This window comes from Actinoplanes sp. NPDC051851, from assembly GCF_040681165.1.
Taxonomy (GTDB): domain Bacteria; phylum Actinomycetota; class Actinomycetes; order Mycobacteriales; family Micromonosporaceae; genus Actinoplanes.
This window is the reverse complement of record NZ_JBFAYF010000052.1, coordinates 1-57,284: the sequence shown is the minus strand read 5'-3', so window position 1 is coordinate 57,284 and position 57,284 is coordinate 1. Positions and strand designations below refer to the sequence as shown.

General features: G+C 70.8%; 50 protein-coding genes (1 of these 50 running past the window's edge). 14 read left to right on the top strand and 36 right to left on the bottom strand.

Annotated features, from left to right (window positions below; genetic code table 11):
• The 9 genes from AB0M08_RS36070 to AB0M08_RS36030 form a co-directional block, all read right to left on the bottom strand.
• On the bottom strand, positions 1-673 hold the 5' portion of the coding sequence (locus AB0M08_RS36070; RefSeq protein ID WP_364503546.1) for a toll/interleukin-1 receptor domain-containing protein. It extends 608 nt beyond the left edge of the window; the window shows 673 of its 1,281 coding nt (coding positions 1-673); it begins with the start codon at positions 671-673; its stop codon lies off the left edge, out of view.
• Positions 674-860: 187 nt separating this feature from the next.
• Positions 861-1,364: a DUF6390 family protein gene (locus tag AB0M08_RS36065; RefSeq protein WP_364503570.1), complete on the bottom strand. Its 504-nt coding sequence runs from the start codon at positions 1,362-1,364 to the stop codon at positions 861-863.
• Positions 1,357-1,542 (bottom strand): DUF6390 family protein, encoded by a 186-nt coding sequence (locus AB0M08_RS36060; protein ID WP_364503543.1) that lies wholly within the window; start codon positions 1,540-1,542, stop codon positions 1,357-1,359. Before AB0M08_RS36060 ends, AB0M08_RS36065 begins: the two co-directional genes overlap by 8 nt.
• 1 nt (position 1,543) lies before the next feature.
• Complete coding sequence (hypE, locus tag AB0M08_RS36055) at positions 1,544-2,599, bottom strand: hydrogenase expression/formation protein HypE (protein ID WP_364503540.1); 1,056 nt, start codon at positions 2,597-2,599, stop codon at positions 1,544-1,546.
• Entirely contained in the window at positions 2,596-3,261 is a 666-nt protein-coding gene (gene hypD, locus AB0M08_RS36050) for a hydrogenase formation protein HypD (RefSeq protein WP_364503537.1), read from the bottom strand. Before hypD ends, hypE begins: the two co-directional genes overlap by 4 nt.
• A 72-nt stretch (positions 3,262-3,333) precedes the next feature.
• A complete protein-coding gene (locus AB0M08_RS36045; RefSeq protein WP_364503534.1) occupies positions 3,334-3,612 on the bottom strand; it encodes a HypC/HybG/HupF family hydrogenase formation chaperone in 279 nt (92 codons plus the stop codon).
• 25 nt (positions 3,613-3,637) lie between these two features.
• Positions 3,638-6,169: a carbamoyltransferase HypF gene (gene hypF / locus AB0M08_RS36040; RefSeq protein WP_364503531.1), complete on the bottom strand. Its 2,532-nt coding sequence runs from the start codon at positions 6,167-6,169 to the stop codon at positions 3,638-3,640.
• The gene (locus AB0M08_RS36035) at positions 6,170-6,664 is read right to left on the bottom strand and encodes a hydrogenase maturation protease (RefSeq protein ID WP_364503528.1); all 495 of its coding nucleotides are present in this window, start codon (positions 6,662-6,664) and stop codon (positions 6,170-6,172) included.
• 112 nt (positions 6,665-6,776) lie between these two features.
• Positions 6,777-7,982, bottom strand: a complete 1,206-nt coding sequence (locus tag AB0M08_RS36030) for a hypothetical protein (protein ID WP_364503525.1) — start codon at positions 7,980-7,982, stop codon at positions 6,777-6,779.
• 199 nt (positions 7,983-8,181) lie between these two features.
• Between AB0M08_RS36030 and AB0M08_RS36025 the strand changes: the two genes are divergently transcribed.
• The 3 genes from AB0M08_RS36025 (at position 8,182) to AB0M08_RS36015 (ending at position 9,988) form a co-directional block, all read left to right on the top strand.
• The gene (locus AB0M08_RS36025; RefSeq protein ID WP_364503522.1) at positions 8,182-8,511 is read left to right on the top strand and encodes a hydrogenase maturation nickel metallochaperone HypA; all 330 of its coding nucleotides are present in this window, start codon (positions 8,182-8,184) and stop codon (positions 8,509-8,511) included.
• A 5-nt stretch (positions 8,512-8,516) separates the two neighbouring features.
• Positions 8,517-8,774, top strand: coding sequence for a helix-turn-helix transcriptional regulator (locus AB0M08_RS36020; RefSeq protein WP_364503567.1), 258 nt, complete (start codon positions 8,517-8,519; stop codon positions 8,772-8,774).
• Positions 8,775-9,067: 293 nt separating this feature from the next.
• Complete coding sequence (locus AB0M08_RS36015; RefSeq protein ID WP_364503519.1) at positions 9,068-9,988, top strand: alpha/beta hydrolase; 921 nt, start codon at positions 9,068-9,070, stop codon at positions 9,986-9,988.
• A 4-nt stretch (positions 9,989-9,992) separates the two neighbouring features.
• Here the strand turns inward: AB0M08_RS36015 and fxsT (AB0M08_RS36010) are convergent, their stop codons facing one another.
• The 11 genes from fxsT (AB0M08_RS36010) to AB0M08_RS35960 form a co-directional block, all read right to left on the bottom strand.
• The gene (fxsT, locus tag AB0M08_RS36010) at positions 9,993-13,919 is read right to left on the bottom strand and encodes an FxSxx-COOH system tetratricopeptide repeat protein (protein WP_364503516.1); all 3,927 of its coding nucleotides are present in this window, start codon (positions 13,917-13,919) and stop codon (positions 9,993-9,995) included.
• Entirely contained in the window at positions 13,919-15,097 is a 1,179-nt protein-coding gene (locus AB0M08_RS36005; protein ID WP_364503513.1) for a hypothetical protein, read from the bottom strand. The genes fxsT (AB0M08_RS36010) and AB0M08_RS36005 overlap by 1 nt, the downstream gene beginning before the upstream one ends.
• On the bottom strand, positions 15,094-15,780 hold the full coding sequence (locus AB0M08_RS36000; RefSeq protein ID WP_364503510.1) for a toll/interleukin-1 receptor domain-containing protein: 687 nt from the start codon (positions 15,778-15,780) through the stop codon (positions 15,094-15,096). The genes AB0M08_RS36005 and AB0M08_RS36000 overlap by 4 nt, the downstream gene beginning before the upstream one ends.
• Positions 15,777-16,595, bottom strand: a complete 819-nt coding sequence (locus tag AB0M08_RS35995; protein WP_364503507.1) for an AAC(3) family N-acetyltransferase — start codon at positions 16,593-16,595, stop codon at positions 15,777-15,779. The genes AB0M08_RS36000 and AB0M08_RS35995 overlap by 4 nt, the downstream gene beginning before the upstream one ends.
• Before the next feature lie 124 nt (positions 16,596-16,719).
• Entirely contained in the window at positions 16,720-20,517 is a 3,798-nt protein-coding gene (gene fxsT, locus AB0M08_RS35990; protein WP_364503504.1) for an FxSxx-COOH system tetratricopeptide repeat protein, read from the bottom strand.
• Between the two features lie 19 nt (positions 20,518-20,536).
• Positions 20,537-21,709 carry an FxsC protein gene (gene fsxC, locus AB0M08_RS35985; RefSeq protein ID WP_364503501.1) on the bottom strand — a complete coding sequence of 391 codons (1,173 nt, stop codon included), beginning with the start codon at positions 21,707-21,709 and terminating at the stop codon, positions 20,537-20,539.
• Positions 21,706-22,377: a toll/interleukin-1 receptor domain-containing protein gene (locus AB0M08_RS35980; RefSeq protein WP_364503498.1), complete on the bottom strand. Its 672-nt coding sequence runs from the start codon at positions 22,375-22,377 to the stop codon at positions 21,706-21,708. Before AB0M08_RS35980 ends, fsxC begins: the two co-directional genes overlap by 4 nt.
• Positions 22,378-22,529: 152 nt before the next feature.
• Positions 22,530-24,137, bottom strand: a complete 1,608-nt coding sequence (locus tag AB0M08_RS35975) for an HEXXH motif-containing putative peptide modification protein (protein ID WP_364503495.1) — start codon at positions 24,135-24,137, stop codon at positions 22,530-22,532.
• 2 nt (positions 24,138-24,139) lie between these two features.
• On the bottom strand, positions 24,140-25,285 hold the full coding sequence (locus tag AB0M08_RS35970; protein ID WP_364503492.1) for an FxsB family cyclophane-forming radical SAM/SPASM peptide maturase: 1,146 nt from the start codon (positions 25,283-25,285) through the stop codon (positions 24,140-24,142).
• 3 nt (positions 25,286-25,288) lie between these two features.
• Positions 25,289-25,456: an FxSxx-COOH cyclophane-containing RiPP peptide gene (fxsA, locus tag AB0M08_RS35965; RefSeq protein WP_364503490.1), complete on the bottom strand. Its 168-nt coding sequence runs from the start codon at positions 25,454-25,456 to the stop codon at positions 25,289-25,291.
• Positions 25,457-25,730: 274 nt separating this feature from the next.
• A complete protein-coding gene (locus AB0M08_RS35960; protein ID WP_364503487.1) occupies positions 25,731-26,699 on the bottom strand; it encodes an intradiol ring-cleavage dioxygenase in 969 nt (322 codons plus the stop codon).
• 311 nt (positions 26,700-27,010) lie between these two features.
• Here AB0M08_RS35960 and AB0M08_RS35955 point away from each other — a divergent pair, with 311 nt between their 5' ends.
• Complete coding sequence (locus tag AB0M08_RS35955; RefSeq protein ID WP_364503484.1) at positions 27,011-27,742, top strand: lysophospholipid acyltransferase family protein; 732 nt, start codon at positions 27,011-27,013, stop codon at positions 27,740-27,742.
• A gap of 198 nt (positions 27,743-27,940) precedes the next feature.
• Here the strand turns inward: AB0M08_RS35955 and AB0M08_RS35950 are convergent, their stop codons facing one another.
• The 7 genes from AB0M08_RS35950 to AB0M08_RS35920 all read right to left on the bottom strand — a co-directional run bounded on the left by AB0M08_RS35950 (position 27,941) and on the right by AB0M08_RS35920 (position 35,768).
• On the bottom strand, positions 27,941-28,975 hold the full coding sequence (locus AB0M08_RS35950) for an amidohydrolase family protein (protein ID WP_364503481.1): 1,035 nt from the start codon (positions 28,973-28,975) through the stop codon (positions 27,941-27,943).
• On the bottom strand, positions 28,972-29,601 hold the full coding sequence (locus AB0M08_RS35945; protein WP_364503478.1) for a TetR/AcrR family transcriptional regulator: 630 nt from the start codon (positions 29,599-29,601) through the stop codon (positions 28,972-28,974). Before AB0M08_RS35945 ends, AB0M08_RS35950 begins: the two co-directional genes overlap by 4 nt.
• A 76-nt stretch (positions 29,602-29,677) precedes the next feature.
• A complete protein-coding gene (locus AB0M08_RS35940) occupies positions 29,678-30,505 on the bottom strand; it encodes a fumarylacetoacetate hydrolase family protein (RefSeq protein ID WP_364503475.1) in 828 nt (275 codons plus the stop codon).
• Positions 30,502-32,100: a bifunctional 3-(3-hydroxy-phenyl)propionate/3-hydroxycinnamic acid hydroxylase gene (locus AB0M08_RS35935; protein WP_364503472.1), complete on the bottom strand. Its 1,599-nt coding sequence runs from the start codon at positions 32,098-32,100 to the stop codon at positions 30,502-30,504. The genes AB0M08_RS35940 and AB0M08_RS35935 overlap by 4 nt, the downstream gene beginning before the upstream one ends.
• A complete protein-coding gene (locus AB0M08_RS35930; RefSeq protein ID WP_364503470.1) occupies positions 32,097-33,116 on the bottom strand; it encodes a VOC family protein in 1,020 nt (339 codons plus the stop codon). Before AB0M08_RS35930 ends, AB0M08_RS35935 begins: the two co-directional genes overlap by 4 nt.
• Entirely contained in the window at positions 33,113-34,006 is an 894-nt protein-coding gene (locus AB0M08_RS35925; protein ID WP_364503469.1) for an alpha/beta fold hydrolase, read from the bottom strand. Before AB0M08_RS35925 ends, AB0M08_RS35930 begins: the two co-directional genes overlap by 4 nt.
• A 220-nt stretch (positions 34,007-34,226) precedes the next feature.
• Positions 34,227-35,768 (bottom strand): MFS transporter, encoded by a 1,542-nt coding sequence (locus AB0M08_RS35920; RefSeq protein WP_364503467.1) that lies wholly within the window; start codon positions 35,766-35,768, stop codon positions 34,227-34,229.
• A 95-nt stretch (positions 35,769-35,863) separates the two neighbouring features.
• Between AB0M08_RS35920 and AB0M08_RS35915 the strand changes: the two genes are divergently transcribed.
• The 4 genes from AB0M08_RS35915 to AB0M08_RS35900 all read left to right on the top strand — a co-directional run bounded on the left by AB0M08_RS35915 (position 35,864) and on the right by AB0M08_RS35900 (position 40,271).
• Positions 35,864-36,517, top strand: coding sequence for a TetR/AcrR family transcriptional regulator (locus AB0M08_RS35915; protein ID WP_364503465.1), 654 nt, complete (start codon positions 35,864-35,866; stop codon positions 36,515-36,517).
• A 132-nt stretch (positions 36,518-36,649) separates the two neighbouring features.
• Positions 36,650-37,777, top strand: coding sequence for a VOC family protein (locus tag AB0M08_RS35910; RefSeq protein WP_364503463.1), 1,128 nt, complete (start codon positions 36,650-36,652; stop codon positions 37,775-37,777).
• Complete coding sequence (locus tag AB0M08_RS35905) at positions 37,774-38,721, top strand: fumarylacetoacetate hydrolase family protein (RefSeq protein ID WP_364503460.1); 948 nt, start codon at positions 37,774-37,776, stop codon at positions 38,719-38,721. Before AB0M08_RS35910 ends, AB0M08_RS35905 begins: the two co-directional genes overlap by 4 nt.
• Entirely contained in the window at positions 38,721-40,271 is a 1,551-nt protein-coding gene (locus tag AB0M08_RS35900) for a bifunctional 3-(3-hydroxy-phenyl)propionate/3-hydroxycinnamic acid hydroxylase (protein ID WP_364503457.1), read from the top strand. Before AB0M08_RS35905 ends, AB0M08_RS35900 begins: the two co-directional genes overlap by 1 nt.
• Before the next feature lie 72 nt (positions 40,272-40,343).
• Here the strand turns inward: AB0M08_RS35900 and AB0M08_RS35895 are convergent, their stop codons facing one another.
• From AB0M08_RS35895 to AB0M08_RS35875, 5 genes are all read right to left on the bottom strand, one after another.
• The gene (locus AB0M08_RS35895; RefSeq protein ID WP_364503454.1) at positions 40,344-41,345 is read right to left on the bottom strand and encodes a LacI family DNA-binding transcriptional regulator; all 1,002 of its coding nucleotides are present in this window, start codon (positions 41,343-41,345) and stop codon (positions 40,344-40,346) included.
• A 63-nt stretch (positions 41,346-41,408) separates the two neighbouring features.
• Complete coding sequence (locus tag AB0M08_RS35890; protein ID WP_364503451.1) at positions 41,409-43,985, bottom strand: glycoside hydrolase family 78 protein; 2,577 nt, start codon at positions 43,983-43,985, stop codon at positions 41,409-41,411.
• A gap of 11 nt (positions 43,986-43,996) precedes the next feature.
• Positions 43,997-44,785, bottom strand: a complete 789-nt coding sequence (locus AB0M08_RS35885; RefSeq protein WP_364503448.1) for a carbohydrate ABC transporter permease — start codon at positions 44,783-44,785, stop codon at positions 43,997-43,999.
• 36 nt (positions 44,786-44,821) lie between these two features.
• On the bottom strand, positions 44,822-45,694 hold the full coding sequence (locus AB0M08_RS35880) for a sugar ABC transporter permease (protein ID WP_364503445.1): 873 nt from the start codon (positions 45,692-45,694) through the stop codon (positions 44,822-44,824).
• A gap of 71 nt (positions 45,695-45,765) precedes the next feature.
• The gene (locus AB0M08_RS35875; protein ID WP_364503442.1) at positions 45,766-47,049 is read right to left on the bottom strand and encodes an extracellular solute-binding protein; all 1,284 of its coding nucleotides are present in this window, start codon (positions 47,047-47,049) and stop codon (positions 45,766-45,768) included.
• A gap of 255 nt (positions 47,050-47,304) precedes the next feature.
• Here AB0M08_RS35875 and AB0M08_RS35870 point away from each other — a divergent pair, with 255 nt between their 5' ends.
• From AB0M08_RS35870 to AB0M08_RS35860, 3 genes are all read left to right on the top strand, one after another.
• Positions 47,305-48,312, top strand: a complete 1,008-nt coding sequence (locus AB0M08_RS35870) for a LacI family DNA-binding transcriptional regulator (RefSeq protein ID WP_364503439.1) — start codon at positions 47,305-47,307, stop codon at positions 48,310-48,312.
• A 167-nt stretch (positions 48,313-48,479) separates the two neighbouring features.
• Entirely contained in the window at positions 48,480-49,409 is a 930-nt protein-coding gene (locus tag AB0M08_RS35865) for an NADP-dependent oxidoreductase (RefSeq protein WP_364503436.1), read from the top strand.
• Between the two features lie 16 nt (positions 49,410-49,425).
• Positions 49,426-50,886: an MFS transporter gene (locus AB0M08_RS35860; protein WP_364503434.1), complete on the top strand. Its 1,461-nt coding sequence runs from the start codon at positions 49,426-49,428 to the stop codon at positions 50,884-50,886.
• A 76-nt stretch (positions 50,887-50,962) separates the two neighbouring features.
• Here AB0M08_RS35860 and AB0M08_RS35855 read toward each other — a convergent pair whose 3' ends face one another.
• The gene (locus AB0M08_RS35855) at positions 50,963-51,577 is read right to left on the bottom strand and encodes a TetR/AcrR family transcriptional regulator (RefSeq protein WP_364503431.1); all 615 of its coding nucleotides are present in this window, start codon (positions 51,575-51,577) and stop codon (positions 50,963-50,965) included.
• Between the two features lie 221 nt (positions 51,578-51,798).
• Between AB0M08_RS35855 and AB0M08_RS35850 the strand changes: the two genes are divergently transcribed.
• Both AB0M08_RS35850 and AB0M08_RS35845 read left to right on the top strand, forming a co-directional pair.
• Entirely contained in the window at positions 51,799-52,962 is a 1,164-nt protein-coding gene (locus AB0M08_RS35850) for an MFS transporter (RefSeq protein WP_364503428.1), read from the top strand.
• Between the two features lie 23 nt (positions 52,963-52,985).
• Positions 52,986-54,773: a glycoside hydrolase family 3 N-terminal domain-containing protein gene (locus AB0M08_RS35845; protein WP_364503425.1), complete on the top strand. Its 1,788-nt coding sequence runs from the start codon at positions 52,986-52,988 to the stop codon at positions 54,771-54,773.
• A gap of 123 nt (positions 54,774-54,896) precedes the next feature.
• On the opposite strand, the gene AB0M08_RS35840 is transcribed toward AB0M08_RS35845, so the two are convergent.
• Both AB0M08_RS35840 and AB0M08_RS35835 read right to left on the bottom strand, forming a co-directional pair.
• Positions 54,897-55,439, bottom strand: a complete 543-nt coding sequence (locus AB0M08_RS35840) for a hypothetical protein (RefSeq protein ID WP_364503423.1) — start codon at positions 55,437-55,439, stop codon at positions 54,897-54,899.
• Positions 55,432-55,833 (bottom strand): hypothetical protein, encoded by a 402-nt coding sequence (locus AB0M08_RS35835; RefSeq protein WP_364503420.1) that lies wholly within the window; start codon positions 55,831-55,833, stop codon positions 55,432-55,434. Before AB0M08_RS35835 ends, AB0M08_RS35840 begins: the two co-directional genes overlap by 8 nt.
• A 460-nt stretch (positions 55,834-56,293) precedes the next feature.
• Between AB0M08_RS35835 and AB0M08_RS35830 the strand changes: the two genes are divergently transcribed.
• Positions 56,294-56,761, top strand: coding sequence for an NUDIX domain-containing protein (locus AB0M08_RS35830; RefSeq protein ID WP_364503417.1), 468 nt, complete (start codon positions 56,294-56,296; stop codon positions 56,759-56,761).
• Between the two features lie 34 nt (positions 56,762-56,795).
• Here AB0M08_RS35830 and AB0M08_RS35825 read toward each other — a convergent pair whose 3' ends face one another.
• The gene (locus AB0M08_RS35825; RefSeq protein WP_364503414.1) at positions 56,796-57,128 is read right to left on the bottom strand and encodes a hypothetical protein; all 333 of its coding nucleotides are present in this window, start codon (positions 57,126-57,128) and stop codon (positions 56,796-56,798) included.
• Positions 57,129-57,284: the final 156 nt, after the last annotated feature.

The following is a 57,284-nucleotide window of genomic DNA, read 5'->3' as shown; positions in this document are numbered from 1 at the left end:
GCGTGGTGGGCGGCTTCCGCCGTTGCTCCGCGATGGTCGTTGCTCTTCTCGGCGGGACGGTGGCCTCGGCCGAGGGCCGCGGGCGGGGAGGTTCGGGCGCGTCGTCGAGGACGAGCTCACGCTGTTGGAGGAGTGGGCGGCTCTCCGTCGGTTCGAAGACGTCGACCTCGATGGTCTTCCACGAGTCCGGCCAGGTCTGGGTACGACCGGTCAGAATGACGTGGCCGCCGGAGAGTGGCATCAGGCCGGCCAGGTCGGCGAACGCGTCGACGTTGTCGAAGATCAGGAGCCAGCGCCGGCCGGCTTCGGTGAGCGTCACGGTCGCCTGCCAGGCGACGATCTGCTCGTGGGCCGTGGGCTGCGGGACATCGAGGCGGCGCCCGAGCTCGGCCAGGGATCGCAGCATCACCGACCGCTCCTCGGCGCGGATCCACCAGATGAGGTCGTAGTAGTCGGCGTAGCGGTAGGCGTACTCCGCGGCCAGCTGTGTCTTTCCGACGCCGCCGGAGCCGTGCAGGAGGTGCGGTATGACGGTGGCCCGGTCCGGCGTCGTCAGGGAACGCCGCAGTTCAGCGAGCATGTCCTCGCGGCCGGAGAAGTTCGGATTGCGCGGCGGGAAGGTACCCCCACGGACCGTCCCCAAGGGTTTCCCCGGCTCTTGGATCACCGTCATCAGCGATCGTTCCTCACAGCGTGACGTGCCGAAGCCGGGTCGGGTACATCCAGGCTCGCACGTCAGGGCCTAAAAATGGACAAGTGATGTATTTTGCCTCAATTTGAGTGGCGCCAGCGTAGCCCCTTCCTGTTTGTAGGCGAGCGTAGGGTGTGGAACGCTGCGGGGGAGGGGAATCGCCCGAAAACTATGTCGTGGCGACCCATGGCGAGTGCGATTCGTGTGACAGTGCACTGTCCGTCTCGGTCGCGAGGTCGCAGATCCAGTTCCAGTGGAGGGTGACCGAGGCGCCCGGGGCGACGTGCGGGAGCAGGGACGGTGCCCAGTGGACCGTCTCGTCGGTGGGTGGGCCGAAGGCCAAGGCGCCGTCGGTCCAGGTCAGGGGCGGGTGTCGGACCACGGCTTCGGTGTCGGAGAGGATCCGGCGGACCGTGCCGGTGCGGATACGGCAGCGGTCCAGGACCGTGAGGGCCGATGGCGCCCCGGTACGCCGCAGCAGCGAGAGCCAGGGGTGCACCTCGAAGACCTGGAAACCGTGGTGGGGAGCGGCCCGGGCGCCGGAGTCCGCCCAGGTGCCGCCGCTCTGGCCGAGGAACCGCGGGCGGAGGAAGTCCACCAGGCCGTCACCGGGAACCGGGGGACTGCCGAGCCGGTAGGCGGTGACGACAACGGGGGAGAGTGGATCACTTATGCCAAATAAATTGGGATATGTACTCTAAATAGGACCAAGCGCCCTCGAACGTGCGTGCCTGACGGGCGATCTCCGCCGGATCGGAGCGGTGCAGCGGGGCGCCGGGCGGGCCGCAGTAGCCCAGCGCGTTCGGGGGATGGGCGTAGCGCGCGAACAGTATCGCGCCCTCGTCGGACACCTCAGCAGATCCGGGGGAGCTGTTCGCCGATCGGCATGGGGACCACCCGGGTGCCGCCGAGGGCGGTCCGCGCCACCACCATGCCGGGGTGCTCGGCGACGCAGGTGCCGATCTGCCGGGCCGCGGCGCCGAGCGGGTGGGCGCGCATCGCCGCCAGCACCGGTGGGGCCGACGCGGCGGGGACGAAGGCGACCAGCTTGCCCTCGTTCGCCACCTGCAGCGGGTCGAGGCCCAGCAGGCTGCAGGCGTCGGTGACCGGGGGCGGGATCGGCAGGTCGCGCTCGATCAGCTCGATGCCGACCCCGGACGTGCCGGCGATCTCGTTCAGGGTCGCGGCCACCCCGCCGCGCGTCGGGTCGCGCAGTGTGTGGACCGGGGCGCCGGTCGCGAGCATGGTGGCCACCAGGTCGTGCAGCGGGGCGGTGTCGCTCTCCACCTCGGTGCCGAAACGCAGGCCCTCCCGGCAGCTGAGCACGGCCACCCCGTGCAGGCCGATCTCGCCGCTGATCAGTACGGCGTCGCCGGGGGCCGCCCGAACGGGGGCGATGGTGTGTGACGGGTCGACCACGCCGATGCCCGAGGTGATCACGTAGACGCCGTCGCCGCTGCCCTGGTCGACGACCTTGGTGTCGCCGGTGACCAGTCGTACCCCCGCCGCCGTCGCCGCGGCGCCCATCGCCGTCGCGATCCGCCCGATCAGGGAGAGCTCCGTGCCCTCCTCCAGCACGAAAGCCGCTGACAGGTACAGCGGTGCCGCACCCGACATCGCCAGGTCGTTGACCGTGCCGTTGATCGCCAGGTCGCCGATCGAGCCGCCCGGGAAGAACATCGGACGTACCACGTACGCATCGGTGGAGAAGGCGAGACGGACGCCACCCACCTCGACCACCGCCGAGTCTCCCTGGTCGCCGGAGGCGGCCGGACCGAAACCGGGCAGGAACAGGTGCCGGACCAGCTCGGCGGAGATCGCGCCACCGCCGCCGTGGCCGGTCACCACGGTCGGCGTGTTCCGCAGCGGCACCGGGCACGACCAGTCGGAGAAGTCCACCGTGGTCACGAGAGCCTCCGGTACGCGTAGTACGCCGCGCACGCGCCCTCGGAGGAGACCATCGTCGCGCCGAGCGGGTTCCGGGGCGTGCACTCCCGGCCGAAGGCGGCGCACCCGTGCGGCTTGATCAGGCCCTGCAGCACCTCGCCCGAGCGGCACAGCGACGACTCCGCGGTCGTCACGGCGCCGACGTCGAAGCGCACCTCGGCGTCGAAGTCGCGGTACTTCTCCGCGAGCCGCCAGCCGCTCGACGGGATCATCCCGATGCCGCGCCAGGTCCGGTCGGTCACCTCGAAGACGTCCCGGAGCATCGCGAGCGCCGCCAGGTTGCCCGACGGGAGCACGGCCCGGGGGTACGCGTTGACCAGTTCGTGCCGCCCGGTCTCCAGCTGCACCACGGTCTGCCGGATGCCCTCCAGGATGTCCAGGGGTTCGAAACCGGTCACCACGATCGGTACGCCGTACTTCAGGGCCAGCGGGGGATACTCCGCGGTGCCCATCACGCTGCAGACGTGCCCGGCGGCGAGGAACGCCTGGACCCTACAGCGCGGCGACTCCATGATGGCGGCGATCGCCGGTGGCACCAGCACGTGCGAGACGAGCAGCGAGAAGTTCCGGATCCCGAGCCGTTTCGCCTGGTAGACGGTCATCGCGTTGGCCGGCCGCCGCACACCTCCATGAGCGCCCACGGCCGGGTCACGGTCGCGTGGATCCTCTCCAGGAGGCTGCGGGCCAGATCCGGGTCACTGAACTCGTCGAGGTACTTCACCTGAACCGAACTCCTCTTCCAGGATGCCGAGCCGTTCGAAGTTCGCGAGGGTCTCCCGCGCCGACTGCTCGTCCAGCCGCTGGATGGCGAAACCGGCGTGCACGATCACGTAGTCGCCGGGTGCCGCGCCGGGCACGTACTGCAGGCACACCTCCTTGCGTACGCCGCCGACGTCGACCTGGGCCATCGGCGTCCCGTCGACCTCGGCGACGCGTCCGGGAACGGCCAGGCACATCTCGATCGGCCTCCTCACACAGGATGCGGACTCACCCGCCGATTCAGAGCCCGGCCACGATCTGGCCGAGCGCGATGCTGCCGTCGTTGGGTGGCAGCAGCCGTGGGCGCAGCACGGTGAAGCCGCGTCCGCGCAGGTCACGGAGGGTTGCCGCGATCAGCAGGGTGTTCTGGAAGACGCCGCCGCCGAGCGCCACCACGTCCAGGCCCGTCCGGTCGCGGCACCGGTCGGCGAGCCGTCCGATCAGGTCGGTCACCGTGCTGTGGAAGCGCGCGCCGATCACCGCGGCGGGCAGGCCGGACCGCACGTCGTCCGCGATCTCCCGGATCATCTCGCCCGCGTCGGCGACGATCGGTCCGTCGTTCGTTCCCTCCACAGCTATCGTGTACGACCGGAGCCGTCGCCCCCCGAATCCGCGGGAGACGCCCTCCAGCACCATGGCCGGCTCACCCTCGTAGGCGGCGCTCTGCCGTACCCCGGTGAGCGCGGCCACCGCGTCGAAGAGGCGGCCCATGCTCGACGTCGGCACGCATCCCAGGCCGGTCCCGAGCTGGTGGGCGAGCACCTCCCGCTCGGCCTCCGGGCACGCCGCGACCGCCGGGAGCGCGGGATCCCAGGACACCCCGGCCGCCCGCAGATGTGCCAGCGCCATCCGGTAGGTCCGGCGTACGCTGACGTCCCCGCCGGCCAGCGGCACGTAGCCGAGGTGGGCGGCCCGCTCGAACGACTTGTAGCCGGCGATCAGCACCTCGCCGCCCCAGACCGCGCCGTCGGTGCCGTACCCGGTGCCGTCGAAGGCGACGCCGATCACCTGCTCGTCCGGCCCGAGACCGTGCTCGGCCATCACCGCGGCGATGTGCGCGTGGTGGTGCTGCACCAGCAGGATCGGGCGGCCCCGCGCGTGCGCCCTGGCCCAGCTGCCCGAACGGTAACCGGGGTGCAGGTCGGCGACGATCTGCTCCGGACGTACCCCGGTAAGCCTTTCCAGATGTTTCTCGACGACCGTCAGGGCCTCGATGGTGGAGAGGTCGTCCATGTCGCCGATGTGCTGGCTGAGCCAGGCGTAACGGCCGCTCGCGACGGCGCACGCGTTCTTGAGGTCGGCGCCGACGGCGAGGGTGGGCGGCACGTCGAACGGCAGCGCCACCGGCAGCGGAGCGTGGCCCTGGGAGCGGCGGATCGGCAGTTCGGCGCCGTCCGCGTGCCGGCTCACCGAGTCGTCGCAGGGCACCTCGATCCGCCGGTCGTGCCGCAGCCAGGCGGTGGCCAGCGGGGCCAGCCGCCGCAGCGCCTCCGCGTCGTCGGTGACGATCGGCTCCCCGGCGAGATTCCCCGAGGTCATCACGAGGACGTCCGGACCGGGCCCGTCGCCGGCCAGTCCGAAGAGGAGCATGTGCAGCGGGGTGTAGGGGAGCATCACGCCGAGGTCGGGGCTGTCCGGTGCGACGGCCTCCGCGAGACCGCCGTCCGGGCGGCGCGGCGCCAGCAGGATCGGGCGGCGCGCGCCGGTGAGCAGCGACTCCTCGCCGGGTGTCAGCGAGACCAGGCGGCGGGCGTTCGCCAGGGTCGCGGTCATCACGGCGAACGGCTTGCCGCCGCGCCGCTTGCGACGGCGCAGCTCGGCGACCGCGGTGTCGTTGCGGGCGTCGCAGGCCAGGTGGTACCCGCCGAGCCCCTTGATCGCGACGATCTCCCCGACGGCGAGCAGCGCGCGGGCGTGCCGGAGCGCGTTCGAACCCCGGCGGGACGGGCCGCCCGCGATGACCAGTTCGAGTCGGGGGCCGCAGTCCGGGCAGGCGATCGGCTGGGCGTGGAAGCGGCGGTCGGCCGGGTTCTCGTACTCGTCCCGGCACGAGGCGCACATCGGGAACCCGGCCATCGTGGTGGTGGCCCGGTCGTACGGCAACCGGGTGATGATGGTGAACCGCGGGCCGCAGTTGACGCAGCTGATGAAGGGGTGCCGGTACCGCCGGTTGTCCGGGTCGGCCAGCTCACGGCGGCAGTCGCCGCAGATCGCCACGTCCGGGGAGGCCAGGGTACGCGCCGGTCCCCCGTCCGAGGTGGCCGCGATGCTGAACCCGGTGCCACCGGCCGGCGGGACCTCCTGCTCGATCACCGCGGTGACCACGGCCAGGGGCGGCGGGGACTCCCTCAGGCGGCGGCCGTACTCGTGCACCGCCCCGGCGTCGCCCTCCACCTCGACCACCACGCCCTCCGGGGTGTTCTCCACCGCGCCGGTCAGGCCCAGCTCGGCGGCGGTGGTGTACGCGAACGGGCGGAAACCGACGCCCTGGACCAGGCCGGCGACCGAGTACCGGATCCGGATCCGGTCGTGGCCCTCGGACCGGGGACGGCCCATCAACTCCAGGCCGGCGAGCGCGGCGCCGGCCCGGTCGGCGTCGATGACCTCGACCGCGAAGCCGAGGTGGATCAGGATCCAGTCGCCGGGCGCGGGCGGGGCGTCCAGCATGCCGATGTTGACCTGGCGCTCGGCTCCGGCCACGTCGGCCAGCACGAGCTGTCCCGCGTTGCCGGGCAGGATGCGCAGGACCTGACCGGGAATGCCCAGGCACATTCAGGGCCTCCCGGTGGTGGCGGCCGCCTTTTGAGCGAGGCGGGACGCGAGGGTGCGTACGATATGGGCTGCTTGTGGAACCGCGGCCGTGACGGCCGCACTCAGGCCGATCGACTCACCGGCCGCGTTGATCCGGCAGCCGACCAGGTACGACGGCGGCAGCGTGCCACCCAGACGGGTGACGGCGGCCAGCGTGGCCATCGGGTCCATACCGTGCGCGTCGACCGGGCGGAGCGGGCCGGTGTCGGCGGATATCTCGAGTACGACCAGCTCACCGGGGGATTCCATGGCGGGGAGGGCATCGATCATGATGAGAGCATCCCAGGGGTCGAGCAGGTCGTACGTCAGGTGGACACCGCGGATGCCGTAGTCGGTGGCGTGCGCGCCCGGCGGCAGCGGCGGACCGGCGAGCAGGTGGCGGACCACCTCGGGGCCGAAGCCGTCGTCGCCGAGGAAGAGGTTGCCCACCCCGGCGATCAGGATCCGCGCGGTCACATCGACCTGATTCTCAGGTAGCGCAGGATGTCCGGAATGGATCGAACCACCAGCGAGATCACCCAGGCGGCGACGATGGCGGCGGCGACGATGGCGACGATGCCGACGGTTCTCACGGGTGGTCCTCCTCCTCGGGGCGGTGGACGGGCAGCGGATCCAGTTCGTCGGGGGCGAAGTAGAGGTAGCGGCCGTACCCGTCGTGCAGGTCGGCGGCGGGGTCGTCGACCAGCACCACGGCCACGTGGATGCCGCCGTCGACGTCGTCCAGCACGGCGGTGACCCGGGCGGCCTGCCCGGCGAAGAAGAGGTCCTGCGCGTCGGCCCGCCGGGTGGGCCGCAGCCGGACCAGGCTGCCCGCGGCGATCCGTACGCCGTCGACCAGCACCGACGGTTCCCCGGGGAGCCGCGTGCCGTGCAGGCCCAGCAGCTCCTCCGGGGAGATCGCGTCGCAGCGGTCGACGATCGCCGCGGCGCGCGCGTCGGTGGCGCGGGCCTCGGCCTTCTCCCCGTCGGTCAGCGTCATCACCCGCAGGGTGAGCAGCTCGTCGATCTCGGTGGCGTCGAAGAGGTCGCCGGGGCTCCGCTCGGCCAGGCGCGGGTGGTCGTAGAGGATGATCGGCGCGGCGAGCAGCAGGTTCGTGGTGCCGGGCGGCCCGGCGAGGACCGGCCAGCAGCGGTCCTGGCGGCAGTCGGCGAGCTCCTCCTGCGGCGGCAGGAACGCGGCGTCGTGCGCCTCGACGACCAGGTGGGTGGCGATCAGCGAGTGCTCCAGCGCGTCCTGCTTGGTGTCGGCCGGGCCGGGGTGCTCGTTGGTCACCGCGACGGTGAGCCGGGTCAGCTCGCCGACGGTCTCGACCCGGGTGGCGAGCCGGGCGGTGAGCGCCCGGCGCCCGCGGACCACGGTGCCGCCGGCGATCGCCTCGACGTCCTCGCCGCCCGGGATGGTGATGCCGAACGACGCGTCCCGGGCGAGCGTCACCCCGGGCAGGGTGATCTCCCGTTCGACGGCCTCGTCCCAGCTCCGCATGGTGCCCAGGGAGTCGGCCGGGCGGGCGTCCGCGTCCAGCAGGCGCCGGGTCTGCAACTGGAGGAAGCGCAGGTGGACGGTGAGCGAGCCGCCGGTCAGGCCGGTCACCAGCAGGCACTGCATGGACATCCCGGGCGACTCGGCGAACGCGGCCTCGGCGGCCCGGGGTGGTCCGAGCACCCCGAACTGCCAGCGGGACCGGTTCTTCGGGGCGGACGCGCGGTAGGGGTAGAGCAGATAGCCCTCGTAGAGGACGGCGTCGGCGACGGCACGGACCGATTCCAGGCTCATGGCAGGAGCCGCCGCAGGGCCTCGGTCCGGCCGGTGAACCCGGTGAGCGTGGTGTGACACTGCATCCAGAGGGGTGAATCGTCGATGTCCATGAGTGCCCGCCTCAATGGTGTGACGCCCGTAACAGCCTGTCCCTAGACGTGCGACACTGTCAATCGGCGCGGCGAACCACCACCTGATCGGTAGAGGTGAGTCCCGGATGCACGAACTGGCCCTCGCGGAGAGCATCGTCACCACGGTCTGCGAGCGTGCCGCGGGGCGCCCGGTCCACCGGATCACCGTCCGGATCGGAGCGCTGACCGCGGTCCTGCCCGAGGCCATGCGGTTCTGCTTCGAGCTGGCGTCTTCCGGTACCGAGGCCGAGGGCGCCGTGCTCGACATCGCCGCGGAGCCGGCCACCGTACGCTGCCGCTCCTGCGGTGCCGAGGAGGAGATCACCGACCTGATCCTGCTCTGCGACTGCGGCAGCGCGGACGTCGCCGTCACCGCCGGGCGCGAGCTGCGGATCGTCTCGATGGAGGTGGGTTGACGAGAATGTGCGGCACGTGTGGATGCGGGCACGACCACGAGATCCTCACGCTCGAGGAGCGGGTGCTCGCCAGGAACGACGACCTCGCCGACGAGATCCGCACCCTCTGTGACCGGGTGGCCGACGTCCTGCTGGAGGCCGCGGCCCGGCGCCTGGACGTCTCGACGAAAACGGTCAGCCGCTGGGTCTCCGGCACCACCGAGCCCCGCCTGCGCGACCTCTACCGCATCCGCGACACCTTCGGGGATCCACCACTGCACTGACCCTCGTGGATCAATCGACTTTCCGTCAGATCGGCAATCCCGCCCCGCGGGCGATCTACCGCTACGCTCCCTGAACGCTTCGGCGCACGGGGAACGGCCGGTGTCCCGGGCGGGCGCTAAGCCGGTAGGATATGCGACGGAATAACGGGCATTTGGGGCAAATTGCTCGGGTGTCAGCAAGATCGGTATTCATTTGTCGGGTCGGTGCCGCTAGGGTTCAGGAATTCACGCCCGTCGCTGGCCCGTCGCGAGCTGTTGGCCGGAACTCCGAGCCGGTCACGTCAGGAGGTGCGGTGTCCCGTCTGGGCGATCACGAGGTCAAGATCGGCGACCGCACCCTGAAGGTCTACGTCTCCGGCGCCGAGAACGGCTGGCCCGTCTTCCTCCTGCACGGCACACCGGGGAGCAGAACCGGTCCGATGCCCCGGCCCGGGGTCCTCTACCGGCGGGGCATCTGTCTGATCTCCTACGACCGCCCGGGCTACGGTGGCTCCACGCCCATGCCCGGCCGCCGGGTCGTCGACGCCGCCGCCGACATCGCGGCGATCGCCGACTGGCTGGACGCCGAGCGCTTCTCGGTGGTCGGCCGGTCCGGCGGCGGGCCGCACGCGCTGGCCGCCGCGGTCCGGCTCCCGGAGCGGGTGCACCGGGTGGCGACGCTGGTCGCCATGGCGCCGAACAAGCCCGATCTGGACTTCGCGGCCGGCATGACCCCGGACAACGTCAACGCGTTCGCCGCGTCGGAGGCCGCCGGGGTCCGCGAGCGCCTGCGCTTCCGGGCCAGCCGGACCGAGATCGACCCGCGTACTCTCCTCGATCAGTTGCTCGCCGAGATGACCGAGGTCGATCGTCGGGTGGTGCGGGATCCGGCGATCCAGCGCCTGCTGCTCGCCTCCTACAGCGAGGCGGTCCGGACCGGGCCCCACGGCTGGATCGACGACGTCCTCGCCCTGCGCAAGGACTGGGGTTTCGAGGTCAGCGAGATCAAGCCCTCGGTCCCGGTCTACATCTGGCACGGCGCCGAGGACAACTTCGCCCCGGTCGCCCACGCGCGCTGGCTGGCCCGCCACATCACCGACGCGATCCTCGACCTGCAGCCGGGCCGGGCCCACTTCGGTGCCGTCGCGATGCTCCCCACCGTGCTGACCTGGCTGACCGGCGATCTCCCCGAAGAGTGGTGGCGGTCCCGCTCCGGTCTCTCCCGGACCGCCTGACCGTTCAGAACGGCAGCGGGTCGATCACCCGCTTGACCAGCTGCCGCGCCTCGATCGCCGCGACCGTCGGGTGCGCGGACCCGGCCTTCTGGGCGAGCCGATCACCGATCGCCGCCGACGCGTTGCCGGAGCCGACGGCGCGCTCGGTGATCAGCGCGATGTTCGCGTGACAGGTCAGGGTGTCCGGGTGCGACTCGCCGAGCGTCTCGGCGGCCCGCTGCGCGGTGTCCGTCAGGAGGGCCAGCGCCTCCTGCCCCCGTCCCTGCTCGGCCAGACACACCCCGTAGTTCGTCTCGGCGGCCAGCGTGTACGGATGGTCGATGCCGAGGAACCTCCCGAAGTCCAAGGCGGCCTGCCGGGTCAGGTCGTACGCCTCCTCCTTCTCCTCGCCGGTGAGCAGGGCCATGGCCAGGTCGTTCATCGCGACCAGGGTGTGCGGGTGCTCGGGGCCGTACCGCTGGTGGAACGAGGCGTGTACCACCCGCAGCTCCTCGTGGGCCTGCTGGTTCGCGACCCCGAGCAGCGTCACCGCCCGGCTCAGGCGGCAGGCCAGGGTGTCCGGTGCGGTCGGAAAGGTCTCGCTCAGGTGTCCGTACGCGTGGTCGAAGAGCCGCTGGGCCTCCTCGACCCGGCCGCTGCTGCGCATCGAGATGGCCAGGTTCACGTTGGCGTTGAGGGTGTGCCGGGCGTCCGCCGAGATCTCCTCGGTGAACGCCTGGGCCACCAGGCGCAGCAGGGTGACCGAGCGCTGATACTCGCCGGCCTCCCGCAGGTCACGGCCGAGGTGCCCCATGGAGAGCAGCGTGTTGGGGTGGCGCTTGCCGAGGATCACCTCGCGGCCGCGCAGCACCCGCTCGTCGAGTTCGAGCGCCTTGCGGTAGTCGCCCATCAGGCGGTACGAGGTGGCCAGGTTGTTCAGGCTGGCCAGGGTCCGCGGATGGTCCTCGCCGAACGCCTCCAGCCAGAGATCGTAGGTCCGCTGGTCCTGCTCCAGAGCCTGCTGGTAGTGCCCCAGCCCGCGCAGGTCACCGCCGAGGCCACCGGCCGTGGCCAGGGTGAGCGGGTGATCCTCGCCGAGGCCCGCCCGCTGCTCGGCGAGCACCTCCTGGTCGATGGCGAGCGACTCGGTGAACTCGCCGAGCGAGCGGATCACGTTCGCCAGGTTGACCCGTAGGTGCAGCAGCTGGCGGCGCAGGTCCTGCTCGTCGTCGCCGCCCTCCTGACCGGTCGCGATCAGCTCGGCGAGCCGCGCGCGCCAGACCTTCTCGGTCTGCGCCGCGCGATCCCGGCCACGCTGGAAGTCACCGACCAGCCAGAGGTAGCGCACCCGGTCGATGAGCAACTGGCGGACCGCCTCGTCCGGGCAGGAGACCGCGTCGGCGCGTTCCAGGTGCGGCCAGATCATCCGGAAGACCGGCCAGGTCTCCGGGTTGTCCACCTCGCCGCCGGGCCGGAACCGGGCCAGCGCGAGGTGGACCTGATGCCGGGTCTCGTTGAGCTCGTCGTGGGTCATCCGGGACCGGACCATGTGCTGGATGAGCCGGTGCACCGTGATCCGCCCGCCGGCCCGCCCGCCGCTGCCCTGTCCATCGGTACGGGCCAGCGCGAGTCGGCTGAGGTCCTGGACCAGCCGGCCCCGGAGCATGCGCTCGCGGAGACCGGCGTTGAACGGTAGCAGCGTCTCGGTGAGCTCGTCGCTGTAGACGAAGTCGAGCGCGACCGAGGTGTCCATCAGCGAGCAGAGCTGCAGCAGCCGGTACGCGGCCGGCGACCGGGTCAGCAGCCGGGCGATGGACGCGTCCCAGATCGCCTGGACCGGGCGGATGCGGGGCTCGTCGTCGCCCTGCTCGTCGAAGGGGATCGGCAGGGCGTCCGGGCCGGTCCGCCCGATCGCGTCGAGGAGGTACTCGACCGAGAACTTCGTCTCGGCGAGGAAGGCCGCGGCCGCGTTCACCGCGATCGGCAGGTCGCCGAGCGCCTCGGCGAGGTCGTCCGCCTCGCGCGCACTGATCGACGACAGCCGGCCGAGGAGCAGCTCGATGCTCTCGGTCCGGGCGAACACGTCCACCGTGATGCTGGGCACGGCCATCCGCTCGGTCCAGGCCGTGGTCCGCGCGGTGATCAGGATGTGGCCGGTCTCCCGCGGCAGGAACTGCTGGATCTTCTCGGCCTCCTCCGCGTTGTCGAAGATCAGCAGCCAGCGCCGGTACGGGGTGCCGCGGCCGAGCGCCTCGACCACGGTCTGCGCGTTCTGGATCGCCGCGCCGGTCTCCGGGAACGCGAGGCCCAGCCTCTTCCCGAGGTCGACCAGCTGGGTGTCGATGAAGGCGATCGGGTCGGCGCCGATCCACCACACCACGTCGTACGAGGTCCGGAAGCGGTGGGCGTACTCCAGGGCGATCTGTGACTTGCCGATGCCGCCCATGCCCTGCAACGCCACCGCACCGCCGGTCATCAGATGTTCACGGACGCTGACCAGGTCGGCCTCCCGCCCGGTGAACCGCTGGTTGCGTGGCTCCAGGTTGGCGACGGACGGCTCCTGGGCGGGGAACCGGACGCCGCTGCCGCGCGCGCCGGACGGAAGGCCCTCCGGCCGCCCGACCAGGCGGAGCACGGCGTCCACCGAGCCCGCCTCGTCGAGGCCGGTCAGGAAGGTCGCGCGCCGGTCGGCCAGCAGCGCGGTCTGCGCGCTGTCGGTGAGACAGACCGCCAGGGCGTTCGGCCGGATCAGGCTCGCCGAGGAGAGCCGCAGGTCCGGGTTCGCCTCGGACCGCTCCGAGACGATCAGGAGATCCCGGTGCCCGGAGACGGTCGGGCTCGTGTCGGCGGCTGCGTCCGCCACCCGGATGCCGGCCCGGTTCAGCACGTCGGTGAGCCATTCGGCCCAGATCCGGTCGCCTTGGGCGTACCGGAGGGTGACGCTCTTCTCCGCCACCGTGAGCCGGCGCTCGTACCGGTCGTTGATCCGCATCCGGTCGTCCGGGTCAATCCTGGGCAGCGCGGTGACCTCGCCGCCGGTGAGCTCGGCGGTGAGCGTCTCGTACGCGGCCAGCATGATGTCCCGGGAACCGGCCACGTCACCGAAGGCGGCCAGCCGCTCCTCGTAGTTGTAGAAGGCCTGGTACGGGACGAAGATCCGGTCCCAGTACGCGTCCCGGGCGTCCTGGTCGGCCGCCGCGGGGAAGCCCTCGAACGACTGTTTCGCGAAGGCCCGGGTGGCGTCCGACTTCGCCTTCTCGGCCGGGTCCAGCCGCATCGGGACCGGCAGGATGCGGATGCCGTGCCGGTGCCCGTCCACCTGCCTGGCGACCGCGGCGGCGCCCTCGATGCCCTGCTCGTTCAGGGTGAAGCAGTCGACGAGTACGTCCGGCATCTGCACGGTGCAGATCGCGGCGATGTCGCTCAGGCCGGTCCGGCTGTCGATCAGGGCGTAGTCGTACCGGTTGCGCATGGTGGCACGCAGGGCGTCGAAGAAGGCGCCGCCGTTGGTGCCCTCGTAGAAGTCGTCCCAGTTGAGGCCGGTGCGGGCGGTGGTGTAGTCGGTGTTGAGCGTGCCGGCCGGCAGCAGGTCGAGGCGGCCGCCGTCCTTGAAGTGCTCCCACTCCACCGGGACGATGTGTGATGCCGGGTCGGCGTGGGCCGTGATGTCCGGCACCGGCGAACGTTTGCCCTCGCTGAGGTAGCGCATCCAGGCGTTCTGGAAGGCGTGCACCATGCCGATGACGCCCGTGCTCTCCGTGACGTCGGCCTTGCGGAGGAACGGCGAGTAGTACCGGTGCAGACCGGGCGACTCGAGATCCCAGTCCACCACCAGCACCCGCTTGCCGTTGGCCGCCAGGATCCAGGCGATGTTGGCGAGCGCCATGGTGCGGCCGGTGCCGCCCTTGAAGGAATAGAACGTCACGACCTTGCCGGTCGGCTCTGTTGACATCAGTCCTCGCCCTTCCAGGGCACGCGGCGTGGTTCGGTCATTCCCAGCCGGGGCCGGCCCGGGTAGGCCCGCGGCAACTCGTGCAGGAAGCGGTTCCGGGCCCGGGCGACCAGCGCGGGCAGGATCTCCCGGAAACCGCCGGCGTCCTCGGCCACCGGGGTGACGGGGGCGTGACCGCCGCGGCTGAGCATAGCGAGGGCGCGGGCCCGGAGCTCCACGACGCGCGACGCGTTCGCCCGGTCGGCGCCGTCCACGATGATCAACGGGATCACCCAGTGCGGCATGGCGCGCAGGGCCGACTCCAGGGCTGCCGCCGCGTCCCTGTCCGACAGGGACCAGACGTCGATGAGCAGGATCGTCGGCTTGCCGTGCCAGAGATCCGCGGCGCCGGGCAGGGTGACCACCGCCGCGGAGAGATCGAGCCGTCGCGCCACCAGCAGGGCCTGTCGTGCGATGGCGGTGCCGGGGCTCTCCGCGTACGGCTCCCACTCCTCCGGGTCGCCCCGTCCCGGTGCGTGGACGGCGATCAGGAGATGGGCGTCGGCGGGGTCGGCGACCGCCTCGGGCGGGTCGCCGGTCAGGACGGCCGACCGGATCGGCGTGTTCTCGGCGGTGTTCACGATCCGGTGCGCGAGCTGGTCGACGAACCGGTCGTAGCTGTCGCGGAACTCGGGCACCCGGGCCGGCTGGTCGATCCGCCCGGCGTCGCAGAGTGCGGCCAGACCGAGCTCCATGTAGTACGGGATCTCCTCATCGCGGAACCTCAGGCCGTTCGTCAGGGGCGGGTGGCCGGCACCGCCGGGGAAGGGCAACCAGAGGACCGACTGGATGTGCCGTTCGGGATCGGCGTTCGCGGCGCGGAGCCGCTTCTCGAAGGAGTAGTGTTCCTCGACCGCCCAGGCGCTGGCCAGGTATCGCGGTGAGTAGAGCGGCACCAGCACTTGGGCATGGCCGAGCGCGTGCAGGGCGTCCTTCCACTCGGTGCCGACGGCGACGGTGCTCTGGTAGTGGCCGATCCGGGCATCGCGGGCGCTGGCCAGGTCCGCGACCCGCTGGGACAGGTCCTCGAAGAAGAGGTCGACGAGACGGTCCTCCGGTGCCAGCGTCTCGCCGGGGAACTCCAGGGGCGGCACCTGCGCGTAGCTGAGGTAGAAGTAGTACGTGCCGGGCCGCGTCATCGGGCACCGTCCCCGAAGGTGCGGCGCAGCCCGCGGACCGTCCGCCGGGTCGAGGGCAGTACGTCCACGTCGGCCTCCATGGTCTGGATCTGGCGGGCCAGGTTCCAGACGAACGTCGTGTACGCACCCTGGTCGAGATGCTGCAGGCCCAGCACCCCCTCGGACTCGTACAGCCTCTTGTGCTCCGGCAACGAGACCAGCGGTGGTGTGAACCGCTGGGCCTCCCGTACGGACGCGGGCATCGAGGTCACCACCGGCGCCCAGAGGATCGGAACGATCGCGGTGGCGTTGGGCTGTGCCGTCGAGCCTTTCGCGCCCCGGACCTCACGACGGGCGAAGAAGTCCCACTCCATCGGGCACCACTGGCTTCGCGCGAGATAGTGCGGGGAGAGCATGGCCACGAAGACGCGGCAGCCCCGGAGGTTGCGCAGCAACTCCTCGCTCCACCGCGTCCCGGCCTCGATGTCCTGGTCCATGAAGCCGACCTCCGCGCCCGCCGATCGTGGGACCAGCTGGTTGACCCGGGTGACCAGGTCCAGATAGAACGCGCGCTGCTCCCCGGCCGGGTCGATCCGCCCGCCGCCGGTCCGCAGCGGAAGGGTGGTGGCCCGGGCGTAGCTGAGGAAGAAGACCGGCTCGGCGATCGGCGGCCGCTGCTTCGTGGGTCTCCGGGGCGGTGTCATCGGCCCGCCGTCCCGGTGTCGCGGTGGGCGGACATCCAGGTGACCGCGAAGTCGACCGCCCGGCGGAGCGGGAACGACAGCGCCTCGGCGCCGCCGATCCGGCCGCGGCGTACCGAGGGATCGGCGGCGAACGCCGCGCCCAGCTCCAGGAAATCCGTGTCGTCCAGGTGGATCTCGAAGAAACTCAGTTCGTCCCGGCCGTCCGGGCCCTGGACGAAGCAGCGGTACTCGCGTTTCGGCGGTGGGTCGGCCAGCCGGTACTCGGCCAGGTGGAACGCGGTGCACGCGGTGAAATCGGTACCGATCATGAGAACGTGTGCGCCCGCGTCGTAGAGCGCCCCGATCGGTGACTCCTCGCCCAGGTGGGAGTCGAGCGCGTGCACGGTCGTCCACGCGTGCGCCCCGGGCCCGAGCGCGGTGAACGACGTCTGTGGATGCGCGGACCGCAGCGCATCCGGGTGAGTGCGGACGTGCTCGGCGAAGGCGCCCATCCGGTAGGAGGGCGTGGTGTCAGGGTCGAAGCCGGGCAACCCCGCGAGGTAGTCCCGCAGGCCCTCCGGGGAGAGCCCGGCGGTCGCCGCGAGGTGGCTGCGGCTGGTCGTCGAGTTGTTCGCGGTGTGGGTCGGCACCACCAGCGTGGCCTGCTCACCCGCGGCGTCCCGGATCGCCCGCAGCAGGGTCGCACAGCCGCCGGCCACCGGTCCGACGCTGCGCATGGAGACGTGCACCAGCATGCCGGGGACACCGTCGAGACCGAGCCCGTTCAGATCGGCCGCGAGCCGCTCTCCGTCGTCGTGGAAGGGTACCGACGCCATGGGCCGCCATCCTCCGTGGTCGATACAGGTGGATAGTAGTGACGCGTCACGTTGCGTGTCGACACACTGACGAGTGTCTACTGCTATCTGGCGGACAGCCACCTGGCGGAGCGTTCCGGGCCGTTCAGAACGGCAGCGGATCGATCAGGCGCGGCCGGAGTCTCCCCTCCCGGACCGCGTCCATGACCGGCCGTTCCCCGATCAGTTCGAGGTTCGCCCGATAGAGCCGGACGTCCGGATGGTTCTCGCCGAGTCTTGTGACGGTGCGGCGTACCACGTCGGACAGGATCTCCCGGGCGCGCGCGTGGTCGCCGCACGACGCGGTGGCGAGGCCCAGGTTCGCCTCGGCGGTCAGCGTGTACGGATGGTCGGCACCCACCACCTCCGCGAGCTCGGGGGCGACCTCGCCGGCGAGCCGGTGGGCCTCCCGGGGGTCGTCGTTCAGCAACTCGGCCATCGCGAGGTTGTTCGCGCAGGCCAGCGTCTGCGGGTGCGGCGCTCCCTGTGCGGTCGTGAAGTCGTAGAGCACGGCGATCATCTCCTCCCTGGCCTCGGACGCGGCCTGGCTCAGCATCGACACGGCCCGGCTGAGGCGGCAGGCCAGCGCGTCCGGCGCGGTGCGCAGGCCGAGGCTGAGGCGGTTGTACGCGCGGTCCAGCAACATCCGTGCACGGGTGAGATCGCCGGCGCAGCGCAGCGAGATGGCCAGGTTGACGTCGGCGTTGAGGGCCTCCCGGGAGTCCCGGCCGAGCTTCTCGCCGAACAGTGCGGCCGTCTCCTCCAGGATCGCCACCGACGTGCCGTAGTCCCCCTCCTCGCGGTGATCCCGTCCGAGGTGCCCCATGGACTGCAGAGTGTGCGGATGCCGCTCGCCGAGAGCGGCCCGGCGCCGGCTCAGCACCCGTTCGTCGAGATCCCGTGCTTGCCGGTAGTCGCCCATCAGCCGGTGTGACACGGCCAGGTTGTTCAGGCTGGCGAGAGTCCGCTGGTGCTCCTCACCGACCTCCTCCGCCAGAGCCTCGTACGTCTGCCGGTCGGAATCGAGGGCCTCCTGATAGCGGCCGAGCCCGCGCAGATCGCCGCCGAGGCTGTTGGCGGCCGCGAGGACGAGGAGGTCGTGCGGGTCCTCGGTCAGTTCCCGCGAGCCGGCCAGGACCGCCTGGTCGACGGCGAGAGAACCGGCGAAGTCACCCATGCTGCGGATCAGGTTGGCCTTGTTGAACTGGAGGTCGAGCAGTTGCCGGCGCAGTGCCCGCCGGTCGGACTCCGCGACGGCCGTGTCCCGGAGGCGGTGCTGCCACACCCCTTCGATCCGCTCCGCCAGGGTCCGGCCGTGAAGGAAGTCGCCGACCAGCCAGAGGTGGCGGATCTGATCGATCAGGAGCTGCCGGACCGGCGCCCGTTCGCAGTGCTCGGCGCCGGAGGGGGCGAGATGCGACCAGAGCACGCGGAAGGCCGGCCAGGTGGCCGGGTCCTCCACCTCGCCACCCGGACGGTACTGGACGAGGGCGACGTGCACCTGGTGGCGGGTGGCGTTCAGCTCCTCACCGGTCATGGTGTCCCGGACGAACTGCTGGATCAGCCGGTGGACGGTGACCCGGGCGCCGCCCAGGTCGTCGGTCGACCGATCCGCGCGGATCCGATCGGTCCGGGCCAGGCCGAGCCGGCTGATCGCCTGGACGAGGCGGCTGCGCGCCATCCGGTCCTGTAGTCCAGGGTCGATCGGGGTCAGCGCCTCGGCGATCTCGTTGCTGTCGATGAGCTCGCGCGCGACCGAGGTGTCCATGACCGAGATGAGCTGCAGGAGCCGGTACGCCCCGGGTGAGCGTTCCCGCAACCGGCCGAGCGACGCCGCCCAGATGGTCCGGAGCGGTGTCGTCTCGGCCCCCGCCCGGCGGATCAGGCCGAGGACCTGGGCGATCGTGTACGAGCCGTCGGCGAGCAGGGCTGCCACGGCATCGATCGCGATGGGGAGATCATCCAGCTGCTCGGCGAGCCGGGCGGCGTCCTCCGGCGTGCCGGCCTTCACCCGCCGGTGGAGGTGATCGACGCTCTCGGCCCGGCTGAACCCGCCGACCGGCAGGGTCTCGGCCCGGCTGCTCCACTCCGGCGTGCGCGCGGTGACCAGGACGTGCCCGCAGCCGCCGTGCGGGAGAAACGGCAGGAGCGGCTCGGGATCCTCGGCGTTGTCGTAGATGAGCAACCAGTTTCGATGCGGTGTGGCGCCCCTGGCCAGCATGTCCAGCACGGTGTGGGCATACCCGGTTCCACCGCCGGTCAGCGGAGGCGGCACACCGATCCGGACACCGAGGGCACCCAGCTGGGTCTCGATGGCGGTGACCGGATCCGCGGTGACCCAGCAGACCAGGTCATAGGAGTCACGGTAGCGATGCGCGTACTCCAGTGCGATCTGGGTCTTGCCGATGCCGCCCGGCCCCTGAAGCACGACGACGGCGGTGCCGGGCTGCCCCGCCGCGGTACCGTTCGAGAGCAACTGCCGGCGGAGACCGGTCAGCGCCTCCTCACGGCCGGTGAAACCCACGTTGCGCTGTTCCAGATTGACGATCAGGGTCTCACCGTTCGGATAGCGGCTGCCGGCCGTGCCGGGCGGCAGCGTCCCGTACCAGCCGATGAGTCGTAGTACGGCGTCGGCCGCGGTCTTCTCGTCCTTGCCGGCCAGCGAGATCGCGTGCGGGCGGGCCAGCACGGAGTCGCCGACGCCCACCACCAACGGCTCGGGACGGCTCGGGTCGGCCGGGAACCAGCGCAGGGCTGCCAGCGACTCGGGCGTCTCGGCGACGATCAGGAGGTCGCGGCTGCCCGCCGTGTCCGCGCCGGGATCCGTGGTGAGGTCGATGACGTCGACCCCGGCCCGGATCAGGAGAGCGGTCATCCACTCACCCCACGCCTGGTCGGTCGTGGCGTACCGCAGCGTGACGCTGGTCTCGGCCAGGGTCACCCGCTGCTGGAACTGCCGCTCCACCCGGAGGCGCCGTTCCAGCGGCATCGACGGGAGACGGCCGACCGCCCCGTGGGTGATCGCGGACGTCAGCGTCTCGTACGCGGCGAGCATGGTGTTCTGCGAGCCCGGCGCGTCGCCGAAGGCGGCCAGGACCTCCTCGAACGAGTAGTACGCCTGGTACGGGATCCACACCCGGTTCCAGTACTGATCGCGGCTCTCCTGGTCCGGTGTCTCCGGAAGCCCGCGCAAGCGGTCCTTGACGAAGGCCCTGCGCGCGTCCATCTTGGCCTTCTCCGCGGGGTCGACGCGCATCATGACGGGCAGTATCCGGACGTCGCGGCGCTGTTCCTCGACGCTCCGGGCGACCGCGATGGCGCCGTCGATGCCCTGCTCGTTGAGGGTGAAACAGTCGACCAGTACGTCCGGTAGATGCAGGACACAGACGTCGGCGACCTCGCTGTAACCGGTACGGCTGTCGATCAGGACGTAGTCGTACCGGCTCGTCATCTCGGCGCTCAGAACCTCGAAGAACCTCGCCCCGTCCAGCCGGGTGAAGAAGTCACCCAGGTCGATGCCGTCGAGGATGCTCCGGTAGTCCCTGGTGAGCCTGCCCGCCGGGAGGAGATCGAGCCCGCCGCCCTCCGGGAAGTGGTTCCATGCGAGCGGAAGCACCCGGGCGTCGAGGTCGACGATTCCGGCGTGGTCCGGTTCCCGGCCGCTGCCGCCGAGGCTCATCATCGCGCTCTGGTGATCCTGGAGCAGACCGAGGACACCGCGGTTGCTCTCCAGGGTGCCCGGGCTGAGGAAGGGCGCGAAGTACCGGGGCAGGCCGGGCGACTCCAGATCCCAGTCGGCGGCGAGGACACGCTTGCCGTTGGCCGCGAGGATCCAGGCGACGTTCGCCAGGGCCATGGTGCGCCCGGTGCCGCCCTTGAACGAGTAGAAGGTGATGATCGTCATCGGTCCTCGCCTCTCGCGGTTAGTCTCCCGGTGGTCCCAGCCGGCGCCGATCCGGATAGGTGCGGGGCATGGTGTGGAGGTAGTTGCTCCGGGCCCGGGTGACGAGGGCCGGCATGAGGTCGTGGAACCGCTCGGCGGTGTCGGCCACCGAGGTCTCGGGGTCGGCGCCACGGCCGAGCAGCGCGAGCGCCGATCGGCGGAGGTCCGCGACACGGGTGGCGCCGGCCCGGTCGTCTCGATCGACGATCATCAGCGGTACGACCCAGCTCGGCAGGCCGTCCAGGATGCCGGCGAGTTCGCCGGCGCGTACCTGGTCGGCCAGGAGCCAGACGTCGACGAGGAGGACCGTGGGTTTCCCCCGCCACAGCCGCGCCGCGCCCGCGACGCTGGTGACCGCCGCCGTGAGGTCCAGCCGTGTCGTCACCGCGATCGCCTGCCCGGCGATCGGGTAGGACCGGCTCCGCGCGTACGGCGCCCAGTCGGCGGGCTCGGCGCCGTAGGCGGTACGGTCCGAGCCTGGGACAGGCGCCGAACCGGACGGCGCGTCGATCGCGATGAGGAGATCGGCTGCTCGCGGATCCACCGGGTCCTCGGTGAGCGAGCCGGAGATCGGCGACGGGCCCATGGGCGCCCGTTCGGCGGCGTCCACGATCCGGCCCGCGATCCGCCGGACGATCTCCCGGTAGGCGTCGCGATACTCGGGCAGTGCGTCGGGTCCGCTGAGTCGGCCCGCGTGACAGAGCACGGCGAGGCCCACCTCGTGATATTTCGGGACGTCCCGGTCCTGGAGCCCCCGGGGTACCGGCGTGCCCGCCGGGAACGGCAGCCACAGCACCTGTTCGACGTGTTCCCCGAGGGTGGCGCCGGCCGCCGCCACCCGTCGGGTGAAGGCGTCCAGCTCACGCGTGGCCGAGGTGCTGTGCCGGTAGCGGGGAGAGGCCAGGACGACGAGCACCTCGGCCTGCTCCAGAGCGCGCCGGAGCGTTTCGGGCCCGTCCGTCCCGGGAGGCGCCGAGCCGTCGTACAGTCCGATCCGCGCATCGCCGCCGCTCGCCCGTTCCGCGACCGCCCGGGTCAGATCGCCGAAGAACGTGGTGACCAGGGGGTCACGCCCGGGTGGGGCGGCGCCCGCCATCGGCGGCACCCGTGCGTAGCTCAGGAGGAAGTAGCAGCTGTCGGCGGGGGCCATCATGCACCGGCCGGAAAGGATCGGATCAGGCCCGTGGTCGTCCGCCGCGCCGACGGCTGTACCTCCAGGTTGGCCCAGACGTTCTGGACCTCGCGGGCCAGCGTCCAGACGAGGGCCGTGTACGCGCTCCGGTCGAGCTGCTGCATACCCAGTACCCCCTCGGATTCGTACATGAGCCGGTGCTGCGGATCGACCACCAGGGGCGGGGTGAACCGCTGGATCCGGGCCACCATCGGCGGCATCGGCGCGGCGACCGGCGCCCACAGCACCGGGATGATCGCGGTGGCGTTCGGCCGGGCGAGCGTGTTCGGCTTCGACCTGACCGAGCGGCGGGCGAAGTAGTCCCACTCCATCGGGCACCAGGCGCTGAGTTGTACGTACCGTGCCGAGAGCAGAGCGATGAACACCCGGCACCCGGCGAGATTGAGCAGCAGCTCATCGGTCCACCGGGCGCCCGCCTCCAGGCCGGTGTCCATGAAGCCGACCGGGTGACCGGCAGGGATCGGCAGCAGTTGGTTCACGCAGCTCTTCAGATCGGCGAAGAAGTCCCGGTGGTCGGTCATCGGGTCGGTGAGCCTGCCGCCCTCGCCGGGTGGCCGTCCCGGCGGGCGCGCGTAGCTGACGAAGAAGACGGGCGGCGGTGGCAGGGCCCGCCGCGAGGTCGTGACCATCACACCACCACGCGGCCCATGGCGCGGTCACCGTCCGGACGGCGTCTTCCGTGGCTCATCAACGATTCCCGGCCCATTCGCGGTCGTCGACATCGTGTGATGGATGGTATGCCGACTCATCAGGGTGCCACCATGCCGCGAACGGGCAAGGCTCATTCGCCGCCCGACAACCAGGCGGCCAGCCGGTCCGCCGGGGGAGCCGCCGGGCCCTGCCGTGCGCGCATGACGAGCAGAGTTTCCCTGACCAGATCGGGTCGTTCGGCCAGCAGCCGGGGAGCACCGGCTGCCGTGGCGAGGACGATCCACGCCTCGTCGTCCGTGGGGCGTGTGCCGACGGACTCCAGCGCCTCCGTGAGATCGGGATGATCGGGAACCGTGCCGTGGCCGCGGCCGGCCGCGTGCAGGCGCCCGATGACGCCACCCGGGGCCGGTGGGGGCGGAGCTTGCCCCTCCCGGCGGGGCGCGGCCGGGGTAGGACGTCCGGCGCCCGCCAGGTAGGCGGTGGCCAGGAGTTCGGCCTCCCCGTCCGCCGGGCGCAGGTTCGCCAGGCGCCATCGGGTCGCCTCCGCGGTTCCGGCACGCCGGGCCAGGTCCGCCACGTCCGCCGGCACGTCCACGGTGGACCAGGCCGCGCCGCGCTCGATCAGACCGTCCAGCAGGCGGCGGCCTGCGGCGGTCAGCGCGGCGGCGGGGCGCAGGTCGTGCATCGCCGGGACGGTGACCTCGCGAAGGTAGGCGAACTGCCAGAGCGCCTCCCGGTCGTCCGGGTCGGCGTGCCGCCGGGCCAGCCAGTAGTCGATCACCGCGGCGTGGGCGAAGACGCCCTGGAGCATCGCGGGAGCCGGGCGGGGCGTGTGCTTCCACGGGGCCCGGAACCGTTCGCCGCCCGGCTCGCCGCAGAGCGGGGTCAGGTCCTCGGCGGCGGTCAGCAGGCTGTGCTGGGTCTCGTGGATCAGCAGCAGCGCGGCGATCTCGATCGGGACGCCGAGGTCCAGCGCGACACAGCCGCACGCGACCGGGGAGGAGGAACTGGTCGCCGCGGACCCGTCCCCCGCCAGCGGCGAGAGCGTTCGCAGGAGGTGGCGCACGGTCGGGGCGTACCCCGGGAAGACGGCCTCGACCGCCGACCAGGCCGGACGGAGCAGCTGCTCGGCGGCGCGGACCGCCGACGGTGTGATCGCGCGAGGTTGTCCGAGAGTGATCCGGCGCGGCTCCTGATCCTCCAGGACGACGTTCCAGTCCTCGGCGACGGCGAGCGTGCGGACCGGCGACCACCGTGGCGGCGGCACGCCGGGATGTGGGCACCCGAGAGTCATCGCGCCACCGGTCTGCCGGACGGCGATCGTGGCGCAGTGCAGTCCGTCGGCGAGCCCGGCGCCGGGCAGGAAGAGTTCGCCGTCCGGAGCGGTCAGGCTGACGTCGAGATCTATCCCGGCGCGTAGCGCGACCGCTGCGGCCAGGATATTCAGCTCGCGAAGGGCCTCCTCGGGTGGAGCGGCCAGCACCCGCAGACCCCAGTCGTGGGCGAATGGCCGGGTGACGATCTCCTCCACCGGCTCCCGCGCGGCTCCGGCGGCCCGGCCGATCAGAGCGCGCGCGGCGGCGCCAGGTTCGCCCACGTGCCGGTACGCGGCGACCAGCAGCGTCCGGCGTAGCGCCGCCTGCCCGGTACGCAGCAGCGCCAGCGTCGCCGACCCGGGTTGACCGGAAGCGATCTCGTCGATCTGCTCCCCGGAGAGACACAGCTCCGGCCCCGCCATGATCAGGCGGGGGTGCGGGACAGGTCGGCGGCGAGGCGGTTCCGGACGTGGCCGATCAGGGCGAAGAGGTCGTCGCAGTAGACCGAGGGTCCGCTGAAGTCGCCGCCGGCGGAACCGGCCGCGTAGCGGTGGGCGTGCAGGCCGCCGCCGCAGACGCCGACCACCGGGCAGGCGCGGCACTGTGGACCGAGACCCTCGATGCCCTGCCGGGCCTGCGCGATCGCCGGGTGCGCCAGCATGTCGTCGAGGGTGTTCGTGTGCACGGAGAGCCCGGTTGCGGCGCCGTCGGCGGTGGTCTTCAGCGCGTCGTTGCCCTCCAGCGTTCCGTCGCTCTCCACCACGACGGCCGACGGCGGGCGCAGGCCCAGCATCTCGGTGGTGGCCGGTCCGCCGAGCAGCAGCGACATGATCGAGTCGAGGATGCGGATCTCGGTCTCCAGGACCGGGGCGGCGTACCACCGGTCGAAGATCGCGATCAGCCAGTCGGCGTACGGCGTGCCGGTGCGCGGCGCGAGCCCGGGCGGCGGAAACGCCCAGTTGCCGTGCGGCAGCAGGAAGTCGATGCGTGGCGGCCGATGCTCCAGCAGCGACTCGTAGGTGGCGACCGGGTCGTTGGCGAGGTCGACCGTGCAGAGCAGCCCGCCGTAGATCGGCTGGTTGACCGGCTGACCCAGGCGCGCGATCCCGGCCACCGCCTCGTCGTACGAGCTCCGGCCGTTCGCGTAACGGCGGTGCCGGTCATTGGCCGCCCGGTCGCCGTCCAGGCTCACGCCGACCCGGACCCCATGGCGCCGGAAGAGGTCCAGGAACGACTCGGTGAGCAGGATGCCGTTGGTCTGCACGGCGAACTCCACGCGCACACCGGCCGGCATGGCCTCGATGAAGGTCCGGATCGCCGCCTCCACCCCTGCGACACCGGCGAGCAACGGCTCACCGCCGTGCAGGACGACCCGGACGGCGTCCAGGCCGTGGGTCCGGGCGTGCTCGGCGAGCCGGTCGGCGGTCCGTGCCACGGTCGTCGCGGGCATCCGCATCGGGCGGGCGCGCCAGCCCTGGTCGGCGGCCTCGTACATGTAGCAGTGGTCGCAGGCGATGTTGCACCGCTCGTGGAGCTTGAGGACCACCTCGCGAGCAGGAGCAGCGAGCATGTGTCACACGGCGGAGCTGAAGTCGAACGGGTGCTCGGGTTCGGGCCGACGGGCCTCCTCCGCGAGCGCGGAGATCACTCTGCGCAATGCGGGCGACTCCAGATCGGCGAGGTCCTCCAGCGGCACCCGCGTGATGTCGATCAGGTTGGAGCCGGTGTCGGTGCTCCCCATGGAAACCCACCTTCCCTCGACCGGGGTGAGGCAGAGCATACACGCGGTGACCGGAATCCAGCGACCGTCGTCGAAGTCTGGGTGCCGGATGGCCCGAAAGATAAGAAAGTCATCTTTGTATAACTATGGCCGCATAAATCATGTGCCATGGGCACGCGCCGCGCAGACCGCCCGCCCGGCCGTGGTCACGCTCCCCGGCGGCGTTTCGGGTGTCTGACGGCCCGCGGGAAAGGTCGCGGGCCCCGGGCGTGAGGAAGCCCGGGGCCCGTCGACGTCAGGAGGCCGCGCTCGGCGGAGCGCCGTTCGGGGCGCCGCTCGGCGGGGCGCCGCCCGGGCCGCCGCCACCGGGAGCGCCCGACGGCGGGGTGCCGCCGCCGCCCGGGCCGCCCGACGGGGCCGCGCCGCCACCGGCGGGTGCCGCGCCGCCGGTGGGCTGGGTGGCGGTGTCCACCGGAGCGGTCAGCTTGACGGTGTATCCGCTGCTCACGTCGCCGGTGACGGTGGCCATCTGCTTGGCCGCGCTGTCATCGCCGAACACGTTGTCGGTCGCCAGGGTGAGCTGGCCGAGGTTCGTCACCGACGCCTCGTAGCCGGTCTCCTTGTAGACCACGTCGCAGATCTCCTTGGGGAGCGCGACCTGGGAGGTGGCGATCGCCTTGGTGGAGTCGGTGATGTCGTCCTTGCTGGAGTACACCTCGAAGTGGATGTGCGGCCACCGGCCGGTGTAGCAGGCCGGGAAGATGCTGGTGAAGGTCACCTTGCCGTCGGTGTCCGCCACCTGCACACCGCGCAGGTAGTTCTCCTCGGTCACGCCCTCGGAGTACATCGAGTACAGGCCGGCCTTGTCGCAGTGCCAGACGTAGACCGCCACGTCCTTGAACGCGGCGCCGCTGTTGGCCAGGTCGGTGATGGTCAGCTCGAGGGTCATCGGCACGCCGGTGGCGGTGGACGACGCGTCGCCGAAGCTGGAGCGGATGTCGCTCCGGACGATGCCGCTCTCCTCGAGGACGTTCGGACCGTTCGAGCCGTCACCCGGGTACGGTCCCGCGGTCTCGTCCGGGATCTCGGTCGACGAGGTCGACGACGAGGAGGACGAGGTGGCCGCTTCGCTGCTGGTCGTGCTCTCCGACTCGTTGGTGCACGCGGCGAGACCGAGCGTGGCGGCACCGATGCCGAAGGCGCGCAGCACATTGCGGCGACCCATCAGCGTGCCGAGGTCGAAGCCCAGGCCCTGGTCGAACACCTCCTCATTGGGGTTGGGAAGGCGACGTCCCTGATACGTCGGTTCGTGCTGCTGTTTCACTGATCCTCCGATCGGCGCCGGGAAGCACGGCGCCGCTGGGCTGTTGGGGCCATTTAATCCGTACCGGAGAATGGTTTTCTCCGTTCGGATGACGCCTATACAAACAGCTGAATCTATGAGGGAGCTGTGCCTGAGATTTCCCTGAAATAAGTGCCGCATTGTCAACAATCGTGTCCACATAATTCAATACATCATTCTCGGAATGGTGCCGTGTCGCAGCGTGTTCGGCCGACGACGCTAGGATGACGCTCATGTTGCGGGTCTTCTCGGTGGCCTACTGGGCGCTGATCGCCGTCACCTGCCCGGTCTTCTTCGCCGGCGCGCTCGTCGTCTGGCTGCTGACGCTGCCGTTCGACCGGCGGCGGGTGGCGCTCCATCTCTATTCGAGTGCGTGGGCCTCTTTCTACGTGTACGCGAATCCGCTCTGGCGGTTGCGCGTCACCGGACGCGATATCCTGCCCTGGCATGGTTCCGCGGTGCTGGTCGCCAATCATGCGTCGCTGATCGACATCCTGGTTCTCTTCGGCCTGTTCCGTCCCTACAAATGGGTGTCCAAGCAGGAGATCTTCACCGTTCCGCTGATCGGCTGGAACATGCGTCTCAACGACTACGTCCCGCTGGTCCGCGGCCGCGCCGAGTCGGTCCGCCGGATGATGGCCCACTGCGACCGCCACCTGACCGCCGGCTCGCCCGTGATGATTTTTCCCGAGGGGCGCCGCACCTCCGACGGCACGCTCCAGCCATTCAAGAACGGCGCCTTCGATCTGGCCGTCCGCCATCGGGTCCCGGTCATCCCGATCGCCGTGCACGGCACCCGCGAGGCACTCCCGCGCCACGGCCTGATCCTGCGCTCCCACATCCGGGCACGCGTCCAGGCCCTGCCACCCCTGTCCCCGGCCGACTTCGACGGCGTCGACGCCCTCCGCGACGCGGCCCGCGACGCCATCGCCGCCGCTCTCACCCGGCCGGCCCCGGTGCCCTGACCGCCGCGCCGGATCCCGGGCCCGGCGCCGACCGCACGTGGCCCGGCCGGCCGGGCCACTCAGGCCCCCGGACGGCCGGAACGGCCCGGTGCTTCCCTAACGGCGTAGCAGGGTGACCCGGAGATCCATCATGCGGCGATCCGATCTTCGAGCGTTTCATGCTGAATGGTGTTCGCGCGGCCACCGAGCCGCCGGTTCCTATCGCGGCTGGACGAGCCGGAAGACGGCCCGCGCCACCCCGCGCTGCACGGCGGTGTGCACGCGCCGGAGCGCCGAGGGTGCCGGGACGATCGTGGGACCCTGCCCGAGCCGGGGGAACAGGGCCGCGGCGTTGCCGTGGTCGACGGCCGCGTGGTCGGCGCGGGTGAGGCCCGGATGGGTCTCCAGGCCGTTGGCGAAGTACTGCCCGGCGATGCTCGGCGCGAACGGCCAGTCGCTGCCGAAGAGCACGTGGCCGGGCCGGGCGAAGGCGAGCAGGGACGGTAACGCCGCGGGTGACGAGGACAGGGCGGTGTCGAAGTAGAAGCCGCGGAAATCGTCGAGGACGTCCAGCGGGCTGCGGGCGGCGGCCTCGGCGATGGTGAGGGCCATGCGATGGCTGGCGTACGGGACGAAACCGCCGGCGTGGCTGAGGATGAACCGGATCCGCGGGTAGCGGCGCACGATGCCGTTCCGTACCAGCAGGTAGGCGGCGCGGGTGGTGTCGAGCAGGAAGTCCGCGGCGAACGGTGGGATGCCGTCGACGGCCGGGGCCGGGAGTTCGGCGGGGTGCACGAAGGCGACGGCGGCGCGCTCGTCGAGGAGGGCGAACAGGTCGTCCTGGCCGGGGGAGCCGAGGTAGGTGCCGCGGTTGTTGGCGAGCAGGACCACGCCGTCGGCACCGGCGTCGAGCGCATGGGCGGCTTCGGTTCGGGCCGCGGTGACGTCGGGCAGCGGGAGCGTGGCGAACCAGCCGAACCGCCCGGGATGGGCGGCCGCCAGCGTCGTGCTGTGGTCGTTGAGCCGGCGAGCCATGGCCGCCGCGGCGTCGGGATCGTCGAGGAATCCGGTACCCGGGGTGGACACCGACAGGAGGGCGGTGGCGATGCCGAGGGTTGTCATCAGGTCCAGGGCGCCCTGCGGCGTCCAGGCGGGCAGTGTCCGGCCACCGGCTTGCTCCAGCCCGGCGGCGGCGAGCGCTTCGCGGTAGAACTCGGGGATCACGTGCTGGTGTACGTCGATGCGAGTGGTCACGGGCTTCCGTTCCGGGAGTGGGCCAGGTGCTCGGCCGCGTCGAAGACCAGGTGCGCGTGCAGTTCGAAGAGGCGGACCAGGTCGATCTCGTCGCCCTCGGTCTGGTGGGCGACGAACAGGCCGTCGGCGGCGGCGACCGCATACGTCGCCAGCAGCGCGATCGACGCGTCGTCGAGCTCCGGCAGCAGAGCCGCGGCGATCTCGGCGACCTTGCCGCGAGCGACGCTGCGGATCTGGAGGAACACCGTGCGCCCGCGCGGCTCCTCCGGTCGGCGTTCGAGGGCGAGCATCAGGCCCAGCCGCAGGAAGTCCGGGGTGCCGACCAGGGATCGGGCGACGGCCGCGGCCATCCGGACGACCCGTTCCCGCGGGCTGTCGCCCTGCTCGCCGGGCAGCTCCATCGCGGTCAGCCATGTCTCGAAACTGCGTTCGATGACGGCCGTGATCAGGTCGTCCTTGTCCTTGAAGTGCCAGTAGATGGAACTGGCGGGCAGTCCGCAGCGGGCACTGACGGCGGCGATGCCGGTGCCTTCGTAGCCTCGTTCGGCAGCGATCTCGGCAGCGGCGTCGAGGATGCGCCGCCGCGACTCGATGCCGTTCGCGCGCTGCTTGCGGGGCTCGCTCATCCGTGTCACGTCCTGCGATTCGTTCCTGTAGTGGTCGCTCCCGAATGTAGGGGCGGGCCGGCCGCGATGTCGAGGATCATGTCGGCCGGTGTCGCCGGTCGCCCTTTTCGGTGAATCGTGCGTGGACGTCGCCGAGTCCGGTCAGGGTCGCGGTGAAGCTCGCGCCCGGGGTGACCGGGACCATCGGGCCCAGCGCGCCGGAGAGCACGAGGTCACCGGCGCGCAGCGGGTTGCCCAGGTCGCGGCTGGTACGGGCCAGCCACACCAGCGCGGTGATCGGGTCGCCCAGGCAGGCCGCGCCCGATCCGGTGCTGACCACGTCGCCGGAGCCATCGCTCATCCGCATGCCGACGCGCCGCAAATCAAGATCATTAATTCGGGTACGGGTCCGCCCGAGGACGTAGAGGCCGCTGGAAGCGTTGTCGGCGATCGTGTCGGCGATCGTGATGTTCCAACCTGCGATCCGGCTGTCCACGATCTCCAGAGCGGGCACCACCACGTCGACGGCCGAACGGGCGGCGTCCTCGTCGATGTGGTCGTGGTCGAGACCGGATCCGAGGATGAACGCGATCTCCGCCTCGATCCGGGGCTGCATCAGCCGGCCGACGTCGATCGGTATGTCCGGCGGGCACTCCATGTCCTTGAACAGCACCCCGAAGTCGGGCTGGTCCACGCCGAGTTGGGCCTGCACCGCCGGAGACGTCAGCCCGATCTTGTGGCCGACCGGCCGGCGGCCCTCGGCCAGCCAGTCCCGGACGAGCAGGGACTGCACCCCGTACCCGGTCGCGGCCGACGGGCTGCCGAACAGCTCACGCACCGGCGTGCAGGGGCTCCGGTCCTGCTCGGCGCGGCGCAGCCGGTCAGCGGCCCGACGCATCTCGTCGGTGATGATCAGGGTCGTCATGCGGGTCTCACCTTGTTCGCCGGAATCAGGGCCGGGATGGTCGATGCCGGGGGTGGCGGCAGTTCCCGCCCGCCGGTGACCGCCGCGTAGACGATCGCGTCCGGGCGCAGCACCAACGCGGTGACCTTCCGCTCGAAAGCCCAGTCGACGAGGACGTTGTCGATGTCGACGAGCGCGCCGGGGCCGGGGTCGGAGCCGGCCGCGCGGAGTCGCAGGACCCGGACACCGGCCTGGACCCAGGAACTCTGAACCGGACCGGGATCGGGTCCGATCCGCAGGACGGCCCAGCCGAGGTGACCGAGCGCGTCGTCGAGCCGGGTACGGATGCCGTCCTCGCCGAGCACCCACGGCTGCGGAACGTGAGCGCCGATCACCCGGCGGGCGCCGGTGCCGGACAGGAAACCGGTGGTGAATCGGGTGACCGGGAACCATCCGCCGCGCGTCAGGTACGGTCCGACCCCCGGTAGGCGCATCACGGTCCGGACCAGCGGGTCACGGACGGCTGTCACATGGCGACGGCGTTCGGTGATCAGCCGGCCGACGTTCACCGCGGCCCTGGTGACCGCCCGCACGTGCGGCATCCGTTCGCTCTCGTAGGAGCCGAGTAGCTCCTCGGCCACCGTGGCGGGCCAGTCACCGGTGAGCACGGTCGCCAGCTTCCAGCACAGGTTCTCGACGTCCCGTACGCCGGAAGCCATGCCCTCACCGATCCACGGCGGCATCACGTGCGCCGCGTCGCCGGCCAGGAATACCCGTCCCACCCGCCACCGGGCCGCGAACCGGACATGATGGCTGTACACCACCGCCCGCAGCACCTCGACCTGCTCGCGGCCGATCCCGTGCCGCCCCAGCAGCCGGTAGGCGCCCTCGGTGCTGGTCAGGGCGGCTTCGTCGTCACCGGGTAGGACCGGGAACTCCCATCGGTGGTGCCCGAGCGGGGTGGGGCAGTCGACCGCCGGGCGCTCCGGATCGCAGTGGAACCGCAGGCGGCCGATCTCCGGCCACTCCCGCACGACCCTGGTGTCGATCACGACCCACCGGTCCTCGTACGTACGGCCCTCGAAGCCGACGTCCAGCCGGGACCGGGTGGGGCTGGAACCACCGTCGGCGGCGATCACGTAGGCCGAGGACGCCCGCTGGTCCGCGCCGCCGGAGACGGCCCGGAAGGTGACGACGGCCCTGTCGTCGTCCTGGTCGAGCCCGGTGCATTCGTGGCCGAGCCGCACGTCGACGTTCGGGTACCGCTCGACGCCGGCGCGCAGTATCCGCTCGAGCGCGGGCTGGTAGATGAACCACTGCGGGGCATACCCGTTGCCGAACGACTCCGGCGTGAAATGCAGGAAGGTACGTCCTGCGGCGTCGACGAACGTCAACGGCAGTCCGGCGAGCATGTCGGCGGTCACCTTCCCGGCCAGGCCGACGCGTTGCCAGATCCGGATCACCTCCTCGTCGGTGGAGATCGCGCGGGCGCGGGCGTAGACGTCCGGGTCGCGTTCCAGGACGAGAACGCGCAGCCCGAGACGGCCGAGAAGGTTGGCCGCGGTGACTCCGGCCGGGCCGTAACCGATCACGGTGACGTCGTAGTGGTCGTTCACCGGCGGGCTCCTCGGGGCAGGGACGACAGGGCGGGCACGGTCTCCTCGCGGTCACGCAGCGAGCGGACGACACCCTGGAATCGGCTCATCAGGGTCGCCACCTGGTCACCGACGACCGTGTGGCCCCAGATCGAGATGCCCTCGTAATGGCTCGGTTCCCAGGTGGCCTCCAGCTCCGGGGTGACCAGGACCGGGTTCCAGCCGATCTCCAGCTCGAAGCCGGACGGGGTGACGCAGTAGAACGAGAGTTCACGGTCGTTCGTGTGCTGCCCGATCGACCAGGCCATCGCGAACCCGAGGTCGGTGACCCGGTGGAAGGCGGCGAGGAGGTCGTCGAGGCCGGCGACCTCGATGTTGACGTGCTGTACCGAGGTCCGGATCGGGTCGATCCGCAGCCCGGCGACGTTGGCCAGGGCGACACTGTGATGGCGCTGCCCGCTGCGCAGGAACCGGATCTTCAGTTTCGCGGGCCCGATCCGCTCGGTGATCCGGTCGGACAGCCGCAGGTCGAGCAGGTTGTTCCAGTAGGTGTGCAGTCGCTCGGGCCGGGTGGTGGTGATCGCGACATGACCCATTCCGGACGCTCCGGTCACGAACGCGGTGTTCCGCATCCGGAGCGGCGCGGTGGTGGTGTGTGCGCGGGTGAAGATCTCGGTCGCGACGCCCTTCGGCCCGGGGAAGCGCCAGAGCCGCTCGACGCCGCGGAGCGCGGCCTGCTCGCCGCCGCCCTCGGTGACCGGCAGGCCGGCGGCGGTGACCCGCCTCAGTACCTCGTCGAAGGTGTCGTGGTCGTCGATCTCCCAGCCGGTCGCGGTCACGTCCTCGGCCCGGCCGTGCTGGATCAGGAACCGGCACTGCCGGTCGTCGAGCCGGAACCGCAGGACGTCGCGGGTCAGTTCGTCGACGTGCAGGCCGATGGCGTCCGCGCCGAACCGGTTCCAGTCGGTGAGCCGCCGCGACTCCACGACCAGGTAGCCCAGACGGGCGGCCCCGAAGATGTCCGGCCGGGTCCTCACCGCGACAGCCAGTCCAGCAGCAGGGCGTTGAACCGGTCGGCCTGTTCGTACTGGGCCCAGTGCCCGGTCCGGGCGAGGAGGTAGAGGTCGCAGTGCGGCATCGTGTGCGCCAGCCACGGGCCGCCGGACGGGCGGTTGACCTTGTCCTCGGTTCCCCAGACGACCAGGGTCGGCACCGGGCAGCGCGCCACCCGTGCCCGGTCCCGGGTGAAGTCCATCCGCATCAGGGTCCGCAGCGCTTTCGGGCCGCCCGCTGGGCGCCGTAGCGGCGGGTTCGCGATGGTCTCCGGGTCGGCGCTCGCCTCGTATCGCAGATCGATCAAGTCCTCAGGCACGCCAGCCGGGTCGAAGACCAGGTAGTCGCGGATGAACGTGCGCAGTTTCTCCCGTGAGGGCCCGTCGCCACCGTAGTAGTCGAGCAGCGCGGTGAGTCCCTTGGTAGGCAGTGCCCGGGTGGTGCCGATCCCGCCCGGTCCCATCAAGACCAGCCGCTCGACCCGGTCCGGCCGGTCCAGCGCCAGCCGTAACGCCGCCGCCCCGCCGTAGGAGTTGCCCACCAGGTGCGCCTTGTCGAGATCGAGAGCATCGAGCAGCCCTCGTACGAACACGGCCAGATCCCCGAACGGATCGCCGTGGTCCACCGACTTCGAGGAGCGGCCGTAGCCCGGCATGTCCGGCACCAGTACGCGGTAGCCGGCTTCGGCCAGCGCGTCGATGTTGCGCGCGTAGTTCGAGGCGCCGGTCGCCCCCGGACCGCCACCGTGCAACAGCACCACCGGGTACGCCCTGCCCGGACCGCCGGCCGGGGCGACGTCGGTCAGGAAGATCTCGCGAGCACCGGCCCGCACCACGGATTCCGATCGGGCCAGGTCTGTCTTTCCCGGGAGCATGCACCGCCTCCTCGCAAGGGGCACTCCGCATTGCCGTAGCGGTCACTACAGCTGTAGTGACCGCTACGTTAAGGTCGTGTTGCGAGTGCCGTCAACACCCGTGCGCAGGAATCAGGGGACCCATCAGCTCACTGAAGCGCGACTGATCTCGCGGACGGTGACGGCCGAGCCCGCCGGCAGCACGGGGCCGGATCGGCGGTGAAGTTCTCTCTGTCGCAGCTCACGGCGACCGGCGTCGAGTTCCGGCCGGCGGGGCGGGGGCCTCATCGCGATCGATGGCCGTGCCGGGTGCCCGGACCAGGACGATGACGGCGGCGACGGTGAGAACCGTGGCGACGACGATCAGCGAGGCTGACAGGCCGTCCATGAAGGCCTTCTCGACGGCGGCTGTGATGGTGTCGGCGAGGGCTCCGGCCTGCTGCGCGACGACGAGTCCCGCGGCGGCGGACTCCTTGATCGTGTCGACGGCGGTGGTGGGCAGCGCGCCGGGGAGGTCGTTCAGGGAGTCGCGGTAGTGGCTGCCGTAGACCGAGCCCATGAGGGCGATGCCGATGGCGGAGCCGACTTCGCGGGTGGTGTCGTTCATCGCGGAGGCGACGCCCTGCTTGTCCCGGGAGAGCGAGCTGACGATGGCGTCGGTGCCGGTGGTGCTGGTCAGGCCCATGCCGAGACCGGCGAGGATGAGGCCGGCGAGGAAGGGCAGGTAGCCGGACGCGGTGTCGAGGCGGGAGATCCAGGCCATGCCCGCGGCGAGCAGGAGCAGTCCGGTTGTCATGACGGCGCGCGGCCCGAACCGGGGGACCAGCCGGGTGGTGATCTGCGAGGTCGGCAGGACGACGGCGGCGACCGGGATCAGGGCGACGGCGCTGTGCAGGGGGCTGTAGCCGAGGATGAGCTGGAGGTATTGCAGGCCGACGAAGAAGAAGCCGAAGACGGCCATGAACTGCACGACGACGGTGAGGCTTCCGGTGGTGAAGCCGCGCAGGGTGAACAGGCGTGGGTCCAGCAGCGGGTTCGGGTTGCGCAGGCTGAGGGCGACGTAGGCGATGAGGCCGGCCACGAAGAGTGCCAGGGCGATCAGGACGGGGGTGTCGGTCCAGCCGGTCTCGTTGCCCTCGATGATCGCGTACACCAGTGAGCCGACGGCCACGCACGTGGTGAGAGCGCCGGCGATGTCGAAGCGCCCGTGGTGTTCCTCCTCCCGGGTGTCGGGTGCCAGGAACGCGGCGAGTCCTCCGGCGATCACCGCCGCGAGAGCGGTGACCCAGAAGATGGACTCCCAGCCCCACCTCTCCAGCAGCGCGCCCGCGATGAGCATGCCCAGGATCGAGCCGGCGGCCGCGAATCCCGACCAGGTCGCCACGGCTTTACCACGCTTGTCGGCGGGGACGACGGCCGTGATGGTCGACAGGGTGCCCGGCATGATCATGGCGGCGCCGACGCCCATCAGCACCCGCCATCCGATCAGCGCGCCGGCCGCGTCGGTCAGTGCGGCGGCGGCTGACGCCAGGGCGAAGACCGCGGTGCCGATGACCAGCACGTTGCGGCGTCCGTAGCGGTCACCGAGCGCGCCGATCGGCAGGACGAGGGCGGCCAGGGCGACGGTGTAGCCGTCGGCGATCCAGGTCAGCTCGCCGTTCGAGGCGTTGAGGCCGACCGCGAGATCCGGGAGCCCGAGGTTGAGCGCGGACACCGAGGCGACCACGAGCACCAGGGCGAAACACATCGAGATCAGCACGCCGCGGGTGCCGTGTCTTGTCATGCCACCTGTATCGGACGCGCACCGCGCCGGTTGAGAACAAGCGAGCGGAACCGATTGTTTGATCGGTTACGGTCGGTTGCTTGTACTATCCGTGTGTGGGAGTGGGGACAGAGCCTGCGGGCGCGACACCGGGGCGCGCGGACCGGCGTAAGGCGCGAACCCGGGCGGCGCTGGTCCGGGCCGCCCAGGGCTTTCTCGCCGAGGGGCGCGTGGGCGTCAGCATCCGGGACATCACGGATGCCGCCGACGTCGGGTTCGGCACGTTCTACGGTCACTTCGAGACCAAGGAGCAGCTCCTGGAGGAGGCCGCCGGCGTGGCTCTCGACGGCTACGCCGCGATGTTGGCGACCCTCGCCGAGGGGCTGACGGATCCGGCGGAGGTCTTCGCGGTCAGTTTCCGGATGGCCGGGCGCCTGCAGCGCCGTCACCCCGAGTTGGTCCGCGTCATCCTGAACAGCGGCACCGCCATCCTGCTCAGCGACAGCGGGATGGCGCGCCGCGCCCGCGCCGACATCGCCGCCGCGCAGGCGGCGGGCCGGTTCGACGGCGGCGACCCGGACGTCGCCTTCATGGTCGCCGGCGGCGCCATGCTCGGCGTGATGCAGATGCTCGACGCCGACCCCGGGCTCGACGCGGGCGCCGTCGCCGACCAGTTCGCCGTCCGGGTCCTGCGCATGCTCGGGATCCCCGTCGACGAGGCGGCGGCCCTCTGCGCCACCACTCCACCCGAGGTCCCGGAACTTCCCTGACCGGTTCGCCCGCGCGGTCCGGCGTCTCGTCATGGGCAGTAAACCGATCACTTGATCGGAACCGATCGTCATGTTGACGAAACCTCCTCGCAAACCGATACTTTGATCGGAAACGTTGAAGGGATCGGTTCTATGGAGACGACTCCGAAGACCCCGCACGAGGACCTGCACAGTGAGCAGGGCGCCCAGCGCGGCGACCGCCCGGACCGGGCATCCCAGCCGGTCATCAAGGTCGAGGATCTGGCCTGGCTGGAGTTCGAGAAACCCGATCTGGACGCGGCCGAGCGGTTCGCTCACGACTTCGGGTTCGCCACCGCCTTCCGGACCGGCGACGAACTGCACCTGCGCGGCACGCTGCCCGGATCCCAGTGCCTGATCATCCGCAAGGGGCCGACGTCGCGGTTCGTGGCGCCCGCGTTCCGCGCCGCCGACCGGGCCGACCTGGACCGGCTGGCGCGGGCGAGCGGCGGCACCGTTCGGGACCGGCGTGACGCCGGCGGCGGTGCGGTGCTGGAACTGCACGACCCGTCCGGGATGCCGGTGCGCGTGGTGACCGGCGTCGAGCGGTTGCCGCCGCTGCCACGGCAGGAGCCGCTGGTGCTGAACTTCGGCCGGGTGCTGCGGACGAACGCGGCGCAGCGGCCGCCCCGGGCGCCTTCTCGCATCGAACGGCTCGGGCACGTGGTGCTGGAGACGCCGCGATTCGCCACGACCCTGGACTGGTACCAGCGGAACCTGGGGCTGATCGTCAGCGACTTCCTGTACTTCCCCGGCCAGCGAGAGCGGGGCCCGACCATGGCGTTCATCCGCTGCGACCGAGGCGGCACCCCCGCCGATCACCACACCCTGGCCATGCACCTGGGCCCGTCGCGGCAGTACGTGCACTCGGCCTACCAGGTCGCCGACCTCGACGCCGTCGCCACCGGCGGGGAGTACCTCAAGGACCGCGGCTACCGGCGGGCCTGGGGCATCGGCCGGCACATCCAGGGCAGCCAGATCTTCGACTACTGGCGCGACCCGGACAGCGTGATGGTCGAGCACTTCGCCGACGGCGACATGTTCGACGACACCGTCGAGGCCGGCTGGGCCCCGATGAGCGCGAGCGGCCTGGCCCAGTGGGGACCGTCGGTCACCCGTGACTTCCTCGGCGCCACGCCGTCCGCGCACCTGATCCGGGACGTCGTCACCGCGCTGCGCGCCGACGACAACGAGTTCGACGTCCGGCGCCTGATCGGCCTCCTGAAAGCGGCTTCCGCATGAGCGTCAACCTGATCCGCTACGAATCCGGCGACGGCGCCCGCTGGGGTGTGCTCCGCGGTGACCTGGTGCTGCCACTTCCCGCCGCGTACGTGAGCACCGCCGACGTGCTGGCCGACCGGGCCGAGGCCGCCCGGACCCTGCTGGCCGACGCGGACGCCCCCGGACTCCCGCGGGACGGGCTGCGGCTGCTGCCGCCGGTGCCGGACGCCCGGATCCTCTGCCAGGGAGCGAACTACCGCTCCCACATGATCGAGTCCGGGATGAACCCGGACCGGGCGTTCAACATGCTGTTCACCAAGTCCACCGCCTCCCTGACCGGTCCCGAGGGCGAGATCGTCCGGCCCGGCCACGTGCGGCTGCTCGACTACGAGGTCGAGCTCGGCATCGTGCTCGGCGCCCCGATCACCGGCCCGGTCACCGTGACCGACGACGACCTGGACACCTACGTCGGGGCGTTCGTGCTGGCCGACGACGTCAGCGCCCGCGACGTCCAGCTGCCGCAGGGGCAGTGGTACAAGGGTAAGAGCTACCCGACGTTCTGCCCGGCCGGACCGTACCTGTGCGTGCCCGGCCCGGGCGAGGTCCACCGGTGGCGGGAGCTGCGGCTGACCCTGTCGGTCAACGGCACGCTCCGGCAGGACAGCCTCGCCGGTGACATGGTCTTCGGGCCGGCGGCCACGCTGACCGAGCTCTCCGGTCTGGAGCGGCTCGACGTCGGGGACCTGATCCTGACCGGCACGCCCGGTGGCTGCGCGCTGCGACCGCCCGGCGCCGCGGCCCAGCGCCTCGCCGGCCTGCTGCCGGAGGAGAAGCGGTGGGAGCTGTTCGTCACGACCCAGTCCCGTAGCAGCGCCTACCTCCGGCCCGGCGACCTGGTGGAGGCGTCCATCCGGACCGCTGACGGCAGCCTGGATCTGGGCGTCCAGCGGCACCGGGTGCGCTGATGGAACACGTACCCGCGCTCGTGATAGGCGCCGGCCCGACCGGAGCCACGGCGGCGATCATGCTGGCTCAGCGGGGCATCGCCTGCCTGGTCCTCGACCGCTGGCCGGAGGTCTACCCCCTACCGCGCGCGGTCCACTTCGACGATGAGGTGTTCCGTACCCTGGCCGGGTTGGGCATCGAGGACCGGCTCCGGACGATCTCCCGGCCCGCACCGGGAATGCAATTGGTCGACAGCCGGCTCCGGGTCCTGGCCGAGTTCACCCGCGACCCGGTCGGCCTGCTCAACGGCTACCCGCAGGCCAACATGTTCGACCAGCCGGACCTCGAACGACTGCTGCGCGACCGGCTGGCCGAGCTCACCGGCGTCCGGGTGCGCGGCGGCGTCGAGGTGTACGCCGTCGATCAGCTGCCCGGCGGTCCCGGCCCGGTCCGGGTCCGCTACCGCGACCTGGCCACCGGAACCGAGCACGAGGTGTGGGCCGACGCGGTCCTCGGCTGCGACGGCGCCAACAGCCTCACCCGGACCGGCATCGGCGCCGGCCTGTACGACCTGGGGTTCGTCCAGCAGTGGCTGGTCGTGGACGTGCACAGCCCGCAGCCGCTGAACAACTACGCGGGCGTGCAGCAGGTCTGCGACCACGACCGGGCCGCCACGTTCATGATGGTCACCCCCGGCCGCTACCGGTGGGAGTTCCGGCTGCGCCCGGGCGAGCGGGCCGACGACGTCACCGAGGCGCAGATCCTCGACCTGGTCCGGCCCTGGCTCGGCCCGGCGGACGCGGCGACCCTGACGATCCTGCGCCGCACCTGGTACACCTTCCGCGGCGCGGTCGCCGACCGGTGGCAGGATCGCCGGGTCTTCCTGCTCGGCGACGCCGCGCACCTCACCCCACCCTTCATCGGCCAGGGCATGGGCGCCGGCATCCGCGACGCCGCGAACCTGACCTGGAAACTCGCGCTCGTCCTGACCGGCCGCGCCGGCGACCGGCTCCTGGACACCTACGAATCCGAGCGTCTCCCGTACGCCCGCCGGATGATCCGGATGGCCGTGCTGGTCGGGTGGGTCATGACCGGGGGCAGCGCCCGTACCGCCCGCCTGCGGCGAGCGGCGCTGGCCACCGTCAGCCGCCTGCCCGGCGTGGACCGGCGGGTCGTGGCCTCGGCCTGGCCCGCGTACCGCGAGGGTCCGCTGGTCGCGGCCCGCGATCGCGCGGCCGGACGGCTCTGCCCACAGCCGCGCCTCGCCGGCGAACTGCTCGACCGGCGGCTGGGCACCGGATTCGCGATCATCGCCAGGGGCCCCGGCCTGCCCGTCTACGAACCGGCGACGCGCGCCTGGTTCGACGCGCTGGACCTGACCGTCCTCGACGCCGCCGCCGATCCCAGCGGCACCCTCGCCCGTCTGCTCGACCAGCACGCCGCGGACGCCCTGCTGATCCGGCCCGACCGCATCATCGCGGCCAGCGGCGACCGCCCGGACCTGCGGGTCTGGCAACGCATGCTGCAAGCCGCGGGCATCGATGCCCTCAGCGAGAGACAGCGCGCATGAGCATCACCACGGCGACCTCATCGACGCCGTCTGCAGACTCTGCAGGACGCCTGGGATCCGCAGGGCGGTGAATCAACCTGGTCGGCGGACCGTCGACTCGCGGATGACCAGCTCGGGGCGGAAAACGACGTCCTGATGCGGCTGGTGGGGGTCGGTCATCTCGGCCAGCAGCAGCCGGACCGCGGCCTCGCCGAGTTCGGCGGCGGGTTGGTGGACGCTGGTCAGTTCCACCGCGGCGGCCGCACTGGCCAGGTCGGTGTCGTCGAAGCCGACCACCGCCAGGTCCTCGGGGATGCGCAGGCCCTGGTGGGTGACGGCCTGGACCAGGCCGGTGGCGATCAGGTCGTTGGCGCAGAAGACGGCGGTGGGGCGGTCGGTGGGGGAGAGCTCGGCGATCCGGGCGCCGATCGTCAGGCCGTCGGCGATCCGGTCGGCCCGGGTGCCCATCCAGGTGAGGGTGGCGCCGGCCGCCGACGCGGTGCGGGAGGCGCCCTGGTAGCGCTCGTCGTGGCGCCAGCCGGCGAAGGCCAGCCGGCGGTGGCCGTTGTCGAGCAGGTGGCGGGCGGCGAGCTCGCCGCCGAGCAGGTCGTCGCTGCGGACGGCGCTGCGGCGGCGGCCGGGGACCTCGCGGGCCAGGACGACGACCGGGGTGCCGCGCTCCTCGATGGTGGTCAGCAGCGGGTCGTCGACGTCGTTCGGGGTGATGATCAGGCCGTCGAGGCGGCGTTCGGCGAGGCGGCGCAGCAGGCGGTCCTCGCGTTCGTGGCGGCCGAGGCCGGTGGTGAAGAGGGCCACGTCGGCGCCGGCCGCGGTGGCCGTGCGCTCGGCGCCGCCCGCGACGTCGGCGAAGAACGGGTTGCCGAAGTCGAGGACGACCAGTCCGATCGTGCGGGTCCGGCCGACCCGCAGGGCGCGGGCGGCGGCGTTCGGGACGTAGCCGGTCTCGGCCATCGCCGCCAGGACCCGCTCGCGGGTGCCGGCGTTGACCAGGTGCGGCCGGTTGAGCGTGTTGCTCACCGTGCCGTCGGAGACCCCGGCCACGCGAGCCACGTCCCGGATCGTCGCGCGCGCCACCAGCCGTCCCCACAATCTGATCGGCCACCCTCGTGGCGGCTCCGGTCAAGGTTACGGGAGCTTTCAGAAGTGCTCGCGGGGCGGCAATGGCTGAATCGGATCATCGTCGGCCGCCCGGTGCGGCGCGGTGAACCGGTGGGATCCGCTGCCGACGGTCACCGCGGGCCGGTCCGGCAGCTCGACGATGGCCGTGCAGCCCGGGGGCACCTCGACCGTCACCTCCAGCGTCGCGCCGGTGCGCTGCCAGGCGACGGTGATCGGGCCGTAGGGGGAGAGGTGCCGGGCCGAGGCGTGGGTGAGGCCGCCGCCGGGGCGCGGGCGGACCGCGATGGTGCGGTAGCCCGGTTCGGCGGGGGCGAGCCCGGCGACCGTGCGGTGCAGCCAGTCGGCGACGGCGCCGAGCGCGTAGTGGTTGAAGGAGGTCATCTCGCCCGGGTTGATCGTGCCGTCGGGCAGCATCGCGTCCCAGCGCTCCCAGATCGTGGTGGCGCCCATGGTGACCGGATACAGCCAGGACGGGCAGCCGGTGGCGAGCAGCAGCCGGTACGCCTCCTCCAGGTGACCGGTCTCGGTCAGCGCGTCCAGGACCAGGGGAGTGCCGGCGAACCCGGTGCCGATCCGGAACTCGGCCTCCCGGACCAGCTGGGCCAGGCGGGCACCGGCGTGGTCGCGCTGCGCGGTGGTGAGCAGGTCGAAGCGGATGGCCAGGGCGTAGGCGGTCTGGGTGTCCGAGACGCACCGGCCGGTCGCGGTGACGAACTCGCGGCGGAACCCGGCGGTCACCCGGTCGGCGAGGGCGTCGTGCGGCGCCGGGTCCGTGCCGAGCACGCGCGCCTGCCGGGCGAGCAGCCGGGCCGAGTGGGCCAGATAGGCGGTGGCGACCAGGTACGGGTCGGTGAGTGCCTGCTGCGGGCGGTCCGGCGGTGCGGCCGGGTCGAGCCAGTCGCCGAGCTGGAGACCGGAAGCGATCACATCGCGGTCGTTCAGCAGGCGGCGGCAGCCGTCCACCCAGCGCTGGGCGGTGGCGTATCCGGCGGCGACCGGGGCGGCGTCGCCGGAGCGGTCGAGCAGCACCAGCGGGACCACCGTGGTCACGTCGCCCCAGACCGCGCAGTGGAACTGGGGGAACGAGGTCGCGATGTGCGGCACGTAGAGCGGGACCAGGCCGTCCTCGCCGGTCTCGGCGGCGACGTCGGCGAGCCAGTCGCCGATCCCGGCCGTCGTGTCGTAGAGGAAGGCCGCGGTCGGGGCGAAGACCTGCAGGTCACCGGTCCAGCCGAGGCGTTCGTCGCGCTGCGGGCAGTCGGTCGGCACGGAGACGAAGTTGCCGCGCATGCTCCACCGCACGTTCTCGTGCAGCCGTTCCAGCAGCGGATCCGAGCAGGCGAAGCTCCCGATCTCCGGCATGTCGTCGTGCACCACGACCGCGACCACGTCGTCCGGGCCGATCTCGTCGTCCGGCCAGCCGGTCACCTCGGCGTACCGGAAACCGTGATAGGTGAACCGCGGCTCCCAGGTCTCCACGCCGGTCCCGGCCGTCACGTAGACGTCGTGCGCGTCGGCGGTGCGGATCGGCCGCAGGCACAGACGTCCGTTCTCGATCACCTCGGCGTGTCGCAGGCCGATCGCTGTCCCGGCCGGCCCGTCGACCGTGATCCGCAGCCGCCCGGCCAGGTTCTGTCCGAAATCGAGCAGATGGGTGCGCTCGTCGACGCGCGTCACGCTGCGCGGCCGCAGCGTCTCCGTGCGCCGCACCGGTGGTCCGGCCGCGGCGGTCAGCTCACCCTTCGCGGCCTTCTTCTCGCGTACGGCCTCCCAGCCGGACACCACGATCCGCGCGTCGTGGTGCTCCCCGTCGTAGATGCCCGACCGCACGATCGGCCCGTGCGCCCACACCCACTCGCCGTCGGTGACGACCCGCTCCATCGTGCCGTCGGCGTAGTGCAGTTCGAGCTGAACGAGCAGCGCGGTGTCCTCGCCGTAGCGTTCGCCGACCCGGTTCCAGCCGTACTCGCCGCGCCACCAGCCGTCGGCGAGCCACCCGGTGATCGTGTTCTCGCCGGGGTGCAGCAGGTCGGTGACGTCGTGGGTCCGGTAGTGCAGGCGGTGGTGGTAGCTGGTCCAGCCGGGGGCGAGCACCTCGTCGCCGACCCGGTGCCCGTTGATCTCCAGCTCGTAGAGGCCCAGCGCGGTGGCGTAGACGCGTGCTCTGCGCAGCTCCGGCCGTACCGTAAAAAGGCGCTGAAGCAGAATCGGCCGGCGGTCACCGACGGTGGAGTCGGCGGAGCCGACGAAGCCCGCCACCCACGCGGCCGGCTCCAGAAGCCCGGCCTCGACCCGCGTGGTGTCGCTCCAGGCCGAGGGCGCGGCGGCATCGGCGGCCCAGACCCGGACCCGGACGTCGGCCTGCTCACGTGAGGTGAGCGGGGGAGCGGGCCAGGGGACCAGAACGGACTGCTCCGAGTCGATCCGGCCGCTGGTCCACTGACCGATCCGGATCTCGTAGGCGGCCTGCCGCCAGTCCGGCTGATCGGTCGCGACCCACCAGGAGAGTCGCGGGGTGGGCTCGCCGATGCCGAGCGGACGGGTGTGGTGTTCGATGCGGGGCGCGGAGACGTGCGCCGCGTCCTGAGGTGTCACGGACAACGCTGTCAGCCCTTCACGGCGCCGGCGGCCAGGCCGCGCATGACCCGCTGGTTGAGGAAGATGTAGATGATCAGAATCAGCAGCACGTTGAGACAGATCGCGGCGAAGGTCGGGCCGTACTCGACGGTGCCGAACTGGCCGGTGAAGTTGAGCAGGCCGACCTGGACGGTGCGCAGGCTGTCGTCGGTGGTGAAGGTCAGCGCGATCAGCAGGTCGTTCCAGAGGAAGAAGAACTGCACGAGCGCGATGGTGAGCACCGAGTTGCGCATCATCGGGAAGCCGATCGAGACGAACGAGCGGACGATGCTCGCGCCGTCCATGGTCGCCGCCTCGAAGACCTCGCGCGGCACCGCCCGGAAGTAGGTCGCCATCATGAAGACGGTCAGCGGCAGGCCGGTCGCGGTGTAGGTGATGATCAGCGGCCACAGCGTCCCGGTGAGCTGGAGCTTGAAGTAGACGGTGAAGAGCGGCAGCAGGATCATCTGCCCGGGGATCATGATCCCGGCGAGGAAGAGCAGGAGCGTGGCCTTGCGGCCCTTCCAGACGAGGACCTCCAGGGCGAAGCCGGCCGCGGTGCCGAGCACGATGATCAGCGCCAGCGACGGCAGCACGGTGATCAGCGAGTTCTGCAGGTAGGTGGCGACCGACGTCCACGCCTGGGTGTAGTTGTCGAGGTTGGCGAAGCTCTCCGGCAGCGCGGTGGTGGAGCCGTTGAGGAACTCGTCCTGGGTCTTGAAGGAGCCGAGGAAGAGCCAGACGAGGGGGTAGACCACGATGATCAGCAGGGGCGCCATGGCGGCACTTCTCAGGACATTCTTCATTCTGTACGCCTAATCCCTGCCGGTAGCGCGGAAGACGGCGACGGTGACCAGCAGGCAGAGGACGGTCAGCGTGAGCGCGATCGTCGAGCCGTATCCGTAGTCGCCGTACGCGAACGAGGTCTGGTACATGTAGAGCGTCAGCGGGGTGGTGGCGCTGCCCGGCCCGCCGCCGGTGAGGGCGTAGATCGAGTCGAACGCCTTGAGCGTGCCGTTGATGCTGAAGACCAGCGAGGAGACCAGCACCGGCAGCGAGAGCGGCACGATGATGCTGCGGATCAGCCGCCAGGTGCCGGCGCCGTCGATCGCCGCGGCCTCCAGCATGTCGTCCGGGATGTCGAGCAGGCCGGCGTAGAGCAGCACCGCGTAGAAGCCCATCGAGCGCCAGACGTCCATCAGCGCGACCACCACGAACGCGTGGCCGGGGGTGGCGAACCAGTCGACGCCGGTGCCGCCGAACGCCTCGATCGCGGCGTTGACCGGGCCGGTCTGCGGGGCGTACTCGAAGAACTTCTGGAAGAGCAGCGCCACCGCGACGGTGGGCAGCACCACCGGGAAGAAGACCAGGGTACGGACGACGCTGCCGGCCCGGCGCAGGAAGAAGACGTAGAGCAGCGCGAGCAGGTAGCCGACCAGGACCTGGCCGAACGTGATGACCAGGGCGTACTTGACGGTGAACCAGAGCGCGGGCGGCAGCGCCGGGTCGTCGAGCAGCTTGCCGAAGTTGGCGGTGCCGGCCCAGGTGAAGCCGGTGATGACGCTGCCGGTGAAGAACGTGTAGCCCAGCGACCACAGCATCGGCACCAGCATGATCAGGGAATAGACCAGCAATGCGGGTCCGAGGAGCAGGGCGACCGATTTCCGGTCGCCTAATACGCTGTGCACGCCGTTTACACGTCCTTTCCTTTGTCCATTCATGGCGGCGGCCCTTTTCCGGACCGCCGCCATTCCTTTGTTCAGCCGAGGTTGGCGGTGACCGTCTGCATGAACTTCTCGCCGGTGAGCTGTCCGCCGGCGAGCAGGCCGCCGTTGCTCTGGCTGACCGTGGTGGCCTTGGCGGAGAAGTACGCCTCGAACCAGAGGACGCTGGTCTGCACACCGGCGATCTCGGTCTGGATCTGCTGGGTCAGCGCCGGGACCTCGATGCCGGCGTCGGTGGCGAAGCCGGTGATCTGGCTGGAGTCGCGCAGCGCCACGGTGCCGTAGTTCGCGACGATGCACTTCACCCAGGCCTGCGTCTTGGCGTCGTTCTCGTAGCCCTTCCTGCTGATGGCGACCGCGGTGCCGACGTTGGCCGGCATCTGGTCGGCGGTGCCGGCACCGCCCGCGACGGTGGGGAACTTCAGGAAGCCGATGTTGTCGGCGCCGACCTTGTTCTTGGTGTCGTCGTTGAAGTCCGAGAGCGCCCAGGAACCCATGTAGATGAAGGCGGCCTTGCCGGTCTCGAAGGTGTTGAGCGCGGTGGCGTAGTCGATCGAGGTGGGCGACTTGCCGAAGTAGCCCTTCGCGCCGAGGTCGGCGATGGCGTCGGCGGCGGCCACGTACGGCGCGTCGGTGAGCTTGGCGGAGCCGTCGGCGACCTTCTTCAGCGCGTCCGGGCCCTGCGAGCGCAGCAGGTAGTTGCCGACCCAGCGGGTCACACCCCAGCCGTCGCCACCCTTGCCGGCCTGCGAGATCGGCTGCACCCCGGCGGCCTGGAGCTTCGCGAACGCGGCGACGAGCTCCTCCCACGTGGTGGGCACGGCGATGCCGTTGTCGGCGAGGAGCTTCTTGTTGTACCAGATGCCCTCGATGTTCAGCTCGGTCGGCAGGACGAGCTGCTTGTCGTCGTAGAGGCTCTTGATCACCGAGGTGGCGGCGGGCTGCACACCGGTGGAGACGCTCGCGGCGTCGAGCACCGCACCGCTGTCGGAGAGCTGCTTGGTCAGCGACGGCGCGTTCGCCGCCGTGAAGAGCTGGGGCAGCGCGCCCTGGCCGGCGAGGAGCTGGAGCTGCTGGTCGAGGCTGGCCTGGGCCTGCTTCTTGATCTCCAAGGGCTGGGCGGCGTTCTCGGTCTTGCACTCGTTCTGGCTCAGCGTGGTGAGCGTCTCGGCGATGGTGGTGTTCTCGTTGATCTGCAGGAACGAGAAGCTCTTCGCGGAGCCGCCGCTCGTGCTGTCGCCGCCGCCACCGCAGGCCGCGGTGGACATGACGATGACGGCGGCGCCGGTCGCGGCGGCCTTCCGGAACAGGGATGCCACAGGTCCTCCTGGATGACTGCGGTGAGTTGTTTTTTGAAGCGTCTAAAGACTCAGTCCGGAGCCCCTGGCCGTCAAGAACGTCGCAGCAGTACGTTCCGGTGATCCACATGAAACACCGGGTTTACCTGGGAGGAAGCCGGTTATAACGATTCAGCAACCGACTCGCGCCGGTCCTTGCGCATCCCCCGACCAGCGGGGCCTGAAATGGACCCCTGTGGTCTTTTCTTTTGAAGCGTCTGGCGTACCCTCTGCGGCATGGCAAGGATCGAGGACGTGGCCGCGCGGGCCGGTGTCTCCGCCGGGACCGTCAGCAACGTGCTGAACCGTCCGCAGGCGGTGTCGCCCAAGACCCTGGAACGGGTGCGCGCGGCCATCGCCGAGCTCGGCTACCTGCCGAACGAGTCGGCCCGCGCGCTGGTCGCCGGCCGGACCCGGACGGTCGGGCTGATCGTGCCGGACGTGACCAACCCGTTCTTCGCCGACCTCGCCAACGGCGCCGAGGAGGTCGCCGACACCCACGACGTGATCGTGATGCTCTACAACAGCGCCGAGTCCACCGACCGTGAGCTGCGCTATCTCGGCCAGCTGGAGACGCAGCGGGTCCAGGGCGTGCTGGTCACCCCGGTCGACCTCGGCGGCGGCAACGTGCTGGCGCTCATCGAGCGGGGCACCCCGGTGGTGCTGCTCGACCGCGGCACCGGCCTGCGCGACCTCTGCTCGGTCGCGGTCGACGACCGGGCCGGTGGCCGGCTCGCCGCCACCCACCTGGTCGAGCACGGCCACCGCCGGGTGGCCTTCATCGGCGGTCCCCTCGCGGTGCCGCAGGTGCGCGAACGCCTCGACGGCGCCCGCGAGATGGTCGACGCGGCCGGCGGGATCCTCGAGGTGATCGAGGTGCCCGGTCTCACGGTCGGCGCCGGCCGGTCGGTGGCCGCCGCCCTCGCCGAACGGCCGCCGGGGGAACGGCCCACCGCGGTGCTCTGCGCCAACGATCTGATCGCGCTCGGGGTGCTGCAGGCGGCCACCCGGGCCGGGCTGCGGGTGCCGGGCGACCTGGCGATCGTCGGCTACGACGACATCGAGTTCGCGGCGGCCGCGGCGGTCCCGCTCACCTCGGTCCGCCAGCCCCGCCACCAGCTCGGCCGGGTCGCCGCGGACCTGCTCTTCGAGGAGATCAACGACGGCAAGCGGCACAGCCACCGGCAGGTCGTCTTCCAGCCCGAACTCGTGGTCCGCGCCTCCACCGGCGTCCAAAGGGGGTGATTAATCCGCTCCACTGATTCACCGCGCCCGGTATCGGCATCTTCATCGGGACACCCCGGTGCCCGCCACCGGCGCCGGGAACGTCTCCACCACCGCCCACAAGGCGATCGCCCGGACCGTCGTCAGGCCGGACCGGTCGTAGCGGTTGACGCAGAAGGGGCGAACCCATGAAGGCAGTGCGTTTCCACCAGTACGGCGCCAGCGACGTCCTGATCCACGAGGACGTCGACACTCCGACGCCCGGCCCCGGCCAGGTTCTGATCAAGGTCGCGGCGACGTCATTCAACCCAGCCGACGCGGCGATCCGTGCCGGATATCTCCAGGCATTCCTGCCCTTGGGGCTGCCACACATCCCCGGTGTCGACGTTGCCGGCACCGTCGCCGGTCTCGGCCCGGATGTCACCGGCTGGGCCGAAGGTGACGCGGTGGTGGGGTTCCTTCCGCTGACCGGGCAGGGCGCCGCCGCCGAGTACGTCCTCGCACCGGCCGCGATCCTGGCGGCCGCCCCGATGAAGGCTGACCTGGTGGATGCGGCCGCGCTGCCCGGCGCCGGCCTGACCGCGTGGCAGGCGGTGTTCGAGCACGCCGGGCTGACCTCCGGGCAGAGCATTCTGATCAACGGCGCCGGAGGTGCCGTCGGCACGTTCGCGGTGCAGCTCGCCTACCGGGCCGGCGCAGAGGTCACCGCTACCGCCGGTCCGCGCAGCGCCGCCCGCCTCAAGGGGCACGGTGCTGCCCGGCTCATCGACTACACCACGGCACCGGTCGTCCAGGCCGCCGGGCGCCGGTACGACGCCGTCCTCAACCTGGTCCCCAACGCCGCCGAGGAAGCCGCCGCCCTGGCCGGCCTGGTAGCCGACGGTGGGGTCTTCGTCAGTGCCACCACGCCCGCACCGGACAACCCGGGGCGCGGCGTGCGCACCGTCCGGATGGCCGTGTCCAGTGACGCCGCCCAGCTCGCCGAACTGGTCTCCCGGGTGGACGCCGGTGACCTGCGCATCGACGTCGCCGACCGGCGGCCCCTCGCCGACCTGGCGGAGGTACACCGCCTCGCCGACCTGGGCCGTCTCGACGGCAAGACCGTCATCACCCTCTGACGAAACGGATCCCGCCGTGACCACTCTCGACACGAAACCGGCCGCGGACACCCGCCGCTGGTGGATCCTGGCCATGATCGGCCTGGCTCAGCTGATGGTCGTGCTCGACGCCACCATCGTGAACATCGCGCTGCCCTCCGCGCAGGCCGATCTGGGCTTCTCCAACGGCGACCGGCAGTGGATCGTCACCGCCTACTCCCTCGCGTTCGGTGCGCTGCTGCCGCTGGGCGGCAGGGTCGGTGACCTGATCGGCCGCAAACGCACCCTGCTGATCGGCCTGATCGGTTTCGCCCTCGCATCAGCGGTCGGCGGCGCCGCGCAGAGCTTCGGCATGCTGGTCACCGCCCGTGCCGTGCAGGGCGTGTTCGGCGCGCTACTCGCCCCCACCGTGCTGTCCCTGCTGACCACCACGTTCAGCGACGCCAAGGAACGCGGCAAGGCGTTCGGCATCTACGGCGCGATCGCCGGTGCCGGCGGCGCGATCGGCCTGCTGCTCGGCGGCGCCCTCACCGAATACCTCGACTGGCGCTGGTGCCTGTACGTCAACATCGCCATCGCCGTGATGGCCACCATCGGCATCGCCACACTGGTGCGCGACGAGCAGACCAGCGGCCCGAAGTTCCGTCTGGACATTCCCGGCACGCTGACCGTCTCGGCCGGGCTGTTCAGCGTCGTCTACGGCTTCGGCAACGCCGAATCCCACGACTGGAGCGACGTCGCGGTGTGGGGCTGGCTGGCCGCCGCCGTCGTCCTGCTCACTGTCTTCTTCCTGATCCAGGCACGGGTGGCGCAGCCGCTGCTGCCACTGCGGATCCTGCGGGACCGGACCCGGGGCGGTTCGCTGCTGGCGATCCTGATGATCGGCATCGGAATGTTCGCGATCTTCCTGTTCCTCACCTACTTCATGCAACAGAACCTGGGCTTCTCACCGATCCGGACCGGGGTGGCGTTCCTGCCGATGATCGGTTGCCTCGCGGTGACCGCCGGGGTGACCACCACGGTGATCCTGCCCCGCACCGGCCCCCGGCCGATCGTGCCCGTTGGCTTCCTGATCGCCGCCGGGGCCATGCTCTGGCTCACCCGCCTGGAGCCCGGCACCGGGTACGCCTCCGGGGTGCTCGGCCCGCTGATGCTCGTCGGCTTCGGCGTCGGCCTGGCGATGGCCCCGTCGATGAACGCCGGCACCGCCGGTGTCCTGCCCGCCGACGCCGGCATCGCCTCCGCGATGGTCAACACCGCGCAGCAGGTCGGCGGGTCGATCGGCACCGCGGTGCTGAGCACCATCGCCGCCAACGCCATCAGCGACGAACTGGCCGGCAAGACACCCACCGCCGAACTCGCCACGGCGGCCACCATCCACGGCTACACCACCACGTTCGCCTGGGTCGCCTGCTTCATGCTCGCAGGCTCAGCGATCAGCGCCCTGCTACTGCGCTCCGGCCGGCTGGCCGCCGGCACCGAGGCCGCTCACATGTGAGACGCCCGGCAACGCTCGAAGCCTGTCGCTGGATGGGCCGCCTGCCCGGCGGTCGTCTCCGCGGCAGGCTTCGTTGTCAGTCGGGGCTGACCTGCAGCAGTTGCAGGAGTGCGGTGAGTCCTTCGCGGATGCTGACGGCCGTGTCCAGGGACCATTGGATCTGCAGGCCGTCGGAAGCGGCGAGAACCAGTGAAGCGATCACGTGCGGGTCGATGTCCGCCCGGATCCGTCCGGCCTGCTGGTCGGCCGCGATGCGAGTCGCGAAATCCTCACGGGCTGCGGCGAATCGGTCGGTGAAGAACTCGCGCGCGGTTTCGTTCCCCGCCTCCGTGGAACTGGCGGCCATCGAGCTGTAGAGCGCGACCAGCCCGGGGACCTGGGTGTTGGCCTCGCCCGCAGCCGGGATGTGGGCGAGCGAGGTGGGGTCGTCATCGCGCAGCACCTGGCGGCGCATCTGTTCGTCGCGTTCGCGCAGAACCTCCAGCAACAGGGCGTCACGCGACGGGAAGTAATGCTTGAGCGCGGCGTGGGATACCCCGATGGCCTCACCGATGGCGGACATCGAGGTCCGGGAGAAGCCGCGCTCGGCGTAGACCTCAAGGGTGCGCTCGAGGATCTCCTTACGCCGCTCGATCCCCTTGGTGTAGGGCCCGCGGGCGGCTCCCGGCTGCGTAGTCGACACCCTGCTCATCTTAGGCACCACCGTCGAAGCGGCCATTGCGTGTTGCGGGCAAGAAACATCGACGTGAAAACCTCGGCTCCGATATTTTCATGTTACGGTCCTCCACCAGGTGAAAGAGCTCCATCTCAAGGAGTCCATCCGTGGATCTAGTGACCCAAGGCCAGCCATCGGCGGAACCCGCCGCTGACCCGTCGAATGCCCGATATGTTTACTTCGCCCTGCCTGTCGCGATGCTCGGGCTGGCAGTGGCGCTGCTGCCCCCGCTTCTGGTGGGGCTAACCCTCAAACTCAACGACCTCGATCCCGACGCGGTCGGCGGCAACCTGAGCATCGTGCTGGGCGTCGGCGCGTTCTTCGCCTTCGCGGCCAACCCGATCGCGGGACGCCTCTCCGACCGTACGACCAGCCGGTTCGGCATGCGTAAGCCCTGGATCCTGGTCGGGACACTCGGCGGATACGCCGGCATCGTGGTCATCGCCGTCGCGCCGAACCTTGCGATGGTCGTCGTGGGCTGGGCGTGCGCGCAGATCGCGTTCAACTTCGCCATCGCCGGGCTGATCGCGATGCTGCCCGATCAGGTCCCCACCCGCATCCGGGGCAAGGTGGCGTCCGCTGTCGGGCTCGGCCAGAACCTCGCCGGCGTGGCCGCGACCTATCTCGTCGCCCTGTTCCCGGGCTCGATGCAGAAGGCCCTGTTACCCAGTCTCATCGGCATGGTCGTGCTCTTCGCCGCAGTCCTGCCGATCCGCGACCGCCGGCGCACCGAAGCACCCGCCGAGGCGTTCAGCCTCAAGACGCTCTTCGGTTCCTTCGTCTTCGACCCGCGCAAGCACCCGGACCTCGGCTGGGCCTGGCTCACCCGTCTGCTGCTCGTGACCACGCAGATCACCGCCATCAACTACCTCTCGGTCTACCTGCTCACCGACTTCGGGGTCAACGCCGACGACCTCGGCGACAAGGTCTTCGAGGCGACGCTCTGGAACGCCGCCGGCATCGTCGTCTTCACCACCGCGCTCGGCCTTCTCAGCGACCGGCTCGGCCGGCGCAAACCGTTCGTCGTGCTCGCGGCGATGATCGCCGTCGCCGGCCTGTCCACGATCGCGTTCGCACCGACCTTCACCGTCATCCTGGTCGGCGAATTCGTCATGGGCGCCGGGATGGGTTCCTTCCTTGCGGTGGAGCTCGCCCTCATCACCGAGGTGCTGCCCAACGCCGAGGACGCCGGCAAGGACCTGGGGGTCATCAACATCGCCCAAGCACTGCCGCAATCAGTGGTCCCCGCGGTCGCTCCCGGCCTGATCGCCGCACTCGGCTACGCCGGGTTCTTCCTCACCGGCGCCGGTGCCGGAGTCCTCGGCGCCCTTGCCATCACCCGTGTCAAGAGCGTCAAGTAACCACATCGTCAGGAGTCTCGATCATGACCACCGAACCGATCCACCCCTATCAGGACGCCGGCCGTGACGTCGACCAGCGGGTGGAAGACCTCCTCGGCCGCCTGCCACTGGAGTCGAAGGTCGCGCTGATGTTCCAGACCGTGGCACCAGTGGGTGACATCCACGCCGCCGACCCGCTGTTGAACCTCCCGCCCGCCTACGACCTCCTGAACCTCGGGATCACCCACCTCAACCTGATGGGCTCCGCGCCGGACGGCCGCGGATTCGCTCAATGGTCGAACAGCCTGCAGAAGATCGCGCTCGCCCGCCCGTACGCGATCCCGATCTCGTTCTCCACCGATCCGCGCCACCACTTCGGTGACAACCCGCTGACCCAGATGTTCTCCGGCAGCTTCTCGCAATGGCCCGAGACGCTCGGCCTCGCCGCCCTGCGATCCGAGGACCTCGTGCGGCGGTTCGCCGACATCGCCCGGCAGGAGTATCTGGCGGTCGGCATCCGGGTGTCCCTACATCCGCAGGTCGATCTCAGCACCGAATCACGCTGGTCACGGATCAACACGACCTTCGGCGAGGACGCCGACCTCACCTCGCGGCTCGTCGCCGCCTACATCCGCGGTTTCCAAGGGGACGCCCTCGGCCCCGCATCGGTGTCCACCATGACCAAGCACTTCCCCGGCGGCGGACCCCAGCTCGACGGCAACGACCCCCACTTCCCCTGGGGCCGCGAACAGGTCTACCCGGGCGACAACTTCGAGTACCACCTCAAGCCGTTCCGCGCCGCCCTGGCCGCCGGCGCCCGCCAGATCATGCCCTACTACGGCATGCCCGTCGGTACCCCGCACGAGGAGGTCGGCTTCAGTTTCAACAGATCCGTCATCACCGGCATCCTGCGCGACCAACTCGGCTTCGACGGCATCGTCTGCACCGACTGGTGCATCGTCTCCGACAACCCCGCCCTCGGTGAAGAGGACTGGCGGGCCCGCGCGTGGGGCGTCGAGCACCTGACCCGTGACGAACGGCTCATCAAGGTCCTGGACGCCGGCGTCGATCAGTTCGGCGGCGAACACTGCGTCGACGCCCTCGTCGACCTGGTCAAGCGGGGCGCCGTCACCGAGGAGCGTATCGACCGGTCCGCCCGGCGGCTGCTGCGCGAGAAGTTCCTGCTCGGCCTCTTCGACGACCCGTACGTGGACGAGGACCACGCCGCCGTCACCATCGGTCACGCCGACTTCATGGCCGAGGGACGACGCGCCCAGCAGGCCTCGGTCACCCTGTTGACGAACGGACAGGCCGGCGACGGCCCCACGCTGCCGCTGACCCGGGGCCTTCGCGTGTACACGGAAGGACTCAGCGACGACGCCCTCGACGGTTACGCCGAACGGGTCAGCGATCCGGCCGACGCCGACGTGGCGATCCTGCGGCTCACCGCCCCGTTCGAACCCTCGCCGCGCCCCGGGATGGCCCAGTTCTTCCATCACGGATCGCTGGAGTTCCCGGCCGGACAACGCGAGCACATTCTGGACGTCTGCCGCACCACACCCACCGTCGTGGACGTCTACCTGGACCGGCCCGCGGTGCTGGGTCAGATCGCCGCGCAGGCGTCCGCGCTCCTGGTCAATTTCGGCATCGTCGAGCCCGCGCTGGTCGAACTGCTCTTCGGCGCCGCCGCCCCGCAGGGCCGACTGCCGTTCGACCTACCACGATCGGACGCGGCGGTCGCGGCCAGCCGCACCGACGTGCCGTTCGACACCGCCGACCCGCAGTTCCGCTTCGGCGCCGGGCTGGACTTCCCCACGACCGGCACCGCATAGCCAGACACTCGACGTGCGACCGCCTGGTCCCGGGCACGCCCGGACCAGGCGGTACCCCGCGGGTTCTCAGTGCCGACCGTGCAGGAGGTCGGCAACGTGCCGCGCCGTGTGCCGACTGCCCGGCTAACGTTCTCGCCACTCCTGATCGGCTGGCTCGAAAAGTAGGCCGTTGTCGTCGCGATGGTTGTAAACCGCCAGATATCCGGCATCGAACGTGAAAGCGAGCGCAACGGGCTGATCCCCGAACCCGGTGGTGACCGGCTCAAGGACCCGAGCATGGCGAAGTTGCTGCCGGGTAAGCGTCTGGAGTTCTGGCAGCGCATCGGGGCGCCATGCGAATCCGAAATCGCTGCTGATCGGTCGGCCAGGGTCGATGCTGTTGAAGGTGATCGACACGTCGTCGGTCTTGTAGTGGTTGATCTCAACTTGCTCGGGGCCGAAGTCGAGGAGGACCGGCCAGTCGGGCACCCACCGGTCGCCGTCGGGATCCCAGGCCAGCCAGACATGTCGCAGCGTGCGGCCGGCGAGCTGGTCAAGGCGTTGACCGTGTTGGGCGACCACGGCATCACGGCCTTGGAGCCAATGGGGCCGGTAGCCGGCGATGCCGAAATCGAACACGTGATCGTCCTGCCGTCCGCTGTCTGCTCCGCTGGAGGCGTCAGTCATCGTCGCCACCAGTATGGGCGGCGACCCATTGCGCCTGGGTCGGCAGATTCCCCTCCAGCAGCCGGTGCGAGATAGCCGACTTTGCTTCTGCGTCCAGGGTTTCCGGCAACCGCTCGAACGACGGTGGCCAGACATCCAGCAGGGAGAAGACCTCTTGATCATCCGAAAGCTTCAGGAGCAGAGCGCAACGCCAGTGTGGCGTGAACTCAGGCCGCCGTCCGGCCTTGTGAACGACCATCGGGTGCAGATAGTGGGTCGCTGACGGTGCCGCGTTCGTGGCCAGCCATCCGGCTCCGTGGTGGCGGTTGAAACCGCGTGCCCGTGCCTCGTCGTCCAGGCGTAGTAGCTCGGTGGTTTCGATCGCCTTGACGGTGCGCGGAACGGTTGAGGACATCCGGCGAGCCTTCCATGACCAGCACAAGGCTGATGCCGCCGATGGCGAGCAGGCGGTTCCGGCCGCGCATGAAGATCGATTTTCACGGCGGCATTGTGCACCCGACCTGCAGACCGTCCAACATCGACCCGAACCTTTGGTCTGGACACCCGTGTCCGGTCTCGGTGATCGTGTCATCTGGTCACGTGGGTGAACTGGGCTGCGACAGGTAGATGGAGACGGAGCCCTGCTGGCTCGGGACTGGGCCTGTTATCGACGGGTTTCGTCGTCCTCGATGTCTCAACGATCATGTCCGTGGTGCGCTCTCTGGCCAGCGGTTTGACATGTGGTCTGAGACAGAGTGGCGGGTTTTCTCGCTGAAGGTTGCACTTTCCGTGGTGGCTGCCGGGGCGGTGTTGCCGGATGAGGCGGGTCGGGGTCGTCGTCGCCTGGTCGGTAGGGTCAGCCGGGAGGTGCGCGGATGAGTTTCCGGCTGGCGGCGTATGCCGTGTGCGTTGAGGATGGGCGGGTGCTGCTGGCCCGTTATGTTCCGCCGACGGGAGATACCCATTGGACCCTTCCCGGCGGGAGGGTTGAGCCGGCGGAGGATCCGTTCGATGCGGTGATCCGGGAGGTCGCCGAGGAGACGGGCTGCGAGGCAGTGGTCGAGCGCCTCTTGGGCGTGGACTCGAGGGTGATTCCCGCTGCCGAGGCGCGGTCGGGCATTGAGCACCAGAATGTCGGCGTCTTTTACCAGGTTCGGATTACTGGAGGTGTTCTGCGGCCTGAGCCGAACGGCGAGACTGCCGAGTCGGTCTGGACGTCGATACCGGATGTCGCCGGTCTGTGCCGCTCGTCGCTGGTTGACGTCGGTCTTGCCTTGGCGCGGACGCTTCCGGCAACCGGTCACATCGCTCCGGTGGCGGTCGGCGGCCTGGTTCAGCACTGAGTTGCTGTCCGAGAACGCCAGCGAGGACGGCGGGTCATTGCTGTCCGAGAAGGCGCTGGGCTTCGCTGTGCGGCATGGGGAAGGTTCGCCAGTGAGGTGACGCGAGTAGCCCAGCGAGGAGGATCGTTTCCGGGTATGTGGCCAGCTCGATGCGGTATTGGCTGGGTCGATAGGGGTCGGTGGCGGGGTCGGACCGCAGTTGGTCGAGGCGCTGCGACCAGCGCCGTTGGAGATGGGGTTGGTCGTCGGCGTCGAGCCAGTCGCGGATGAGGTTCCAGGCGTGAGTGAGGGCCGTGTTCAGGGTCGCGTCGTCGTGCCGGCGGCGAAGCCGCCGGTGCCGCCGGTTGGCGGTGCAGATCTCGGTCAAGTCCCCGGAAGTGGTGTAACGGCTGATCTTTCGAGTTGTGCTGGTTAGAAGGGCTGTTCGTCGGGTTGGACGGTGACGGGCTCACCGGTTTCGGGTCGCCATTGGTCGATGTCGTCGGGCCAGGGTGTGGGCCGGCCGTTGTCGTTGAAGGAGCCG

What these genes read in the sequence shown, in the direction of transcription:
- hypF (WP_364503531.1), bottom strand. Translation starts at nt 6,169, where the DNA reads ATGTGCCTGGGCATTCCCGGTCAGGTCCTGCGCATCCTGCCCGGCAAC.
- AB0M08_RS36030 (WP_364503525.1), bottom strand. Translation starts at nt 7,982, where the DNA reads ATGAGCCTGGAATCGGTCCGTGCCGTCGCCGACGCCGTCCTCTACGAG.
- AB0M08_RS36025 (WP_364503522.1), top strand. Translation starts at nt 8,182, where the DNA reads ATGCACGAACTGGCCCTCGCGGAGAGCATCGTCACCACGGTCTGCGAG.
- AB0M08_RS36020 (WP_364503567.1), top strand. Translation starts at nt 8,517, where the DNA reads ATGTGCGGCACGTGTGGATGCGGGCACGACCACGAGATCCTCACGCTC.
- fxsT (WP_364503516.1), bottom strand. Translation starts at nt 13,919, where the DNA reads ATGTCAACAGAGCCGACCGGCAAGGTCGTGACGTTCTATTCCTTCAAG.
- AB0M08_RS36005 (WP_364503513.1), bottom strand. Translation starts at nt 15,097, where the DNA reads ATGACGCGGCCCGGCACGTACTACTTCTACCTCAGCTACGCGCAGGTG.
- AB0M08_RS36000 (WP_364503510.1), bottom strand. Translation starts at nt 15,780, where the DNA reads ATGACACCGCCCCGGAGACCCACGAAGCAGCGGCCGCCGATCGCCGAG.
- AB0M08_RS35995 (WP_364503507.1), bottom strand. Translation starts at nt 16,595, where the DNA reads ATGGCGTCGGTACCCTTCCACGACGACGGAGAGCGGCTCGCGGCCGAT.
- fxsT (WP_364503504.1), bottom strand. Translation starts at nt 20,517, where the DNA reads ATGACGATCATCACCTTCTACTCGTTCAAGGGCGGCACCGGGCGCACC.
- fsxC (WP_364503501.1), bottom strand. Translation starts at nt 21,709, where the DNA reads ATGATGGCCCCCGCCGACAGCTGCTACTTCCTCCTGAGCTACGCACGG.
- AB0M08_RS35980 (WP_364503498.1), bottom strand. Translation starts at nt 22,377, where the DNA reads ATGGTCACGACCTCGCGGCGGGCCCTGCCACCGCCGCCCGTCTTCTTC.
- AB0M08_RS35975 (WP_364503495.1), bottom strand. Translation starts at nt 24,137, where the DNA reads ATGGCGGGGCCGGAGCTGTGTCTCTCCGGGGAGCAGATCGACGAGATC.
- AB0M08_RS35970 (WP_364503492.1), bottom strand. Translation starts at nt 25,285, where the DNA reads ATGCTCGCTGCTCCTGCTCGCGAGGTGGTCCTCAAGCTCCACGAGCGG.
- fxsA (WP_364503490.1), bottom strand. Translation starts at nt 25,456, where the DNA reads ATGGGGAGCACCGACACCGGCTCCAACCTGATCGACATCACGCGGGTG.
- AB0M08_RS35955 (WP_364503484.1), top strand. Translation starts at nt 27,011, where the DNA reads ATGTTGCGGGTCTTCTCGGTGGCCTACTGGGCGCTGATCGCCGTCACC.
- AB0M08_RS35945 (WP_364503478.1), bottom strand. Translation starts at nt 29,601, where the DNA reads ATGAGCGAGCCCCGCAAGCAGCGCGCGAACGGCATCGAGTCGCGGCGG.
- AB0M08_RS35940 (WP_364503475.1), bottom strand. Translation starts at nt 30,505, where the DNA reads ATGACGACCCTGATCATCACCGACGAGATGCGTCGGGCCGCTGACCGG.
- AB0M08_RS35925 (WP_364503469.1), bottom strand. Translation starts at nt 34,006, where the DNA reads ATGCTCCCGGGAAAGACAGACCTGGCCCGATCGGAATCCGTGGTGCGG.
- AB0M08_RS35920 (WP_364503467.1), bottom strand. Translation starts at nt 35,768, where the DNA reads ATGACAAGACACGGCACCCGCGGCGTGCTGATCTCGATGTGTTTCGCC.
- AB0M08_RS35910 (WP_364503463.1), top strand. Translation starts at nt 36,650, where the DNA reads ATGGAGACGACTCCGAAGACCCCGCACGAGGACCTGCACAGTGAGCAG.
- AB0M08_RS35905 (WP_364503460.1), top strand. Translation starts at nt 37,774, where the DNA reads ATGAGCGTCAACCTGATCCGCTACGAATCCGGCGACGGCGCCCGCTGG.
- AB0M08_RS35900 (WP_364503457.1), top strand. Translation starts at nt 38,721, where the DNA reads ATGGAACACGTACCCGCGCTCGTGATAGGCGCCGGCCCGACCGGAGCC.
- AB0M08_RS35885 (WP_364503448.1), bottom strand. Translation starts at nt 44,785, where the DNA reads ATGGCGCCCCTGCTGATCATCGTGGTCTACCCCCTCGTCTGGCTCTTC.
- AB0M08_RS35870 (WP_364503439.1), top strand. Translation starts at nt 47,305, where the DNA reads ATGGCAAGGATCGAGGACGTGGCCGCGCGGGCCGGTGTCTCCGCCGGG.
- AB0M08_RS35865 (WP_364503436.1), top strand. Translation starts at nt 48,480, where the DNA reads ATGAAGGCAGTGCGTTTCCACCAGTACGGCGCCAGCGACGTCCTGATC.
- AB0M08_RS35855 (WP_364503431.1), bottom strand. Translation starts at nt 51,577, where the DNA reads ATGAGCAGGGTGTCGACTACGCAGCCGGGAGCCGCCCGCGGGCCCTAC.
- AB0M08_RS35850 (WP_364503428.1), top strand. Translation starts at nt 51,799, where the DNA reads ATGCTCGGGCTGGCAGTGGCGCTGCTGCCCCCGCTTCTGGTGGGGCTA.
- AB0M08_RS35845 (WP_364503425.1), top strand. Translation starts at nt 52,986, where the DNA reads ATGACCACCGAACCGATCCACCCCTATCAGGACGCCGGCCGTGACGTC.
- AB0M08_RS35840 (WP_364503423.1), bottom strand. Translation starts at nt 55,439, where the DNA reads ATGACTGACGCCTCCAGCGGAGCAGACAGCGGACGGCAGGACGATCAC.
- AB0M08_RS35835 (WP_364503420.1), bottom strand. Translation starts at nt 55,833, where the DNA reads ATGTCCTCAACCGTTCCGCGCACCGTCAAGGCGATCGAAACCACCGAG.
- AB0M08_RS35830 (WP_364503417.1), top strand. Translation starts at nt 56,294, where the DNA reads ATGAGTTTCCGGCTGGCGGCGTATGCCGTGTGCGTTGAGGATGGGCGG.